Annotated in this window: 48 protein-coding genes and 1 tRNA gene; 23 read left to right on the forward strand and 26 right to left on the reverse strand. The window is 51.5% G+C overall.

Going from position 1 to position 50,023, the window contains the following annotated elements:
- The first annotated feature begins 193 nt into the window (after positions 1–193).
- On the forward strand, positions 194–601 hold the full coding sequence (locus V3O24_RS04720; protein ID WP_331306416.1) for an HIT domain-containing protein: 408 nt from the start codon (positions 194–196) through the stop codon (positions 599–601).
- Between the two features lie 41 nt (positions 602–642).
- Here the strand turns inward: V3O24_RS04720 and V3O24_RS04725 are convergent, their stop codons facing one another.
- Positions 643–1,098, reverse strand: coding sequence for a flagellar basal body-associated FliL family protein (locus V3O24_RS04725; RefSeq protein WP_331306417.1), 456 nt, complete (start codon positions 1,096–1,098; stop codon positions 643–645).
- Positions 1,099–1,172: 74 nt separating this feature from the next.
- On the opposite strand from V3O24_RS04725, the gene nagZ reads away from it, so the two are divergent.
- The 3 genes from nagZ to V3O24_RS04740 are packed head-to-tail and all read left to right on the forward strand — an operon-like array spanning position 1,173 to position 3,455.
- Complete coding sequence (gene nagZ, locus V3O24_RS04730) at positions 1,173–2,180, forward strand: beta-N-acetylhexosaminidase (protein ID WP_331306418.1); 1,008 nt, start codon at positions 1,173–1,175, stop codon at positions 2,178–2,180.
- Positions 2,181–2,182: 2 nt separating this feature from the next.
- The gene (locus tag V3O24_RS04735; RefSeq protein WP_331306419.1) at positions 2,183–2,722 is read left to right on the forward strand and encodes a hypoxanthine-guanine phosphoribosyltransferase; all 540 of its coding nucleotides are present in this window, start codon (positions 2,183–2,185) and stop codon (positions 2,720–2,722) included.
- A gap of 4 nt (positions 2,723–2,726) precedes the next feature.
- Positions 2,727–3,455, forward strand: coding sequence for an S-methyl-5'-thioinosine phosphorylase (locus V3O24_RS04740; RefSeq protein WP_331306420.1), 729 nt, complete (start codon positions 2,727–2,729; stop codon positions 3,453–3,455).
- A 38-nt stretch (positions 3,456–3,493) separates the two neighbouring features.
- On the opposite strand, the gene V3O24_RS04745 is transcribed toward V3O24_RS04740, so the two are convergent.
- A complete protein-coding gene (locus tag V3O24_RS04745; RefSeq protein ID WP_331306421.1) occupies positions 3,494–3,973 on the reverse strand; it encodes a peptidylprolyl isomerase in 480 nt (159 codons plus the stop codon).
- 105 nt (positions 3,974–4,078) lie between these two features.
- Between V3O24_RS04745 and greB the strand changes: the two genes are divergently transcribed.
- From greB to V3O24_RS04760, 3 genes are all read left to right on the forward strand, one after another.
- Positions 4,079–4,585, forward strand: coding sequence for a transcription elongation factor GreB (gene greB / locus V3O24_RS04750; RefSeq protein WP_331306422.1), 507 nt, complete (start codon positions 4,079–4,081; stop codon positions 4,583–4,585).
- Positions 4,586–4,682: 97 nt separating this feature from the next.
- Positions 4,683–4,772: transfer RNA gene (locus V3O24_RS04755), tRNA-Ser, on the forward strand.
- Positions 4,773–5,209: 437 nt separating this feature from the next.
- Positions 5,210–6,928, forward strand: a complete 1,719-nt coding sequence (locus V3O24_RS04760; RefSeq protein WP_331306423.1) for an LTA synthase family protein — start codon at positions 5,210–5,212, stop codon at positions 6,926–6,928.
- Between the two features lie 55 nt (positions 6,929–6,983).
- On the opposite strand, the gene V3O24_RS04765 is transcribed toward V3O24_RS04760, so the two are convergent.
- Together V3O24_RS04765 and V3O24_RS04770 are read right to left on the reverse strand one after the other, a co-directional pair.
- Positions 6,984–8,078 carry a transglycosylase SLT domain-containing protein gene (locus V3O24_RS04765; RefSeq protein ID WP_331306424.1) on the reverse strand — a complete coding sequence of 365 codons (1,095 nt, stop codon included), beginning with the start codon at positions 8,076–8,078 and terminating at the stop codon, positions 6,984–6,986.
- A gap of 134 nt (positions 8,079–8,212) precedes the next feature.
- The gene (locus tag V3O24_RS04770; protein ID WP_331306425.1) at positions 8,213–8,725 is read right to left on the reverse strand and encodes a lipocalin family protein; all 513 of its coding nucleotides are present in this window, start codon (positions 8,723–8,725) and stop codon (positions 8,213–8,215) included.
- Positions 8,726–9,057: 332 nt separating this feature from the next.
- Between V3O24_RS04770 and V3O24_RS04775 the strand changes: the two genes are divergently transcribed.
- A complete protein-coding gene (locus tag V3O24_RS04775) occupies positions 9,058–9,963 on the forward strand; it encodes an EF-hand domain-containing protein (RefSeq protein WP_331306426.1) in 906 nt (301 codons plus the stop codon).
- Positions 9,964–10,005: 42 nt separating this feature from the next.
- Here V3O24_RS04775 and V3O24_RS04780 read toward each other — a convergent pair whose 3' ends face one another.
- Together V3O24_RS04780 and V3O24_RS04785 are read right to left on the reverse strand one after the other, a co-directional pair.
- On the reverse strand, positions 10,006–11,415 hold the full coding sequence (locus V3O24_RS04780; RefSeq protein WP_331306427.1) for an ATP-binding protein: 1,410 nt from the start codon (positions 11,413–11,415) through the stop codon (positions 10,006–10,008).
- Between the two features lie 4 nt (positions 11,416–11,419).
- A complete protein-coding gene (locus V3O24_RS04785; RefSeq protein ID WP_331306428.1) occupies positions 11,420–12,103 on the reverse strand; it encodes a response regulator transcription factor in 684 nt (227 codons plus the stop codon).
- A gap of 188 nt (positions 12,104–12,291) precedes the next feature.
- Here V3O24_RS04785 and V3O24_RS04790 point away from each other — a divergent pair, with 188 nt between their 5' ends.
- From V3O24_RS04790 to V3O24_RS04825, 8 genes are all read left to right on the forward strand, one after another.
- Entirely contained in the window at positions 12,292–12,729 is a 438-nt protein-coding gene (locus tag V3O24_RS04790; RefSeq protein WP_104424901.1) for a Spy/CpxP family protein refolding chaperone, read from the forward strand.
- Positions 12,730–12,834: 105 nt separating this feature from the next.
- Positions 12,835–14,112, forward strand: coding sequence for a hypothetical protein (locus tag V3O24_RS04795; protein WP_331306429.1), 1,278 nt, complete (start codon positions 12,835–12,837; stop codon positions 14,110–14,112).
- Positions 14,113–14,119: 7 nt separating this feature from the next.
- Positions 14,120–15,547 (forward strand): efflux transporter outer membrane subunit, encoded by a 1,428-nt coding sequence (locus V3O24_RS04800; protein WP_331306430.1) that lies wholly within the window; start codon positions 14,120–14,122, stop codon positions 15,545–15,547.
- Complete coding sequence (locus tag V3O24_RS04805) at positions 15,540–16,823, forward strand: efflux RND transporter periplasmic adaptor subunit (protein ID WP_331306431.1); 1,284 nt, start codon at positions 15,540–15,542, stop codon at positions 16,821–16,823. Before V3O24_RS04800 ends, V3O24_RS04805 begins: the two co-directional genes overlap by 8 nt.
- Positions 16,820–17,551 (forward strand): ABC transporter ATP-binding protein, encoded by a 732-nt coding sequence (locus V3O24_RS04810; protein ID WP_331306432.1) that lies wholly within the window; start codon positions 16,820–16,822, stop codon positions 17,549–17,551. Before V3O24_RS04805 ends, V3O24_RS04810 begins: the two co-directional genes overlap by 4 nt.
- Complete coding sequence (locus V3O24_RS04815; protein WP_331306433.1) at positions 17,545–18,750, forward strand: ABC transporter permease; 1,206 nt, start codon at positions 17,545–17,547, stop codon at positions 18,748–18,750. The genes V3O24_RS04810 and V3O24_RS04815 overlap by 7 nt, the downstream gene beginning before the upstream one ends.
- A 210-nt stretch (positions 18,751–18,960) precedes the next feature.
- Positions 18,961–20,184, forward strand: coding sequence for an HD domain-containing phosphohydrolase (locus V3O24_RS04820; RefSeq protein WP_331306434.1), 1,224 nt, complete (start codon positions 18,961–18,963; stop codon positions 20,182–20,184).
- 85 nt (positions 20,185–20,269) lie between these two features.
- Positions 20,270–20,485, forward strand: coding sequence for an addiction module protein (locus tag V3O24_RS04825; protein ID WP_104424894.1), 216 nt, complete (start codon positions 20,270–20,272; stop codon positions 20,483–20,485).
- A 77-nt stretch (positions 20,486–20,562) separates the two neighbouring features.
- On the opposite strand, the gene V3O24_RS04830 is transcribed toward V3O24_RS04825, so the two are convergent.
- The 9 genes from V3O24_RS04830 to mmoX all read right to left on the reverse strand — a co-directional run bounded on the left by V3O24_RS04830 (position 20,563) and on the right by mmoX (position 29,221).
- A protein-coding gene (locus V3O24_RS04830) for an IS3 family transposase (RefSeq protein ID WP_331306435.1) occupies positions 20,563–21,722 on the reverse strand; the annotation gives its coding sequence in 2 pieces (ribosomal slippage) (positions 20,563–21,461 and positions 21,461–21,722; 1,161 coding nt in all).
- A gap of 90 nt (positions 21,723–21,812) precedes the next feature.
- On the reverse strand, positions 21,813–23,501 hold the full coding sequence (gene groEL / locus V3O24_RS04835; protein ID WP_331306436.1) for a chaperonin GroEL: 1,689 nt from the start codon (positions 23,499–23,501) through the stop codon (positions 21,813–21,815).
- A 12-nt stretch (positions 23,502–23,513) separates the two neighbouring features.
- Positions 23,514–23,819 (reverse strand): hypothetical protein, encoded by a 306-nt coding sequence (locus V3O24_RS04840; RefSeq protein WP_104425273.1) that lies wholly within the window; start codon positions 23,817–23,819, stop codon positions 23,514–23,516.
- Positions 23,820–23,841: 22 nt separating this feature from the next.
- A complete protein-coding gene (mmoC, locus tag V3O24_RS04845) occupies positions 23,842–24,876 on the reverse strand; it encodes an aromatic/alkene monooxygenase hydroxylase FAD-binding subunit MmoC (RefSeq protein WP_331306437.1) in 1,035 nt (344 codons plus the stop codon).
- Positions 24,877–24,879: 3 nt separating this feature from the next.
- Positions 24,880–25,149, reverse strand: a complete 270-nt coding sequence (mmoD, locus tag V3O24_RS04850; protein ID WP_104425271.1) for a soluble methane monooxygenase-binding protein MmoD — start codon at positions 25,147–25,149, stop codon at positions 24,880–24,882.
- Positions 25,150–25,390: 241 nt separating this feature from the next.
- The gene (mmoZ, locus tag V3O24_RS04855; RefSeq protein ID WP_104425270.1) at positions 25,391–25,897 is read right to left on the reverse strand and encodes an aromatic/alkene monooxygenase hydroxylase subunit gamma; all 507 of its coding nucleotides are present in this window, start codon (positions 25,895–25,897) and stop codon (positions 25,391–25,393) included.
- A gap of 9 nt (positions 25,898–25,906) precedes the next feature.
- Positions 25,907–26,329 (reverse strand): methane monooxygenase regulator MmoB, encoded by a 423-nt coding sequence (gene mmoB, locus V3O24_RS04860; protein ID WP_104425269.1) that lies wholly within the window; start codon positions 26,327–26,329, stop codon positions 25,907–25,909.
- Positions 26,330–26,341: 12 nt separating this feature from the next.
- The gene (mmoY, locus tag V3O24_RS04865) at positions 26,342–27,520 is read right to left on the reverse strand and encodes an aromatic/alkene monooxygenase hydroxylase subunit beta (protein WP_104425268.1); all 1,179 of its coding nucleotides are present in this window, start codon (positions 27,518–27,520) and stop codon (positions 26,342–26,344) included.
- 117 nt (positions 27,521–27,637) lie between these two features.
- The gene (gene mmoX / locus V3O24_RS04870; RefSeq protein WP_104425267.1) at positions 27,638–29,221 is read right to left on the reverse strand and encodes an aromatic/alkene monooxygenase hydroxylase subunit alpha; all 1,584 of its coding nucleotides are present in this window, start codon (positions 29,219–29,221) and stop codon (positions 27,638–27,640) included.
- A 597-nt stretch (positions 29,222–29,818) separates the two neighbouring features.
- On the opposite strand from mmoX, the gene V3O24_RS04875 reads away from it, so the two are divergent.
- Positions 29,819–30,502, forward strand: coding sequence for a hypothetical protein (locus tag V3O24_RS04875; protein WP_331306438.1), 684 nt, complete (start codon positions 29,819–29,821; stop codon positions 30,500–30,502).
- Positions 30,503–30,805: 303 nt separating this feature from the next.
- On the opposite strand, the gene V3O24_RS04880 is transcribed toward V3O24_RS04875, so the two are convergent.
- The 5 genes from V3O24_RS04880 to V3O24_RS04900 all read right to left on the reverse strand — a co-directional run bounded on the left by V3O24_RS04880 (position 30,806) and on the right by V3O24_RS04900 (position 36,957).
- Complete coding sequence (locus V3O24_RS04880; protein ID WP_104425266.1) at positions 30,806–31,114, reverse strand: hypothetical protein; 309 nt, start codon at positions 31,112–31,114, stop codon at positions 30,806–30,808.
- A 24-nt stretch (positions 31,115–31,138) separates the two neighbouring features.
- Positions 31,139–32,443, reverse strand: a complete 1,305-nt coding sequence (locus V3O24_RS04885; RefSeq protein ID WP_104425265.1) for a cytochrome c — start codon at positions 32,441–32,443, stop codon at positions 31,139–31,141.
- The gene (locus V3O24_RS04890) at positions 32,443–33,894 is read right to left on the reverse strand and encodes a cytochrome c (RefSeq protein ID WP_331306439.1); all 1,452 of its coding nucleotides are present in this window, start codon (positions 33,892–33,894) and stop codon (positions 32,443–32,445) included. Before V3O24_RS04890 ends, V3O24_RS04885 begins: the two co-directional genes overlap by 1 nt.
- A 312-nt stretch (positions 33,895–34,206) precedes the next feature.
- Positions 34,207–34,353 carry a DUF6156 family protein gene (locus V3O24_RS04895; protein WP_331306448.1) on the reverse strand — a complete coding sequence of 49 codons (147 nt, stop codon included), beginning with the start codon at positions 34,351–34,353 and terminating at the stop codon, positions 34,207–34,209.
- A gap of 819 nt (positions 34,354–35,172) precedes the next feature.
- Entirely contained in the window at positions 35,173–36,957 is a 1,785-nt protein-coding gene (locus V3O24_RS04900; RefSeq protein ID WP_331306440.1) for a sigma 54-interacting transcriptional regulator, read from the reverse strand.
- A gap of 563 nt (positions 36,958–37,520) precedes the next feature.
- Here V3O24_RS04900 and V3O24_RS04905 point away from each other — a divergent pair.
- Positions 37,521–38,423: a TIGR01777 family oxidoreductase gene (locus tag V3O24_RS04905; RefSeq protein WP_331306441.1), complete on the forward strand. Its 903-nt coding sequence runs from the start codon at positions 37,521–37,523 to the stop codon at positions 38,421–38,423.
- A 42-nt stretch (positions 38,424–38,465) separates the two neighbouring features.
- On the opposite strand, the gene V3O24_RS04910 is transcribed toward V3O24_RS04905, so the two are convergent.
- On the reverse strand, positions 38,466–39,827 hold the full coding sequence (locus V3O24_RS04910) for a deoxyribodipyrimidine photo-lyase (protein ID WP_331306442.1): 1,362 nt from the start codon (positions 39,825–39,827) through the stop codon (positions 38,466–38,468).
- A 147-nt stretch (positions 39,828–39,974) separates the two neighbouring features.
- Entirely contained in the window at positions 39,975–40,403 is a 429-nt protein-coding gene (locus V3O24_RS04915; RefSeq protein ID WP_104425260.1) for a DUF1499 domain-containing protein, read from the reverse strand.
- Positions 40,404–40,544: 141 nt separating this feature from the next.
- Here V3O24_RS04915 and V3O24_RS04920 point away from each other — a divergent pair, with 141 nt between their 5' ends.
- Together V3O24_RS04920 and V3O24_RS04925 are read left to right on the forward strand one after the other, a co-directional pair.
- Positions 40,545–41,480 (forward strand): DUF523 and DUF1722 domain-containing protein, encoded by a 936-nt coding sequence (locus tag V3O24_RS04920; protein ID WP_331306443.1) that lies wholly within the window; start codon positions 40,545–40,547, stop codon positions 41,478–41,480.
- Between the two features lie 2 nt (positions 41,481–41,482).
- The gene (locus tag V3O24_RS04925; protein ID WP_331306444.1) at positions 41,483–42,325 is read left to right on the forward strand and encodes an SDR family oxidoreductase; all 843 of its coding nucleotides are present in this window, start codon (positions 41,483–41,485) and stop codon (positions 42,323–42,325) included.
- A gap of 147 nt (positions 42,326–42,472) precedes the next feature.
- On the opposite strand, the gene V3O24_RS04930 is transcribed toward V3O24_RS04925, so the two are convergent.
- The 4 genes from V3O24_RS04930 to V3O24_RS04945 form a co-directional block, all read right to left on the reverse strand.
- Entirely contained in the window at positions 42,473–43,561 is a 1,089-nt protein-coding gene (locus tag V3O24_RS04930) for an alkene reductase (RefSeq protein ID WP_331306445.1), read from the reverse strand.
- A 118-nt stretch (positions 43,562–43,679) separates the two neighbouring features.
- Entirely contained in the window at positions 43,680–43,940 is a 261-nt protein-coding gene (locus V3O24_RS04935) for a hypothetical protein (protein WP_331306446.1), read from the reverse strand.
- Between the two features lie 117 nt (positions 43,941–44,057).
- A complete protein-coding gene (gene ftsH / locus V3O24_RS04940; protein WP_331306447.1) occupies positions 44,058–45,995 on the reverse strand; it encodes an ATP-dependent zinc metalloprotease FtsH in 1,938 nt (645 codons plus the stop codon).
- A 34-nt stretch (positions 45,996–46,029) separates the two neighbouring features.
- The gene (locus V3O24_RS04945; protein WP_104425255.1) at positions 46,030–47,364 is read right to left on the reverse strand and encodes an RNA polymerase sigma factor RpoD/SigA; all 1,335 of its coding nucleotides are present in this window, start codon (positions 47,362–47,364) and stop codon (positions 46,030–46,032) included.
- 308 nt (positions 47,365–47,672) lie between these two features.
- Here V3O24_RS04945 and V3O24_RS04950 point away from each other — a divergent pair, with 308 nt between their 5' ends.
- The 3 genes from V3O24_RS04950 (at position 47,673) to V3O24_RS04960 (ending at position 49,772) form a co-directional block, all read left to right on the forward strand.
- Positions 47,673–48,374, forward strand: a complete 702-nt coding sequence (locus V3O24_RS04950) for an arginyltransferase (RefSeq protein ID WP_104425253.1) — start codon at positions 47,673–47,675, stop codon at positions 48,372–48,374.
- Between the two features lie 96 nt (positions 48,375–48,470).
- Positions 48,471–48,731: a DUF5062 family protein gene (locus V3O24_RS04955; RefSeq protein WP_104425252.1), complete on the forward strand. Its 261-nt coding sequence runs from the start codon at positions 48,471–48,473 to the stop codon at positions 48,729–48,731.
- 27 nt (positions 48,732–48,758) lie between these two features.
- Entirely contained in the window at positions 48,759–49,772 is a 1,014-nt protein-coding gene (locus tag V3O24_RS04960) for a Gfo/Idh/MocA family oxidoreductase (protein ID WP_104425251.1), read from the forward strand.
- Positions 49,773–50,023 lie beyond the last annotated feature (251 nt).

The raw sequence follows: 50,023 nt of genomic DNA on the forward strand, positions 1-50,023 counted from the left end.
GCAAGTTTTATTTTTCATTTTTAACCATGAAGGACATGAAGCGGCATGAAAGGTTTAAGTCTTCATGTCCTTCATGCTCTTCATGGTAATTGCCTAAATTAATTTATGCACGATCCTTACCGACGAATCCGCCACTCGGTTCCACTATTAATCCGCTATTTTTGGACATTGCTTTTCTAGGATAACAAGACTCATGACATTTCAGTTACACCCGCGCTTGGAGCAGGATTGCATAGCCATTGGCCGTTTTGAATTATGTCGATTATTGATGATGAACGACAGCCGGTATCCCTGGTTTATACTGGTGCCGGAACGGGCGGATCTACAGGAAATTTACCAACTGAGCAAAGTCGAACGTGAATTGCTGACCGAAGAATCCAGCTACCTTGCCGAAAACCTGGCAGTGCTTTATAAAGCCGACAAAATGAATATTGCGGCGATAGGTAATATGGTTCCGCAACTGCATATCCACCATATAGTCCGCTACCGGACCGACAAAGCCTGGCCCGCACCGGTTTGGGGGAAATTCGATGCCGTACCTTACACGGAATCGCAGATTGCGGACAATGTAACCCTTATTAGAGATCAGTTAAGATTCTAAATCAGGCGAAAAAGCACAAACATACTTCTGCGCCTTTCAGATCAATCAATCAAAAACTCAGTAAAATAGGCATCTTTAAAGCCTTCGGGATGACCTGCGCCCTCCTCGGAACGCCCTTCCTCAGCTGATGCAGAATGCCCTTTGCCGTCCTCACTCTTTTCCAGCGTTTGACGAATAACAGCGGCCGTTTCTTTCCGCAACGCCTCACGCTGCTCCATGGTTTGCAATTCTTCAGACGGCCTGCCGCTGTACAGCATGATCAATGCGTGCCTCAATGCCGGCATATGTTTTTTTACCGCCGCAATAGTCCCCGCACCTTCGACCAATAATTGCACATTGATCAGCAAAAACTTTTTTGGTTCCGCCAAATTAACGGTAAACTTAGGAGTCATTTCGATATATTTTACACCCGCTTCTGCTTCTGACTCTTTTGCCCCTTCATTCGCAGCCGCAACCGATATGAACAGCAGACTTAACAGCATAACCAATAAACGCATAACAGACTCCGTGTAACAGAAAATAGCGGCTTAGTATAAGGCCAACCTCTTCAATATTAAAACGAATCCAAGTAATGACAAGTAATCTCCCTATCGGCCCGATAATGCTGGATGTTGCGGGCTTAACCCTGGCTCAAGACGAAAAAGAAAAGCTAAACCACCCCAACACCGGAGCGGTCATCCTTTTTTCGCGCAATTATCAGGATCCCGAACAAGTTACCGAGCTGATTAACACCATCCGTGCGGCGCGCAACGGCGACATACTGATTGCCGTCGACCAGGAGGGCGGCAGGGTGCAACGCTTTCAACAAGGCTTTACCCGCTTGCCGCCCGCATCAAGCTATGCCCGAATGCCGGAGCTGGCTGAACCTGCCGGCTGGTTGATGGCCGCCGAGTTACTGGCGGTCGGCGTCGATTTCAGCTTTGCGCCGGTGCTGGATATTGATTGCGGCGTCAGCGAAATCATCGGCAACCGTTCATTTTCAACCGACCCGACTCTAGCTGTGCGTCTTTCCAGCTCGTTCAGGAAAGGCATGAATGAAGCGGGCATGGCTGCAACCGGCAAGCATTTCCCCGGTCATGGCGCAGTGGCTTTAGATTCACATCTGACCTTGCCGGTGGACGAAAGAGACCTGGACGCGATCAGGGCAAAAGACCTGCTGCCTTTTAAACAACTGATCGCAGAAGGCCTGGAAGGCATTATGCCTGCGCATGTGGTGTATCCTAGAATCGATCCGAATCCGGCCGGTTTCTCGCCGTTCTGGATACAACAGATTTTACGCAAGGAATTAAACTTTAACGGCACGGTGTTCAGCGACGATTTAAGCATGGAAGGCGCAGCATCGGTCGGCGACTTCCCGGAACGCGCCCGCCTTGCGCAGCTTGCCGGATGCGACATGATCCTGGTTTGCAACAACCCGGCCGCCGCCGAACAGGTGCTTGATGCGTTGCCGATAACCCACGATCCGATCAGAGAGCAACGGCTGCGCGCCATGCAAGGCAAACCGCAGATGAACCGCGAACAACTGATGCAGTCCGAAAAATGGCAGCGATTATCCACCCTCATCAACCACAACCTATAAACATGCTTGAAGAAATCAACCGCGTCCGGGCAACTGCCGACCTGCTGCACAGCGAACAGGAAGTCGAAGCCGCCATCGATAAAATAGCCCAGGAAATCAACATCGCGTTTGCCGACCGCAACCCGCTAGTGCTCTGCGTTATAAACGGCGGCATCGTCGCCGCCGGCAAATTGCTGCCCCGGCTAACCATCCCGTTAACCCTGGACTCCATCCATGCCAGCCGTTACCAAAACCAGACATCGGGCGGCAACGTCAAATGGCTGGTTCAACCGGAAACGCCGCTTAAAGACCGCACCGTACTGATCGTCGATGACATCCTTGACGAGGGCATTACGCTGGAGGCCATCTATCAATATTGCCGGGAACAAGGCGCGACAGCCGTCTACAGCGCCGTGTTGGTCGATAAAATCCTCGATCATCAAAAAACGGTAACAGCCGACTTTATCGGCTTGAGAGTAGTAAACCGTTATTTGTTCGGCTACGGCATGGACTATAAAGGCTATTTACGCAATGCACCGGGCATTTACGCCTGCAAGGAATAAACACATGACCACACTCGCGATCATTGGCGGCACCGGCCTGACCCAACTCAGCGGCTTAAACATCCTCAGTCGCGAGCAGCTGGACACGCCTTACGGCTCGCCCTCGGCCGAGTTTGTTACCGGTGAGCTGAACGGCAGCCGGATTATATTCCTGGCCAGACACGGCAATCCGCACACAATAGCCCCGCACCAAATCAATTACCGCGCCAATATCTGGGGACTTAAACAGCTCGGCGTTGAGCAGATCGTCGCCGTCGCCGCAGTTGGCGGCATTACCGGCGAAATGGCTCCGGCGCATATCGCCATCCCGGATCAGATTATTGATTACAGCTACGGCCGCAAGCATACTTTTTTTGAAGACGAGGCCGTCAGCCACATAGACTTTACCTACCCGTACAACCAAAAACTGCGCTCCCGCTTAATCAGCGCCGCCAGCGCCGCCAACATAAAAATCAGCCCGCTGGGCACTTACGGCTGCACCCAAGGGCCGCGCCTGGAAACCGCCGCGGAAATCCGGCGCATGGAAAGAGACGGCTGCGACCTAGTCGGCATGACCGGCATGCCGGAAGCCGCCTTGGCCAAGGAACTCGATATGGCTTATGCCGCGATCAGCGTCGTCGCCAATTGGGCGGCGGGAAAATCGGAGGGGGAAATAACCATGGAGGAAATCGAGCGGCACCTCCATAAAGGCATGGCGAATACCGCTCTATTACTAAAGGCTTTTGTAAGCTAGATTGCGACTACAAGGATGTAGAAAAATACCGGCAACGCTTAATGATGGCAACCGGCGCCATGGATATGCCCATGCTCGGCTTCCTCTTTAGTTGCAGGTCTGATGTCCACAACTTCCACATCAAACGTTAAGGCCATCCCTGCCAGCGGGTGATTGCCGTCGATGGTAATATCGTCGCCGTCAATATTAACAATGGTGACCTCGCCGGAACCGGAACTGACATCGGCATGGAACATCATGCCGACTTCAATCTCGTCTATGCCTTCAAACATGGCCCGTGGAATGACTTGAATCATCCCATCATTTTTCTCGCCATAAGCATCTTTGGCCGCAACGCGCACATTAAACTTGTCGCCGACAGCCTTGCCGTGCAACGCATCTTCCAAACCGGGAATGATGTTCCCTGTGCCGTGCAAATAAACCAAAGCCTCATCACCGATTGAACTATCCAGCACTTCGCCGGCATCGTTAGTCAGAGTATAGTGAATTGAGACCGCCATATTGTCAGCTACTTGCATGATAAAACCTTTTTCATAATTTAAAAGCCGACTATGATAAAGATTTGCGGCTGTTTTGTCTGAAAAAATATTTCAATCCCTCATAACATCTACAGGAAATCAATCATGTCGCGCTGGAGACCGCCTCGCCCAAAGTCATCCCCTTACATCACTCAAGAAGGCTATCAGGCGCTGGAAATTGAATTAAAAGAGCTGTGGACCAGGCGCAAAGACGTTACCCTGGCTTTAACCGCCGCCGCAGCGGAAGGCGACCGCTCTGAAAATGCAGAATACATCTACCGCAAAAAAGAATTACGCGGTATAGACCGGCGCATCCATTATCTGCAAAAACGGCTGCCCGCCCTTAATATCGTATCCCAGCCGCCTGACGATCAGGACAGGATATTTTTTAGCGCCTGGGTGACCCTGGAGAATGAAGCGGACGAGGAAGTGACCTACCGCATAGTCGGAGCCGATGAACTCGATCCTAAAAAGCGCTACATCAGCCTCGATTCGCCGCTGGCAAGAGCGCTGCTAAAAAAAACGTTTGATGACGAAGTCGCGATCCAAAATGAGCTGAAAGAAACCCGGTACACCGTCGTTGATATTAATTACGGCAAACCCAGCGAGTGATCATTGCTAAATGCATTGTCCTGAATCCGGCATATCCGCTTCAAATAGCGAATTAAGATTGCAATAAATCTAACTCCCTATATAATACGCAGGGTATGGAGAGGTGGCTGAGCGGCCGAAAGCGGCGGTCTTGAAAACCGTTGAGGGTTGATCCCCTCCCAGGGTTCGAATCCCTGCCTCTCCGCCATGAATACAAAAAACCGATTGTTTTTAAAAACAATCGGTTTTTTTATGTCTTCTTGAAACCTCATCGAACACCTCCGAATCAATAAAACATTCGCGGCTTTTGCCGAAATCTTTCGTTATCTTATTTTGTTATCGAAAATTTCTGACTGAAATAAAAATCACTAGATTTAACTAAAATGGGGCTCTTTCTCCTTAGGGAAGCACTGATTAAGTCCTTCGACAGGCTCAGGACGAACGGTAAATTGTTGATTCCGTTCGTGGTAAGCTTGTCGAACCATGAGCGGAATCGATTTGTTCAGCGCTTCCTTAGCAAAGTGTCCGTAAAATCGATAAAGCTCGATTGCCATATTCATGCACAGCAGCGATCTTCCAGAATTTACTTGAAGAACACTAACGCTTTAGCTCACCGGTCCTCAGCAATAACCCTGTCCGACATAGATGCTTAAATTTGCTTTTTTACTCGCCATCCCGCTGTTCTTAAAATGCCTGTATGTCGATAGTTTCATTTTCCACTACACCTCAACCCGGTTATTGGGCTTTGGCCAGGTTTTAGCCAACGACGCCGGGTTTTATTGCGCCCTTCTGCTGCTGTTTTATATTTCACTGTTGCCACAGACCAACCGATTGCTCACTGCACTGCTCAGATTCTCAGGTTTTGTTTTATTTGGCATTTATATTATTGATTATATCGTTATCATTAATTTCAATACCCATCTCACGCTAGGTGACGTCATAAAATATGCCGATTATTCCTACAAATATATTCAGCAGATCTATATTTTAAATAACGTCAATATATCCCTGATTGTCGCTCTCATCCTTGCTGCGCCGGTTGCTCTTTCTCTTAGCAAATACAAAATAAATAACCTGCGTTATCAAAAACTCCCCGTATTTATCATTGCCGCCCTGCCATTAGCATCAAGTTTTTCCGATACGCACAAGTACGCGCACTCCTGGATTTACAAAAATGTCATTGACTACAATTTAACTATCCTGTCGGAGTCCTCTTCTTACAGCGATAATTTTTTAAAATCGTTTAGTTTCAATGAAGAATCGCATTGCCTGACCAAGGATGCGAAAAACAAAAACATTATCATTTTAATGGTGGAGTCGCTTTCCGCCTATCAAAGCCACTATTTTTCAGGCATCAATGACTGGACGCCCAACCTCGATCTAATCGCCGGACAGAATCAAGCGTTCACAAATTTCTACGCCAACGGCTTCATTACCGAGGACGGAGAAATAGCGCTATTGACCGGTTTGCATCCCATCTACCCGCCATCTACCTACACGGATGATGGCGGCACCTCATTCCACAGTTTTTATGACATTAAAGAATCATTACCTAATATTCTGAAAAAATACGGTTATCAAACCGAATTTCTGACGACAGCGGATCTTGAATTCGGCAATACCGGCAATTGGACCCAAAGTATTGGCTTCGACTATATTGAGGGGCATGAGCGGCCTGAATATAACCAATGGGAGAGGTTTCATTTTCAAGCGGCGCCGGATGAAGCCCTTTATATCAGAGCACTGGATCGAATAAAACAAAATAGCGCGCACAACTTTTTTATTTTTATCAAAACCGTCAGCAGCCATCATCCTTATATTAACCCGGAAAACAAACATAAATCCGAGTCCGAAACCATTATGTATACGGATAAACAGATAGGTCGCTTTTATCGGCAACTTCAAGCCGGCGGTTTTTTCAATAACGGCATATTGGTTATTGTCGGCGACCATCACTCGATGACCCCTTTGAAAAAAGCCGAATTTGATTTATTTGGTCAATTCAAGGCTGCTGCAAAAATACCTATGGTTATTGCCGATGGCGGTAAGAAGGCGGTTGAAAATCATCAATTCCAGCAAATCGACATATTCAATAGCTTGCATGGTTTGGTTTCCGGCAAGCAATGTTTTTCGGAGTGGAACGGAGTTTTGCTGGGCGAACAGAATATCCCGCCCAAATATATCGCCCATCGCCGTGGCGATAACCGCGACATCATCAGTGTCTTTACTGAAAACAAAGATTATCTGATTAAACTGGATGGTGATAATACGCAGCTGATCGGAAACGGGCCTGAGGATCAATCTGCACAAAACACACTGGTTAACAAGATCAATGCATTACGCATTAGGCGTCAGGCGCAATAGCCGCAAAAACAACGGATTAAGAAGGAAGGCTTAGGAAAATCTGTCCGGCTCTTTCCTAAAGCTCGGCTTGCAGTCCGGGTATGCCAATACTCTGGATGCGCATCGCATTATCGCCTTCTTCGTAAACCGGCAGTTTTCCTTCCGTTTGCCAGAGCCGGAAGGCAAGCGCATGCGATAAAACGCGAATCGGATAATCGCGGGGCAACTGTTGCAAATAAGGCTGTATGGTGACGAAATCGGTCGCGCCATACTGCTGCATGATAAAGCGAAGGCCGCCGTTGGCCGGGCCGATGTTATAGGCCAGCAAACCCAAAAACAGGTCGCCGCGCATCTGGGCCAAATAATATTTCAAGGTCGCGGCCGCAATAAACGCATTGTGCCGCGGGTTGAGCGGCGAAGGCTTGCTCACTTCCAGCTGTTTGCCGACTTGCTCCATGACGGCTTTAGGCGCCAGCGTAATTTGAAACAGGCCTCGCCCGCCGTCGCGGCTGTCCCTGGGCAAGAAAGAGGATTCTGTCGCGGCGATGCCTTGCAAAAGATTGGTATCGACATCGAATGCCTTGGCCGCCTCGGCAATAACCGGGTTATAGGTCTCTGCACGGTTAATTATTTTCAATAATTCCGCCGGATCGTAACGCCTATAGGCCGCGTAAACCTGATGAGCCACGGTAACCCGCCCCGCTTCCTGCTTGCCGCCGACCAGCGTGCGAAAGTGCCCGAATGCCTGGGTAAAGCGGTTTTGCAGCACAAACCAGCCGATAACCAACGCAAAGCTGACCGCCAAAACCGGGACCAATACCGCCGCCCTGCCCTGCAACCATTTGCGCAGTTTCCACCAGCCAATCAGCAACACCGCCGCCGCAACAATCAAGCCCAATACGCCGATTGCGAACGGCAATAGACTGGTCAAAAAACGGGTGCCGGAAAACCAGTTGGCCGAATAGCCCAACAAAATCATGATCGCGGAAACCGCAGTTACCGCCAAGCCCAATGCTTCGAGGCCGACCATCAGCATTCTTCGCCTGAAACTGGTAATCGGCGGTTTGGGCTGCACTTTTTTCGGCGATTTTTGAGTCTTGCGCGGTTTGGGTTTTGGGCTGGCCGCCGGTTTGACGCCGGTTCGTTTGCCGGGGATTGCCGGTTTATTCATACGACTGTCATGGATAGAGGAAGTGTCGCGACCAAACAGCTTCTCAGGTTTCGGCACAAGGTGTTGTGGGGCATAGTTAACAAGAATGTCAGATTATAGCGTGAAAAAAAGGCAAAGGCCCCACCGCTCACAAACTAATCAGGCTTCGCAAAAATAAGCTGATCGGTAGCAAAACCCAGCGTTTTCGCGCGTTCGGTCAATGCTTTTAAAGTCGCTTCAGGCAATTGTTGGGTGCGGGATAATATCCAGAGATAAGAACGATCCGGTCCGGCGACCATCGAATAAGCATAATCCTTTTTATCCAGCTCGATAATATTGTAAGCGCCATAAAACGGCCCGAAAAAAGACACTTTCAGCCTGCCTTTATCCGCTTGTTCGACAAAATAGGCTTTGCCTTCTGCCTCGCGCCATTCCCCGGTTTTTATATCCCAGCCTTTATTCAGCACGTCAACGCCGCCGTCTTCACGCAAGGTATAGGTCGCCGAGATATTCTCCAAGCCTCTTTCAAACCGGTGATCGAGCCTCGCGACTTCGTACCAGGTACCCAGATAGCGGTTAATTTCAAAACCCTCAACCGCCGTAATCCCCTCGGGAATGCCGGTGCAGCTGGTCAATAAGACAGCGATCAGTATAAATAATACTTTCATGCGTGACTCCTTTTAAAAAGCTCTTTATACCTCAGCAGGCTGACTTTAGCGACCAATACCGCGGCAAAAATTTGCCGGTCAACGCCAGACTTTACGGTTTTCACCGGCCGTTCCTTTCGTTAAACATCATCATCTTAACATTGGCCGAAAATCCTTAACATTCCTTAACTTAACTTTACCTTTCCGCCCCTGTTTTTAAGCCTTTCCTGGCCGATATATTGCTCAAGAACTATATAGTTCCGTTAAGTCAGTCAGGGGCTGTCTTAACAGAACGGCGATATCGGACGGCCAACCGGCCATCCGGCAATTAAACCCAATATGAGGATAAAACCATGAGTATTAGCAGTGTAAACAGCGGCGGTTCTACAATGATGAGAGCCATGCAGCGCCCCGATCCATCGAAAATGGCCGAGGATCTATTTTCAAAGCTGGATACTAAAGGACAGGGCTATATTGAAAAAAGCGATTTGGAGGCCGCGCTGGGCAACGTGTCGCAATCGGGCGGCTCAAGCAGTTCCAGCGTAGCCGATGAAATGTTCTCCAAGCTGGATGGCGATGGCGACGGTAAAGTTACCAAGGAAGAAATGTCGGCAACCATACAAAAAATAGCCTCCGAGCTGGATGGGCCTGCTCCACGGGCGCGCATGCAAGGCGGCCAAGGCGGTATGCCCCCTCCACCTCCGTCTGGCGGCGCTCAAGGCGCGGGTTCGACAGACAGCGCGTCATCCTCCTCGGAAAGCAGCGATCCGGCCGATGCCAACGGCGACGGCACGGTGACTATTGAAGAGTCGCTGGCTTATGAGGCATCGCAAGCCTCGTCCGGCACCGATACAGCATCGACATCAGACGCCGATGGGCAGTTAATGCAAATGCTGGCCGGAGGCATGCCGCCACCGCCGAAAGATGGCGGCCCGAATGATCAAGGCTTTACCAAAGATCAACTGACATCAATGGTGCAAGAACTGGGTTCGAAAGACAGCGAAAGAGCCAAGCTCATGAGCGATATAGCCGGTAATTTCGATGCAGCCGATACCGACGGCGACGGCAAGGTGAACGGTAGCGAGGCGAGAGCCTTTGAAGAATCGAAAAACGCGTCCGGCGCCGGCAGCGGCGCCGAGGCGTCATCTTCCGTATCCAGCGCCGATGCGCGATTCATGAAACAGATGATGCAATTGCTGCATGCCTACAGCGATCCTAACCAGACCGCTGAAAGCAACAGCTTTTCGACATCCGTTTAATTTAAGCCGCATCCCTCTGCCCGCATCGCCGCGCAGAGGGATCTACCCGGCAAAAGGAATTTCTATTTCGATGCGCAAACCGCCTTGAGGGCGGTTGCCGGCCTGAATACGCCCGCCGTGCGCCTCTATCGCACGATAGGCGATGGCTAAACCCAGTCCTATACTGTCCGCCTTGCTGCGGTCGCCGCTACGGAAAAACGGCTCGAAAATCGCCGCCAACTCGCTTTCGGCAACGCCCGGCCCCTGGTCATCGACCGTCACCTGCAAACGCCGCTTGCCGGTATCGAAACGGGCGGCGACCGACACTTCGCCGTGTTTCCTGCAATGTTGCAGCGCATTGCGCAGCACGTTTTCAATAGCCCGATGCAGCAATTCGCTCCGGCCTTTGACCACTATTTCCGCTATGCCGTGATAGCGAATCGAAACCCCAAGCTGCTCAGCCTCAAAACGGGCGTCTTCGACAATATCGTCCAGCAACGCGCCGATGTCGAAATCATGGCTTTCGCTGCCCGGAACACCGGCTTCCAGACGGGAAAGCATCAATAATCCGCCGACCAGATCGCTGATCCGCTGCGACTCCCGCTCGATACGCCCGAGCATCGTCTGCGTCTTTTCCGGTTGCTGCTGAGCCACGCCGATAGCGGCCTGTATCCGCGCCAGCGGCGAACGCAATTCATGGGAAACATCGTGCAGCAAGCGTTGCTGGGCATGCACCAGGCTATGAATCTGCCCGGCCATATGATCGAAATCCCGCCCCAAGTCGGATAATTCGTCGCGGCGTTTTCCCATCGACGCGCCGACCCGTGTATCCAGATCGCCCTGGGCCAGCGCGGCAAAAGCGTTACGCAAACTGCGGATCGGCTTGGAGAAATACCAGGCCAGCGCGGCGCTGAACATCAGGCTGGCCAACGTACCGGCCAAAATCGGCATCCGCGGCGTTGGCGGCTCGCGCGGCGGCCGGGAACGATGCAACGAACGATCGCCCGGAGGAGGAGCAAAGCCGCCGTCCGGCATCGGCGGCGGACGGTCGGCAAAGCCATGCTCCGGCAACGGCACAAACAGTAAATAACGCTGCCCGTCGTCCGCCGTTACCACACGAATCGCCTCGGGATAAGCGGCCTGCTGGAATAAGGTGCGGGCCTGTTGCAAAACCTCGAGCGCCAAGCTGCGTTGCAGAATGTCCCGGTCTTGATCGTCCACCGCATAAACCGGCGGGAACGGGGTTTCGCGCATCGAATCGAGAAAACTGCGCAAACCGGCAACGCCGCTATGCCGGATAATATTCTCCGAGACAGCGACAAACGATGCGGCATGCCCGACATCGACCAACTGCCCGGCCTCTTGCCCCTGCCAGGCGTTATGCCTTAACCAGACCGCCGTGCCGACGCCGATACCGGCCACCAGCAAAGCCAGCCAAAAGGTAAGGAAAAACTTCCAGAACAACCGTCCCACGCCGCTACTCCTTTACCAATTGATAGCCTTGGCCACGCACGGTCTGGATATACGAGCGCCCGTCGCTCTGGCAACCCAGTTTCTGGCGGATGCTGCTCATATGTACATCGATGCTTCTGTCGAAACGCGCCAAAGGCCGCCCCAGCGCTTTTTCGGACAGTTCGTTCTTGCTGACGATGCGGCCGAAATGCAGCGCCAGCGTTTCCAGCAAATTAAACTCGGTGCTGGTGAGTTCCAAATCATGGTCGAACCATGACGCCTTGCGTTTTTCGCTCCAGACTTTCAACGCGCCGGCGATAATCGGCCCGTTATCGCCGCCTTTTACAGGCTGGGTCCGGCGCAAAATGGCACGGATGCGCGCCGCCAGCTCCCTCGGCGTGCACGGCTTGGGCACATAATCGTCAGCCCCCGATTCCAGGCCGATAATCCGGTCCACATCGTCGCCCTTGGCGGTAAACATCAGCACCGGGATACGGCTTTCCATGCGAATGCGGTTTAAAACCTCGGTGCCTTTTATATCCGGCAACATGATGTCGAGTATCACCAGCTGGTAATCTCCCGACAACGCCAGCCGCAGCCCCGACTCGCCCTGATGGCTCACTTCAACGGCAAAGCCGTCCTGCTCCAGATACTCCTTGAACAACCCGGCCAATTCGACGTCATCGTCAATAATCAAAATCTTCGTCACACTCACCACCTTAATTACATTGTTGGCGTCATCATAGCGTTACGCCATCGCAACCGCCACAATTCGACCGCTGTATTTACCTGAATTTACATTTCAATAACAGTGCTTTACCTGCATTAGAGCGATACTGAACACGACGGAAACAACCTTGTTCCGTACTCTTTTCCTTAAACCACTGGAGATTTTTTATGCGTAAACTATTGTTGATTTTAGTCTTATTCCCGGCGATAGCCCTGGCTAAGCCGCCCATGCACGGCGAATATCCTTGCGGGGACATGCCGTTCTCCGAACATCATAGACCCGGTCCCGACGACGAGGAGCGCATGCCGCGATTTTTACATCGAATCGACCTGACCGACAAACAACGAACTGAAATCAAAGCACTGCTCAAAACCCATCGCACCGAGACCGACGCCCAAATGGAAGCTGCGAAAAGCATCGGCAAGGAAATTCACCATCTGGTCTTTTCCTACGACTACAACGACGACAAAATCCGGGCGCTGTTTAACAAGGCTGACGTGATCCACCGGGAAATGGCGTTGCAAAAATCCAGATTGGACAACGCCGTGTTTAAACTGTTAACCGCCGAGCAGCAGAAAAAACTGCAAAGTAAATTCGAGGATTAATTCCCATAACTGCATGCCGCGCCCGGACTATGACCGGGCGCGGTTTTACATTTTACTGACAGGGATTTACCTGCATTTCAAGCAACCATTCGATCCAATCTTGCCATGAACAAAACTCACCCTGCTACGGCTTATTTTTTGGCGGCTGTCGCCTGCACGGCTTTCCTGACCGGTTGTTTTTTTCGTCCGTCCCCGCCGACACCGGAAGAGCAAAACGAAAAAATCGGACAGTTTATCAGCAAAGGCGGCTACGCTTCCGCGCACAACTATGCGATCGATTCAGTCCGCGAAACCTGGCGGCACGATGGCCAAACCATCGAGGTTTCAATGCTTGCGCCGACGGAAAAAGGCCGTTATCCGCTGATTGTTTACCTGCCGGGCTTGGGCGAGCCCGCCGATGGCGGACGGCTCTGGCGCGAAACCTGGGCCAAGGCCGGTTACGCGGTTTTCAGCATACAGCCGGTAGAGATTGGCGAAGCGCTTAAAGAATTGGCTCCGATGCATGGAAAACCCGGAGATGATGAGCCTGAAATGCCTGACGAAGACAGATCAAGGCCGTCCAAGGCCGCCAGAAACAGCGAGCTGCATTATCTGGGCCATGAGTATTTCTCGCAAGCATCCCTGAAAAAACGCATCGACCACTTGCTTTGGGCCTACGCACAACTCAAGCTGAGAGCAAAGGCCGACCAAGGCTTGTTTGCCGCTGCGGATTTGTCCCGGTTGATCGTTGCCGGTTACGACATCGGCGCGCAAACAACGGCAGCGATGATCGGTGAGAAATTCGACGGCGTTCCGCCCCAGACGCAAGATTTCAAGCCGCTTGCCGCGATTCTATTCAGCCCGTCCGTGGATATGGCGCTCGGCAGCGTGGCAACCCGCTACCAGAACATTTCGATCCCCTTGTTGGTGGTGACCGGCAGCGAAGACGACGATCCTTACGGGATCAGTTCTCCCTACGTGCGCACCGCAATCTGGGAATATGCGCCGCGCGGCAATAAGTATTTACTGCAATTGAATAAAGGCAGCCATCAATTATTGGCGGGATCTCATTTATCGCATCGGCAAGAACCAGACCCGGCTCAGGAGCCTGGCGAAAAAGCAGGGACCGACCGCGGCGGCATGCCGCGCTTTGGCGGCCATTTTCAAGGCGAAGACAGAATGGGCGGCAGGGCCGGCGGGCCTCCGGGCGGCATGGGTAGAGGCAGGCCGCCACATGGCGGAATGCAGGATAGCGAACGGGATGCCAGACATATCGCCGCCGTATTCAGCATATCCGGCGCATTTTTAGACAGCGTCAGCAAATCCGACGCCTTGGCCCAGTCATGGCTCTCGGGAAAAGCCAATCAATGGCTGAAGAAGCCGTCAAACCTGAAAATCAAATAAACTGTTGATGAGAGCGACAAAAAGAGATGCGCTGTGGCTGGCGGTGCCGCTACTATCGGGATGTTTTATGGCAGGCCCTGATTACCGGCAGCCGCAAACCCAATTACCGGCAAACTGGAGCATTGCCGAAACCGGCGGCCCGTCTGCAAAAATGGCCGACATCAACCGTTGGTGGACCGTTTTCAACGATCCTGTTCTGACGGAACTGATCGGGAAAGCTCAAGCGGGTAATCGGGATTTATATCAGGCCGAGGCCAGATTACGTGAGGCGCGCGCTCGTCGTCAGTTGGCCAAGGCCAATTTGTTGCCGACATCGTCGTTAACCGCATCGGCCAGCCAAAGCGGCGGCAGCGAGGCTGCCGGTGGCGGCGCCACCAGCGAGCTGTACAGTACTAGCCTGGATGCCAGTTGGGAAATCGATATTTTCGGCAAAAAGCGGCGCGCCATCGAAGCGGCCGAGGCGACCATGCAGGCGGCGCAGGAAGATTTACGCGACGTTTTAGTCAGTTTGTGCGCGGAAGTGGCGCTTAACTATGTCGATGTACGCAGCTACCAAACCCGCCTTAAAATTACCGAAGACAACCTGGCCGCACAGAATGAAACCTACGACATTACCCGCTGGCGGTATCAAGCCGGACTGACCACGCAGCTGGATGTCGATCAGGCCAAATTGACAATGGAAAATACCCGCTCCGGCATCCCCAGTTTGCGAAGTACGCTGGAACAGGCCAAGCACCGGCTGGCGCTGTTGCTGGGACAACAACCCGACGCCCTGAAGCGGTTGCTGGCCGCATCCGCCCGGATTCCCGCCGCCTCTGCCGAGATCGGCGTTGGCATCCCGGCCGATCTGTTGCGCCGACGTCCTGATGTGCGGCGTGCCGAGCGTAAACTGGCCTCGCAAACCGCTCAAATCGGCGTTGCCGAGGCGGCGCGCTATCCCGATTTCACGCTATCGGGCTCTATCGGCCTGGAATCTCTGGCTTACGCCAATCTCTACAGCGCCGGGGCCAAGGCCTTTCAAGTCGCCGCAAATGCCGCCTGGACCTTACTCGACGCAGGACGCATCCGCAGTAACATCAATATTCAAAACGCCCTTCAGGAACAGGCGCTGGGTTTGTATCAGTCGACTCTACTGACTGCGCTCCGCGATGTCGAAAATGCGCTGACGGCTTATTCCGAAGAACGTAAGCGCCGCGATGCGCTGAACGCGGCTGTGGAGGCAGGCATCAGTGCATTGGCTCTGGCCGACGCGCAGTACATTTCCGGCTTACTCGATTTTCAGCGGGTTCTGGATTCGCAGCGCTCGCTACTGAGCGCGCAAACCCAATTAGCCGCCAGCGAGTCTGAAGTCGCCGCCGATATTGTTCGGCTTTACAAGGCGCTCGGCGGTGGCTGGCACGCCAACAACAATTCTGAGCAAGCCAGTCATGAATGATCCAAACAGCCAAGCAACACAACCTATCGCCGAAGTGCTCGGGCTCAATCCGGCAAACAGCCGCCAGCCGCTCAAAAAATGGCTGTGGCTTGCCGTCGCGCTCGGCGTCACGATCCTGGTCGTCGTCTTTGCATTCAATAGCGGCAATAACCAACAAGCCGGTTATGTCACGCAAGCTGTAACGCGCGGTAATTTGGAGGTTACCGTCAGCGCCACCGGCACTTTGGCGCCGCTCAAGGAAGTCGAAGTCGGCATAGAGGTATCCGGGACCATCAAGTCGGTGGAAGCGGATTATAACGATAGCGTCACGGTCGGCCAGGTGCTGGCGCGTCTGGACACTACCCGGCTTGAGGCGCAGGCCTTGCAATCGCAAGCCGGGCTGGAGTCGTCCCGCGCCAAAGTCCGGCAGACTCATGCCAGCTTGCTGGAGGCGGAAGTGAAAATGGCGCGACAACTGCATGTCCGGCAATTGAGCGGCGGCAAAGTGCCGTCGCTATACGACCTCGACACCGCCAGGGCGACGCTGGCGCGGGCGCGCGCCGATGAAGCCGCCGCCAAGGCGGCGGTCGATCAGGCGCAAGCAACGCTGAATGTCAATCGCACCGACATTACCAAAGCGGTGGTGCGTTCGCCGATCAACGGCGTGGTGTTGAAGCGCTCGGTGGAACCGGGACAGACTGTCGCCTCGCAGTTTCAAGCGCCGGTGCTGTTTACGCTGGCCGAAGATTTAACGCAAATGGAATTACAGGTCGATGTCGATGAGGCGGATGTCGGTTTGGTGCAACCGGGTCAAAAAGCGTTGTTTACCGTCGATGCCTACGCCGACCGCAGCTTTCCGGCCGAGATTACCCAAGTGCGTTTCGGTTCGGAAACGGTAGACGGGGTGGTAACCTATAAAACCGTGCTGCGGGTCGATAATTCCGCGCTGTCTTTGCGGCCGGGTATGACCGCCACGGCCGTAATTACCGTCAATAAAAAAACCGACGTTTTGTTAGTCGCCAACAGCGTATTGCGCTTTACGCCGCCGGAAACGCCGGGCAAACAAAAGGCTAAAGGCAGTTTCCTGGATTCGCTGCTGCCGCATCCGCCGGGTCAAGAGTCGCGTCAAGCGGAGGCCGCAAACGGCAAAACCCAACAGGTTTGGACGCTACGCAACGGCGAACTCGCGTCTATCAGCATGACCAAAGGTGCGACTAACGGCATTGTCACCGAAGTTGTCGACGGCGCTGTTACAGCCGGTACCGAACTGGTTACCGGACAGGCCAGTAAACCATGATCGCTACGTCTGCCAATGAGAATCCGCAGCCGCTGTTGGAGCTGCAACAAGTCACTAAAGTCTATGGCAGCGGCGAAGCGGCTATGCCGGCCATGCGTGGCGTAAGTTTTCGGATTGAGCCGGGCGAATTTGTGGCCGTGATGGGACCGAGCGGCTCGGGCAAAAGTACCTGCATGAATATTTTAGGCTGTATGGATCAACCGACTGCCGGGCGATATTGTTTTCAAAATGTCGATGTCGGCCTGCTGTCGCGCAATCAGCGCACTTTGTTACGCCGTCATTATCTGGGTTTCATCTTTCAGGGCTTCAACCTGCTTAACCGCACCTCGGCGTTGGAGAACGTGGAATTGCCGTTGATTTATCGCGGTATCGACAGCGATGTCCGCCGCGCCGCCGCCTATCAGGCGCTCGACACAGTCGGCCTGAAAGGTTGGGAGCACCACACGCCCGGCGAATTATCCGGCGGGCAACAGCAGCGGGTCGCCATTGCCCGCGCTATCGTCACTCAACCTTTGTTGCTGTTGGCTGATGAACCGACCGGTAATCTCGACTCGAAACGCAGTGAGGAAATCATGGAATTGTTGACGACATTTAATCGCGATAGGGGGATTACCATCGTCATGGTTACTCATGAAGCCGACATGGCGGCTTACGCCAAGCGTACCGTGCATTTTCGCGACGGCCTGATCGAAAGCGATCAAACCCAACCCGGAGACAGCTTATGCTAGGCGTTGCCTTACGATTGGCATTGCGGGAAATGCGGCGCAACATCATGCGTTCGGTGCTGACCATGCTGGGCATCATTATCGGCGTTGCCGCCGTGATTGTGCTGGTTACCCTCGGCAGCGGGGCCACCCGGCAGGTGACGCAGCAAATCGCCAATCTGGGCAGTAATCTGTTGATGGTTAGCGTCGGCAAGCGCATGGGACCGGGGCAAAGTTCTACGGCCCCTGCCTTCAAATTGACCGATGCCGAAGCGTTGGCCCGCGAGGCTCCTGCACTGGCTGCCGTGGCGCCGCAAGCATCGTCAGCCTCCACGGCTATTTTCGCCAATGAAAACTGGGGCACGACCGTGACTGGCAGCACCGAACAGTATTTCACGGTCAATAACCGTCAGTTAGCGGAAGGCCGTATTTTTACCGGCAGCGAGGCGCGTTCCGGCGCTGCCGTCTGTGTTATCGGCGAAACCGTGCGCGTCAAGTTGTTCGCCGGACAAAGCCCGCTCGGCGCAAAAATGCGCCTACGAAAACTGTCGTGCGAAATCGTCGGATTACTCAAGCCCAAAGGCCAGTCCACTATGGGCAGCGACCAGGACGACATCGTCATTGTGCCGTTGCGCACTTTTCAGCGCCGGATTGCCGGTAATGACGATGTCAGCCTGATCCAGGTATCGGCCAAGGACGACATATCGACGGATGCGGTTAAACAGGAGCTGCAGCGACTGCTACGAATCCGCCGACATTTGTCGGCGGACGAAGACGATAATTTTAATGTGATGGATATGAAAGAGATCGCCTCCATGCTGTCAGGAACCACGCAAATGATGACGGGATTACTTGGCGCCGTAGCGGCGGTGAGTCTGCTGGTCGGCGGTATCGGCATCATGAACATCATGCTGGTGTCGGTTACCGAACGCACCCGCGAAATCGGCATCCGCCTTGCCATCGGCGCGCTGGAAAACGAAATATTGCTACAGTTTCTGGTGGAAGCGGTGGTGCTGTCGTCGTCCGGCGGGTTAATCGGCATTGTACTGGCGCTGGCTTCTTCCAGTATATTGGCCGCTGTTTTGCAGGTGCCGTTGGTGTTTAATCTACCGGTTATCGCCGTTGCGTTTGTGTTTTCGGCGACGGTCGGTATCGTATTCGGCTATGTCCCGGCTCGCAAGGCGGCACGCATGGACCCGATCGAAGCGTTGCGTCACGAGTAGCCCGCAAAGCCGAGGCTGCGGTCATTGCCAGGCAGTTCGATCCACGTTCGAATTGTCCATAATCGCAGCCAACCACTTGATCTTTATCGGTGCCGCAAGCCGAACACCCTTCTCTCTACCCAAATTTTTAAAGACAATTCTCGGCTCGCCTGTCAAAATCGGGATCATTTCCATTGAACAGATTCGTCATCAAACGGAGCACCGTGTGCCATGAAACTCCAACATATCGATATACATAACGCCATTACCGCATTAACTTGCTCGCTGGATTTAGTGGGCGTTGACGAAATCAGGCATGGCAAACGGGTGGCCGTCATGGCGAGGGCTATTGCCGAGCATTTGAACTGGCCGGAGAGCGAATGCCTGTCCATACTGTACTCGGGCATGCTGCATGATTGCGGGGTGTCCAGAATTCATGAACACCGCCGAATCACCGAAACGCTGGAATGGGAAGGTGCGGAGGATCATTGCATCCGCGGCGCCGATTATTTATCGGCCTGTCAGCCGTTGGCGCATTTGTCCACCGAAATCCGCTACCACCACACCCGCTGGGAAAAACTGCTGGAGACGCCTATCGATGACCGCCTCCGCTTACGCGCCAACCTGTTGTTTCTCGCGGACCGTGTCGATGTACTGCAAGCGCCTTTCCTGGACAGCGGCCTGATCATGATCCAGTATCCGGGGATTATCGCCCGAATCAAAATGCTGTCCGGCATATTGTTTGCGCCGGAGTTGGTCGACGCCTTCGTTGAAATCGCCGATGTCGAAGCGTTTTGGCTGGCAATGGAACACGAATATCTGGATGAAGACTTACGGCGCATCGGCAGCCATACCCCAAAGACTTTGCTCAGTATTCCCGCACTCAAAGAATTGGCGCGGCTGTTTTCCCGCGTGGTGGACGCCAAATCCCCGTATACCGACGAGCACTCGCAGCGGGTAGCGCATATCGCCCGGCAATTGGCTATGGATTTCGGCATTGAAGGTTACGAACTGGAGCAGGTCGAAATCGCCGGGCTGTTGCACGACATCGGCAAGCTGCGGGTATCCGAAGACATCATCGACAAACCCGGCAGCCTGACGCCGGAGGAACGGGCCACCATGCACCGTCATAGCTACGATACCTTCCGCATCCTGCAACGCGTATTTGAAGACTCGAAAATTCCGGTATGGGCCGGATTCCACCATGAGACCTTGATCGGCGACGGCTATCCTTTTAAAAACGGCAACAAAGAACTGGATCTGGAATGCCGCATTATTACCGTTGCCGATATTTTCCAGGCCTTAGCGCAAGAACGGCCTTATCGCCGCACCATGACGCTTGAGTATATTCTGAACGATTTACAGTCGCGCGTTGAAGACGGCCATCTCGATGCCAAAGTGGTTGCCAAATTGGCCGAGAATGCCGAACTCTATTACCGGCTGGCTGTGGCTTAAGTCAGGTTAGCTCGAACGATAACGTATTTTTTGCTGAAGTTCTGTATGATATAGCCCAACACAACAACATAGTGAGGTGCCGACTATGAATCAAAAACAGTTATTTGATCAGGCGTTAAGCCTCCCATTAGCCGATAGAGCGGCTTTGGCCGAACAACTGCTTGCCAGTCTCGATCAGCCTGATCCACAAATGGATGAATTAATAGCCATTGAAGCCGAACGTCGGATTGATGCTTACGATAACGGCAAAATGCGTTCAATACCGGCCCATCAAGTTTTCAGCCGATTAGAATCGAATTGAAAATCAGTTTTCTCGAAGCAGCTGAATGTGAGCTGCAATGCGCAATGTGATCTTGCCCGAATTTCACGGACACTTAACTAAGCGACTTTTTTAGCTTCAAACGTTTCTGGGCTGACATAGCCCAATTTGGAGTGAAGCCGTTTGCGATTGTAATACACTTCAATATATTCGAACACTTGATACTTGGCTTCCGAACGCGTCAAAAACCGTTCGCCATGCACCGCTTCGACCTTAAAGCTATGGTTCCAGCTTTCCATTGCCGCATTATCGTAGCAATCGCCTTTCTTGCTCATACTACAAACCAATTGATGCTGGGTAAAAAGTTTCTGATAAGCGGCAGAACAATACTGGCTACCCCGGTCTGAATGCACAATGACACCCTTTGGCATGTGACGACGCCACAAGGCCATAACCAAAGCATCGCAAACCAAAGCAGCTGTCATGCGTTCTCCGATCGCCCAACCAATCACCCGGCGGGAATAAAGCTCAAGCACCACCGCCAAATACAACCAGCCTTCTTCCGTCCAAATATACCTGATGTCCGACACCCACTTTGGGTCAGGTACATCCGCAGTAAAATTTTGTTCCAACAGGTTGGGCGCGACAGGCAAGGAGTGGTTGCTGTTGGTGGTGGCTTTATATTTCTTGGCCGCTTTCGCACGCAAGCCATTATCCTTCATCAGCTTAGCCACACGGTGCCGACTGGCCGGTTTGCCTTCTTCTTGAAGCCGCCGGGAGATTCTGGGTGAGCCAGGTCGGCCTTTTTCGTCCTCAAAGACACGTTTGATTTCAGTCAACAGCTTTTGGTTAGCTTGATCCCTGTCAGAGAGGGGCCGATTTTTCCAACTGTAGTAACCACTGCGTGAAACCGATAGCAGGCGGCACATCATACCCACGGGATAATGATCTTCGTTGCCTTTAATCATGGCGTACTTCACTTGGGCATTTTTGCAAAGTACGCTGCCGCCTTTTTTAAAAAGGCCACCTCTTCCTCAAGGCGAGCGTTTTCTCGTTTAAGGCGCGACAATTCAGCTTGTTGGAGCTTTTGCTCTTCAAAAGGCTGGCCTGTCTGACGGCGTTTTGACCGCCATGAATAGAGCATTGATTCGGCAATCCCCAAATCCTGAGCTACCTTGGGGATACCATCACGATCGGCACGTTCCAATGCCTGCTCTTTAAACTGGGCTGTATATTTGTTTCGAACAGCGGGGGAAATTGATTCTTTTTTTGTTTTCATTATTGACCTCGGTTTTAGAGATTACTCTCTTAGCCGAGTGTCCGCTAGATCGTGGCAAGATCACTTTGCCCAATATCCACCTGTACCGCTTCAAGCTCGGGGGTCTTCGCGTGTCGCCGCCGCCCATTCCGGCGAATAATCCGCCATAATGGACAGGTCTGGAACATCCATCACCACGGTTTCACTGGCGATAAGCGTACCGATGACGCTGACTGCATTGCGTAATGCCAAGCGCATGACTTTTACCGGGTCAATGACGCCGATCTCCAGGAAGTTGCCGTAACAATGGTACTGGGTATCCAGTGTGTAATGATCGTCATGCTGGGCGTTGAGGCAGGCAATGACGGCCTCGCTGTTTAAACCGGCGTTTTGGGTGATTTTCAATAAGGGAGCGGCCAGGGCTTGCTGCATGATGTACAAGCCTTGCTGTTGCTGGGCATTTTCGGCAATGGTTTTTTCAAGCACCTCAATGCAGCGAAACAACGCGAGGCCGCCGCCGGGCAGGACACCTTCTTCCAATGCCGCTTTGGCGGACAAATAGGCATTTTCAATGCGCACCATGCGTTCTTTAATTTCAAAATCGGTGTTGCCGCCGACGCTAAAAGTGCCGGTTTTTCCTGACAACAGCGCGAGACGTTCCTGTAATTCGCCAAAGTCGTGTTGATTGCCGGTCGCCGAACCCTCGCCGGGTTTTCTGGCCAAAATAAGCTCGGCTTCCCGGCGTAGCGTTTCGGATAATTGAGCGACGGCGGCTTGATCGCCCTCCGCACCGATAATAGTCGTGCCGTTTGCGGTAATGACCGCTTTTCTCGCCTGCCCCAGTTGCTCTAGCGTGACCTGTTCAAGTTTGCAGCTCAAGCCGGGCGCGTCAATAATCGCCTGGCCGCCGGTCAGCAAGGCCAAGTCGTTAAGCCGGTTAATGCGCCGGTCGCCAAAGCCGGGCGGTTTAACCGCTACGACGTTGAAAATGCCGCGCACATGGTTCAGCAACAAACCGGTCAGGCCGCTGCCGACTACATCATCGGCAATCACCAATAGCGAACGCCCTTGCTCCTTGACTTGTTCCAGGATGGGGACTAACTCCATCAAGTCGCTGATTTCCCGGTCGTACAACAAAATATAGGGATGCTCCAGCACGGCTTCGGCGCGGGTCTTGTCGGTTATGAAATACGGCGACAAATAGCCTTGCTCGTACTGTATGCCGTCAACGATGTCCAGTTCGTCTTCCAGGCCATTGCCCAACTGAAAAGTCAGCGTTCTTTGCAAGCCCAGTTCTTCCAGGGCCTGGGCCAGTAATTTTCCGGCTTTAACTTCGTTTTTACTGGCTACCGCAGCGATTTTTTCCACCCAGTCTGAGCTAACGCCGGTCACCGCCTTGTCCAGCAGGTTTTTTTCCACCAAGGTCAGCGCCAAATCCAGACCTTTTTGTAACTGCATGGGATGGAAGCCGGCCGCAACGCTTTTGAGGCAGCCTTGGGCAAGCGCCTGGGCAAGCACAATAGCGGTAGTCGTGCCGTCGCCGACCTGCCTGGACATCGCACCGGCAACGTCGCGCAACATCCGGGCGCCCAAATCGGCAATACGGTCCTGTAGCGTCATGGCGTTCGCTACGGTTACGCCGTCACGGGTAAACACCGGCGCAATGCCGTCGGTGCGATGCTGTATCATCACCGCAGGACCGGCGCTGCCATAGGTTACCGCGACAGCGCGGGCAACCCGGTTGATGCCCTCCATGACGCGTACCCGTATCTCGGGGTTGTAAATAATCTGTTTACTCATAAGTGTTTCCGTTTATGGCTGGCGGCCCGGCCGGGCATTCATTTTCATCAATGTCTGCCCGACTTCGGCGCGGGTGTGATGGGCGCGTTTTAACCGCGCCCAGGTACGGATCAATTGTTTATCCCAATGGTCGAAACTGGCTTTTAGCAGCAGTTCCTCTTCAACAGAGAGTTCTTTTTTCCAGAACTCCACCAGTTCTGCAACACGGTCATTGCCGATACGGTAAACCAGCGCCTTTTCTTCCGCCGTCACCTGTCTGATGGTGTCATCCAACTGTATGACCATTTCGTGCAAAAATTCTTGATCCTGTTGGTTCATTATTATCCCCAAGCTCATTGCCCTAGCCGCTGGGCAGAAACTTTTCCAGATAAATGCGCTCCTTGGGAATGCCCAGCTCGGCGCAGACCGCAAACGTTGCATCCACCATGCCCGGCGGGCCGCATAAGTAAAGATCCGGTTTGGCGGCGGTTTCCTGTAAATCGCGGCGTAAAATATCCACCACGCTGCCTCTTTCGCAATGCCATTCATCCGAACATTTCCAAACGCAGTTTCTCAGCTCCAGCGTTTTCATTTCCTCCGCCAACCGGTCAAGTTCGTCCAGGTAAAAAATCTCTTCCTCGGTATTGACGCCAAAATAAATCACGCATTTTTGCGGTTCGTCCCATTCATGCATCCGCCGAACCATTGATAATACCGGCGCGAGCCCTGTGCCGCCGGCGACAAAATAGCGCGGCGTAAAGCCGTTTTCTTTTAAGCCGAAGATACCTGAAGGCCCTTTGACGTTTATCTTTTGGCCGATTTTGGCGTCATTTTTCAAATACGTTGAAAATTGTCCACCCTCTACTATGCGGATCAAAAACTCCAAATCGCCCTGTTGATTGGCGGTGTTGGCAGGCGAATAGGAACGCGTGATGTCCGTGCCTGGGATTTCCAGATCGAAAAACTGCCCGGAAGCAAAGTTAACCTGTTTGTCGTCACCGGTGCGTTTGAGCTGGAATTTAACCACGTTACTGGAGATCTGCGACAGCTCGACCACTTCCGTTTCAAACGCCAAACCTTCGGGCGAAAATGAAATGCGGTCGTAGGTATAAGGCACTTCGACTTCTATATCCGTTGTCGGGTAACAACGGCATAACAACACTTCGCCGGCTTCCTCTTCTTCGTAAGGCAGCGCTTGGGAACTGAATTTACCCAAAACGTAATCGCCTTCCGAGCAATAGCCTTTGCAAGTGGCGCAGCCCCCTTCGCGGCAAGAGGCCATTAAATAAATATCCTGGCGCAATCCAGCGCTGATGACATCCTCATCGGAACGGCATTCAAATGTTACCGACTCGTCATCCTGAGTAATAATTTTTACCTGATGTGTACTCACCATTAACTACAACTCCTGTTCTGCTTTTTTGTCCCGGCCATTCATGCTGAAAAATGCCAACACATGTTGAACGGCGCGTCTCGACGCTTCTAATGTCAATGAACAGCCTTCCTGGACCAGCTTGTTATCTTGGTAAATAGTCCAGCGCCACATGAACTCCAGGTCTTCCGTGTAGGCGGTGTAGGGTTGTGAATCATAGAGCTTGGTAAGATCGGAGTTCTGATTCAGCATTCCGCTGTCTTGTTGATACGACACTGCATTTGATGGTTCTAGCATGGTTCACCGTGTTATTTATGGATTTCCTTTTAAGGCGGGACACACGCAAGGCTTAACCGTTCGCCCTGAGCTTGTCGAAGGGCTCACCACGAACGGCTTAACCTTAAATTGTCCCTGCTTAAACAGAAAACCTTATTTATGGATTCCGGGAAGCGCCCGCACAGCACACCTTTCATACTATGCGGATGCCCCGATGACTTATCAGGTCATGCACTCGACCTGATTTCCGACGTCGCTCAAATCACGACTGCAAAGCGATGACTTTTACGCCGCGCTCTTTACGCAATTGTTCCAGCGACAACGCGTAATAATCGGTGTTTCTAAGCTCCATGAGTTTGGTGCCGAGAATCCGGTCGGTATCCATAAACACATTCACAGGCATGATCGGCGGTTTGTTTTTTATCCTGAAATCGATATGAAGTTTTTCGGCTTCGTATTTATCCGTGCAGGCGGCCATTTTAGCCACTACCGCATCAGCCACTTTTTGCGCATTCGTGCCGCAGGTGTTGTTGTTAAGAAACTGCTGGTCGTTGAACTCGTGATGCTTAAGCATAGCCACTTTTTCTTCGATTTTGACTTCAACCCAACCCCAATCGAGCTCAAGCGAATAGTCAGCGCGCAATGGCGTGGTGTATTTTTTGCGAAAATCGACCAAAAAAGCAGCGCCTTGAGCCAGTGTTCTCAGTCCGTCGATTTTCTGCATCCACTCGTCGCGTACCGGGTTGTCATGAATTTTGTAATTAGCCATAGTGAACTCCTAAGATTGCAAGTCTTTCAGTTTGGTATCGAGACCCATCAATTCTGATGTGATGGTAAAAGTATCGCCCAATGTGTAAGCGCGGCCGATGGTCGAGCTGACATCCACCAGGAAGTCATATACCGAGAAGTTCTTACCCAGTATCTCGGCGACTTCGGCGCAATCCACCTCGATTTTGCCGGTTGCTTTCAGCCACCAATACCCTGCGCGGTCTTCAACGACCAAGGTTGGATTTTCATCGGCATGATCGCCCAACAAATATTCATCAACGATGACGTTAATTTCGTCGGATTTTTTTAATACCAGCACCACTTCATTGCTTTCGTGGAACACCTGGTTTTCTTCGGCAAAATACTCGTCGGAAAAAGCTTTTCCGTTTTTTGCCATGATCCCAGCGCCATATGCATTTGAACTTTTAGACATTGTTTATTCCTTTTATTTAAGGCCGGTTAGGACTGTTTTAACGAGCGCCGCGGTATCGACTTTGTAGCTGATTGGATCGGCGCAGTCGCGTTTCCAGTCGTCAAAAACACGTTCGAGCGCCGCTTCGACCGCATCCCTGCTTGTTACGCCCTTGATTTCAGGGATTTTGGAGAAAATGCCCATGAAGTCTTTCAATGCATTGACCGTTCTGGGTAACCATTTATTAGTCCAGGCTCGCAGCAGGCGTTTGTTGTAATCGCCAAACTCCGCGTCATCGGCCAGGCAGTGAAAGAACATGTCGCCGGTGATGCCTTTGGTTTGTGAATGGTACAACTGCATTTGGTTGATAAAAAACGGCGTCAGGTTGTCGCCGAAATAGGACGACAGTCTCAAGAAGAATTCACGGCGCACAAACTGGCCGAATAATGCGTCATAGACCATGTGGCCCGACCATAGGATTTCATTCCAATCATAAGTGGCTTGCCAGATGTCTTCGACCGTTTCCCTGGCGCTTTTGTAAATAGCGCCTTGCGTCCATTCTTTTTTGGGTTCATCCGTGGATTCGGGGAAGCCTGGAACCAGTTTTGCCAGGAATGTTCTTTCCAGCTGAATCATTTGGGCGTTATCGACCTTGTCCAAACCGATCATCGCGATACTCATGCGCAGGGTGTCGCCCAGGCAATCGCGCGAAGCGGATGAGTGCGAGTTGAACAATCCGTATTCGCTAAAGCAGAATGCGCCCAGATAATCGTTCAACACTTCATCGCGCCATTTAGGATCGATGGAACGCACTTGGCCGTCTGCCGAATAAGCTTTCAGGAAACGATCGGTATAACGCCATTCTTCGGCTTTATCTTTTACATACAGCGCATGCCAGCGCAGGGCCGGGTCGCGGTGCCGGTGCCAGTCGGTGGTGTGCAGCTCGGTGGTTTCATTCCCCCAGGACGGCCGGCCGCCGTGGAATTTTTGCGTCCAGTCGCCCCAATCCAAACCGCCGGGAATCCAGTCCGGCGTAGGTTGCGCGTAGCAGCACAAAATTTCGTATTCGGTTAAACGGCGTCCGCGCGGTTTAACAAAATAATTCATCTTGTTTTGTGTATCTAAAGGCTGAGCAGGTACGGCATCGGCAATTACTTTTGCCATCGCCGGATCTGTCAAGCCTCGTTTTCCAGTTTCTACTTGAATCGACATAGGTGTCTCCCGTGTTGTTTGTTTTTAGCAATCGCCGGTTTTATGCGCCGTTGCGGGTGTGGATGCCAACTCCCCACAAGGCTCAAGCAAACCGGTCATTGCTGATGTGTTTAAACGTTAAAGTGATTTCAGCGGATCGGCAAAAACACAGTTGAGCTTTTTGATGTCGTCCAATGTCCACAGCTTGCCGTCTTTATCGGTATGCGGCTGTGCAATCAGAGTCTTGCCGTCACTACGCACACCGTGCAGTTCGGCGATGACTTCGGACAATTCGCGTCCTTCGTATTGTTCAAAGATGTTTTGGCATTCGTAACGTTCAGGCTCGGACAGCCACATGCGCTCGCCCCAGTCGTCGCTGAATGAATGTTTTTTGCCGTTCAATTCATGCACGCGCAGGGTGCTTGCGCCTTTGCACAGGCTGGGGCAAAACGGCACTTGGGAGACGCGATCGATGTAGATGGGGTGATTGTTTTCGATGAACCACATCAACGGAATAAAGCCGCTGTTTGGATCTTCGCAACCGCGCGCACGCCATTCTTCATAGATTTTGCCGTAGTGCTCGTGCCAGCCTGGGTAGTTGGCTTCAAACCATTCGGCTTCTTCGGCAGTCGGCAGCGTCAACCGGAAGAAACCGGTCGGCCATAAGGCATAAGCGATCAGGAATAAGTCGTGATGCGCCCAGTAGGCGTCTTTTTTGGCGTCGCGCAAGCTGGCAGGCGACTGAACGCCGTATTTACCCAAACGGCCGATCCAGATACCGCCCCAATCTTCGTATACCCAACGGTTCCAGGTTTTAACCCAAGGCTCGACCTTGAAGTGGCTGCCGTACTCGAATGCCATGCCCAGTACCGGGGTAAAGTATTTTTGCTGAGTCCAGAACGCATTGTTAAGGTCTGTATTCAGGTATTTTGAAGCCGCTTCGTCGTTAGCAATGGACACCACGGTTTGATAACCGTTAGCCATATGCCGCAACTCGTCGGTTTCGATAGACAGGAATACCGTCGGGGTAATTTCATCGCCGTTTGCAGCCGCCCATTCGGTCACCGCAACAATCAACGGATTGGTAAAGCAGGCTTCACCGACCAACTGCAAGTTAATCGAGCATTCAACCGCATCGCCGGAAATAAAGCCGTCCGAAAATACCCGTTTCATGCCTTTCCACAGCGGCCCGATCGTCCGGGTGCGGCGGGCGTCGTTGTGGCCGGCCGGATCCTGGCCGTTTTTGGAGAAGTAATAGTTCACATAGCCGCATTGGTTGGTGTGACGGATCTCATCCAGGGTTTGCGCCAGATAACCGTTTTTTTGCTCAGGCGCGGTTGCCGAATCCCATAACATACCTGTCGCGGCAATCGCGTTGTATTCGCCCACTTCCAGAAAGTTGGACACCAATTTCATGGTTTCGTTCCATTTTGGATGTACGCGTTTAGCCGCATCCACACGCGCCAAAACGTCTTGCAAGCTGCCGAATTGACGTTCGTCTTTAACCGATTCCATACGCGCATATTCTTTAGCGATCAGCTTGAATTGCTCTTTGGTATCGTTAGCCATTTTGTACTTGGTCGGATATTTGGTCCGGTTTTTCTCAAAATCCCAAGTAAAACTTTGTAACCATCTGTGCACTTCCTGTGCATTGACACTCACGGGTGCGCGATTGGCCGCCAGAGCGTCAGTCGCTGCTTTTGTTGCTGTACTTATAGCCATATAGACTACTCCTCATGTTTTTGTTTTAGATAAAATCAAATAGGCCATCGTTACTATGCAAACAAAGAAACACAACACGTCTTAATGCGAAGTTCCAGGCTGAACGACGACCTGTAACGCTAAAGGCAAGCACCGTGCCAAACTTTGACCAGACAAAAATAACCAATAAAAACAAAAAGATAGAAGAGCTCGACGGCAATAGAGAGAAATCTAAACATTGTCCAGTTAGTAGACACTGTCCAGTTATAAAACGTACAGTTTGCATAAATTCGAACGGCACCCGGTTAGACGACGACAACCTGCCTGCGACAACCTGCCGCGCGGCAAAATGTCATATTTACTAGAGGGATAGAGCTGACTAGAATGAACCCACTCTTAATGATTACAGCCTCCTAAAGGGTTTTAAGAGCTTTTTGTGCGGTCAATATCTATTGACCGCATTTTTTTTGCGTGCTGATTCGCCTTTCGCTTTTCTTGAGGCGTTGTTTTGAGACAAGTTGTCGCGCGGCAACGTGTCGCATGTTTAATCTCCCCCGGTCAAGCTAGAATCAAGCGTTATTGTTTAGCGTTTTGTTGTACAGACTCATTGAGGAAAGTATGCCCATTTTTAATCAACCGGATTTTTTTACTATTCGCCAGCTTGATCTGGAAAACAAGCTGATTTTGCCGACAACACAACTGTATGGCCAAGTCAGTTTTCAGCTTAATTCCTTGTATCAGGATATGCGTAGCGCATTAATCGATGCTCACGGCGTTGTGGCTGCCGCAGCCAAACGGGTTTACGAGCATCCTGTTGAAACATTGACTGCTTGGTATGACCAGGCCGCTTATACCGGCACTGCCTTTTATGCCCAGGTTCAGACCGCTGTGTTGCCCGTTTATCAGGACTGGCAAGTCACGGTGAGCACAGGCAAGGAAAAAACAGGTCAGTATTTACAGGCTTTTTGGGATAACCCTGAACAGGTAACCTTAGCGGCCTTTGAGCCGGTGACTCGTTATGTGACAACGGCCAGTGAACAGTCTGAGCGGTATTGGCAAATGTTTATGGATAACCCTGAACAATTTATGCTGAACGCACTCGCCCCGATAACTGATTATATGACCTCGCATAGCGCAGATGCCGAAGCGATTTTGATTAGCAGTTACTATGCTCTGGCGGATTTTTTCAGTTTGTTGATGGCGCAGCCTTCAGCGACCTTACAGGCTTTGTCTCACAATGCCTTGTCGGCTTTACTTGATGTTTATTTTGATGTTATTTCATCGTTACTGGTTATAGCGTAAGAACATGACAACTTAACCTGGCAGGTAGATCCATTGGTCCATGCGCCGCCTAAAGCGCCTGCTTTGGGTGCTCTCGGCAACGCATGGAACAAAATATCTACCTATATAATAGTGTGTCACAAAACGTAATTTTTAGAATCGCAAAATCAGCTTTGCTACGCCAAACATCACGAGATGCCTAGGCGGAGTAGCAAAGCCCGCCTTGTAATTTGAATAGGGTCATCGTCAAAGAAATTGCCGATCAGCACAAAGCCCTGTTAACGAACAGGGCGGTCCCGAAGCTAATGTTTGTTAGCCTATCTATCAGTGCCTGGATTTGTTGCTGTTTTGTTGCGCGGCCGGATAAGAATGGCTTGAGAGCGTGGCTTGTCGGTCGATTAACAGCGCCGTGAGTTGATCCAGTTTTACGTCCAAACCGGCTACATTGTGCCTGAGTTGCTTCAGTTCATCTTGCACGTCACGGATATTTTCATGCATCTGTTGAAAATGAATCTGAAAGTATTGGCTGTGTGGGAAATCGGTTGATTGATCGTTCCGCTGTGAATCTTTAAATCCAGCGGGTTTTATAACCGCGCGGCCTTGTTGTTCTTGTAAAAGCTTTAGTGTGCTCATTATTCCCCTCGCCTTGATGATTATTTAATGGCTGAGTATGTATTGGCTTATTGCCGTCAACTCATCATCACTTAACTGCACAAATCCAGGCATTTGCATACTGTCTGGACGTTTTTTACCCGGAGCCTTGGTCCAGGCCACAATGCCGGCCGAATCGCCCGCATAAATTTCTTTAATTTCCTGCAACGCCGGCCCAACGGTGGGCAACGTGGCATGGTGACAAGCGGCGCAGTTTTGGTTAAATGCGCTTTCGCCGGGAGCTGAGATTTTGCTTTCCTGATCTTTTGCATCCAGCTGCGCGTGTTCTCCGGCTTCTTTAACGGCGGCCATATAATTGGCGGTTTTCTCGGCGATGGCCGTCTTGTGGTCAGCCAAGGCGTTTTCCCGATAATCATGCCTGGCGATGCCCATAATGATGGCTGCACAGGCAAAACAGGCAATAATCCGCTTTAAGTTGTCATCAATCAGATGACCTGGACTCGTCAGGTTTTGCCACATCCACCAAATAGCCGGCAATGCCGACGAGCCACCCAGCATCAGCAGCAAAGTAAAACGCCAGCTCATGCCTTGCGCCGGCAAGGTCACAAACACCACCAACCCGGTCAGGATTTGAACAATGGTGGCGCCAAAGGCGAAGGCGTAAAAGAATCGGCGCACATCAATAACCCGCAATTTGCTGAACTGGACCTCCTGCAGAAATGTTTTACGCCCGCTCCACCAGACAAAAAATAACGAGCTAAACAACACGGCGGCTGAGATAAAATGCAGATAACGCTGCAACACGTTGGGTAGCAGCATCGCGGAAAAGAAGCCTTTGACTTGCGGCCAATATTCAGGAAACAGCATCAGGTTGACATTGGTCATGAATATCAAAGGGATAAACAGAAATAGCGCAGTTTCCAGGGCGGCAATGCCAATGTGCAGTTCTGGAATGTTGATGAAGTGATTCCACCAGAACTTGTGTACATAAGCCAATAGAAAAGCCAGCGTCACCATGGGAATGACCGCCATCCACATATCGCCTATTAACGCACTGGACGCATAAAACTGCGGCGCATAGAGTGTGTTGATAATCAACAGGGGGGCGACCCCCATAACCACGGCCAAACTTTTATTAACAGTGACCGTCTGCATAATTCTGTAGGCAAGCTTTTCATAATCAGGCGTTTTCAGGCCTTTGATTTGACAAACCAGACTGAACATGGAACCGCCGAGCATTAAATGCACAAACACGATATGCACCAGGAACGACACAATCAGCAAGATTTCCAGCAATCCTTCCGGGGCTGGTAAAGGTAATGGAATATCGCGAGGAATAGGGGCATTCATTATTCATGTTCTCCATTGGTAATACTCAGATTGGGTAAAGTTCCGTAAACGGTAGCGGCTGAAATTTTGTCGGGCTTCGGGATACCGTTGATTTGCGCGCCATTAAAGGCGGCAGCCCGCTTTTGCAGCGAGGCAAGATAGATGGCAAGCGCATCAAGTTCGGCTTTATTCCCCGGAAACGGCGGCATGAAATAACGTGCGCGGTGCATGTTTTCAATGTAAGCAGCAATTACCTCGGACTTCCATGGCTTTCCGCCATACATTTTTTTAAGTTGACCGCGTATGCTGTTAACGCCGTTGACGGTATGGCAACGGGTGCAGGTTTGTTCAAAAACCTCGCGCCCGGCGCTGATTTGATTGTCGGCTGTCACCTCTCGAATACCGGCGTAGGTGGCATGTTGCAGGATGCCGTCGCGCTGCAATAACGGGTAATCCGCTACACGGATGCCGTTGGCATACATGTAGTTACCGATAATAAAGGGCTTACGAATAAATTCGCGCACCCGCTCAAATTGCCCCAGCATGGCAAACAGCAGCAGTACCGAGACCAGGTATTTTGCGCCATGAACTTGGCCTGGACGTTTGACTGATAACCATAATACCCGGCCTACATAAAACAAACCGACAATCAATAGCAACTTCAATCTGCCGTTCCAGCTGACATATTCCTGCGTGGTGACGGCCACAGGTATGTTTGCCAGCATGTGATTGGGTATCACTTGATAGTACCAGATCGAGGCAACGATCAGCCCCAGCATCCAGGCGCCCGACCAGTTCGATATAACGCGCAAAACCATAGTGCGAAAGGCAAGATCATGCCGGGTGAACAAATAAATCAAACAGATCATGGTCATGCCGCCCATCACCATAGCCAATGTGGTTCTGAACGCCAACTGAGGAAGATACATGGGATTGAACAGACCGGACATCAACGTGCGTTCAGTCACCCAGTTGCCAGGGTCCATCATAAAGCCAAGAATGGCGACGATAATAGCCATGGTAATCCAGGAAAAAACGGCCAGAAAAATCCCCAGACGAAGGTGCTTTAACTTGGCTTCCGGCGAGCGTCCGGCAGTTTGCCAGCTCAGGAAATACGCCATAATCAGGCTGACTTCAGAGACAAACACGATCCATTCGACAAACCAACCCCAAAAAAACACCCTGATCAAGCTGCCGATCGCCGCCGGATTAACCAGCGATGCTGAAAACCAGATACCTACACCGGTTAACGCACCCAGCGTAGTCGTGATAATGAAGATTATTTTTAACAAACGGTACGCCAGTTTGTCCCAGCGTGCGTCTTCGCGGCGAATGCCGGAAAGTTCAAGCAGGGCAACCACCGGTAAAGCACCGACGGCGAAAGCGTGATTGATGATGACATGTAAAATTGCATCGACTGCAATCAACATGCGATTACCGATAAAATCGATATGAAAAATGGGAAAATCCATAAGTTCCTCTTGGTTAGGTAAACCGCTAGTCCATCGCCACATGCTTAACAGCCCGTTATATACCGAGCGATATGGACAACACCGAGTAACTAAGCAACAGTTGTGCCCTTGTATGGAAAACGAATAATATTTTCCAGGCTAGCGAATTTGGCGAGCTGCGGGCTGAGCGAGGCTGGGGGGCTGCAAGTGAACCGGATAATCGGTACTTAATAGACGTCCAATAAAACGACACTAGCCACAATATGAACAATTTGACAGGTTTTTTTCCTGGATTATTTGGTCGCAACCCGGTAGCGAAAGGCCCCCCACTCTCTACGATGGATGCACGGAACACCTGATTTGCGCATGCTTTAGAACACCATCATCGTAATATTGATACCGGTGTTCGGGTTCAACCGCTCCATAAACAACTTTCTGACAATCTGTCCTGAAAAAAGCGCCGCCACCATGCTTACAGATACCGAGACCCCGATCTCAGCCGGTAACAAGCTGTTAAGCGGAAGCCATGTCAACGAATAGCGTTTTTGGGGCACCTATCAGCCGAAGCAGGGATGGTTTAATCGTTTTAACGATCAACAAATAGCCCCATCCAAAGGCTGAAATTCCAGGCCGCGGCTGCCATCAATAAATTGATGCAGTCCCTGACGGTACCCTTGAGGAAGTTTCTGACTAAACGAAAGCCGGACTTTAAATGGCCAACGATCGGCTCTATGGCTGCCCGGCGCTGACAGCGCTTGCGCTTTTTGTCCCGTTGATAACGATTGTCGCGTTTTAGCGGCGGAGACTTAAGCGCAGGTTGTTGACTTCCTTGCCATAAGTGCGGCGCTGTTGAATGCCGTAAGCCTTAGCCGGCTTGTTCAGGCGGTTGATGAGTTTGATCGCCAGTTTACCGTCGGTGGGGGTAGGTGATGTTCTTTTCCTGCACTTTAGTATCGATGTTAACCGTGTCTTCCAGCGCAGCTTTACCGTGTAATATCACGCTGAGTTGAAACAAAACACCTGATCGACACCTTTCGCTTAGCCCCTTAAAATGACAAATTGGACTGTAGACCGGGAGGCGCAGTGGTGGGCAAACAAAAGAGCCGCTGCAATATTTGCCCCTGGGAATAAAGCACATCCGATCTACAAGGCTAGGCAGTGCCGATCTATGATTAGCGCTTTCCAGCGCATCGATAATTTCATAGATGGAATTAAAAGGATTGTTTTCTTCATGTCCTTCGTGCTCTGAAGTAAATAATTTTTTAGCCGATTTGGTAATACTTTCACTGTCTCGAGCCGCTAATTTGACATGGCTGCGTATAGCAAGCCGTCATCCCCCGTTTTATTTAAACCGAAACGCTCAATTTTTTTATAAAGCGTAGTACGGGTAATACCCAATTTTTTAGCGGCCAGGGAAATATTGCCATCGCAATCTTTTAATGCGGTTTTGATGCCGTGCAACTCCCAGTCCGACAGGCTCATAACGGATAAATTATCCTGTGCATCAGGATGTCTTGAGCGAGTAATATCAAGCAGCTTTTGCTGTTTTAATTCAGCGATAAAATCAATCGGTAAATCCTGTATGGTGATGAACCGGCTGCTGGCGGTATATAGCGTTGCCCGAATAACATTAATCAATTGGCGAATATTGCCGGGCCAGGGATGCTGCTCAAACAAGCTGATGACTTCCCGGCAAATTTCAATCGAAGCCTCTTCGGTTGACATGGCATTTAATTCCCGTTGCAGAATATGATGAATAATGGCTTTTTTATCGGCGCGATCACGCAGCGGTTGCAAATGGATTTGCGCACCATTCAGGCGATAGTAGAGGTCGCGCCGGAAACGGCCCGCTTCAACGGCTTCCAATAATTGCACATTGGTTGCCGCAACCACCTGCACATCCACATGTATCGGTTTATTACCGCCAACCGGCGTAAATTCCGAGGTTTCCAGCACCCTGAGCAATGTTGACTGCAAATCAAAACTCATATCGCCGATTTCATCGAGAAACAAGATGCCCGTATCAGCCAGCATAAACTTACCGGGTTTGCCTGTGCTTTTCGCGCCGGTAAAACTCCCTGATGCGTAACCGAATAATTCGCTTTCTATCAAATCGTGGGGAATGGATGCGCAATTGATCGCAATCAGCGGCGTGTTTTTTCTGGGACCTACCTTTTTAATGAGGTTCACAAAATGGTCTTTACCTACCCCTGACTCGCCGGTAATTAGAATAGGGATTTTGTATTGCTGCAACTTGACTGCCTTTTTCACCAGCTCTTCCAGTGCCGGTGAAACCGCTGCATCACCGAATGCGCCAGATGTTTTTGGGACAGCCCTGAAGGAAATTTTTTCCAGCACCCGCTGCTGCGCCAATAAATTTTTGGCTACTGGAAAATCCGTATTCACTAATACGCAGATAAGATGCAAAAAGGCAAACAATGAATTCATGCTTTCCTGATGATGGCTGCTGACTAAGCCGATGACCGCCAGCAAATGACCGGATTCATCAAGCAGGGGATAACCCGCTGTAGTAAAAGGATGCAGTACGCTTAAAAAATGCTCCATACCCTGAAAGGCGACCGGTTTTTTCAGCTCGATCGCCGTGCCGATGCCGTTATTGCCTAACACCGATTCCAGCCAGTTGGTTCCCCGTTCACTCGCTCGTGACATGAATGAACCCGGCTGCTGCTCTCCAAGTGCATATAACAATCTGCCGTCAGCGGCGACCAGCATCATCATGACCCCGGCTTCTTTGAGAAAAACATGGAAGTTAAGGTTGAGCTGTTTAATTAATGTTTCTATTTTTTGAGACGGATTATCCAGCTGAATAGGCTGGCTGATGATTTGATAACGGTCCCAATTGGCATAATTACCCAGCGGCAGTCGGTACTCGTCAAGACAGCGTTGCCATGATTCGGTGACTTCAGGGCGAACCCAATCGTATTGATCCGGCGCTGAACGAGTTTGCGTCATCCATTGCCAAGCCTGCATAGGGCGATAAATCTGATAGTCAATGGTTTGTCTCAGCAAGAAAAATTCCTGAGCCAAATTTGACTGCTGTGGGATGTTCAAATCGATAAACATTCAGTTCTCTTGATTATGGGCAAAACATCCAGTCCAAGATAACAAAATCAAAAAATGAGGCAATGCGGCATAGTGTCGCATTGCCTTTATCCTATAAAAGAATAGAAGCGCTCCTTTGGGGGTAGGTGGTAAATTGATTAACCAACCACCTAAACCCAAATCATTAACTGATGTTGCGCACAGATAGTTTTTGTCCTGTTTGTCGCGCTGCCTGGATGTAGTGCGAGTGCGGGCTCAACTCGCGGCGCAGCGCGTGGGAACGAGAAAAAACGAAGAAAACAGGCCTCTGATAGGAACCCAATCCCGCATGCCGCGTCGAGTACCGGAGCTTTCAGCGGGAACAGCCCGCAGGCGAAGCAAAAGAAAGTAACTCGCCTTCGCTAGCGACACCTTAACGTTAAATCAGTATAAATTCGACTAACTGCGTAACATCAGTCATTAATTGTAAATCCTCGCAGTTTTAATTGGTCTACCCCCTATTTTACTGTCACTATTGGGTTAATGCCTTGTGGGCATAGCTAAAAATTTTCCAAATCAATCCTAATGTTTATGAGGACACGATTATGAACATACTGATTACCGGCGGTACCGGTTTTATTGGCAGCGCATTGGCTAAAAACCTGATCAATCAAGGCCATGCGGTTACGGTGTTAAGCCGTAGCCCGGACAAGGTAGCCCAAACATGCGGCTCGGGCGTTAATGCATTGGGTAGTCTGACCCAACTTAAAGCGGAACACAGCTATCAGGTCATCATCAATCTGGCCGGAGCGCCGATTGTCGACGTCCGCTGGAGCGAGGCGCGCAAGCAGCTGATCAGGGATAGCCGCATCGGCCTGACTGAACACCTGATAACCTGTATCGATCGCATGACGGTTAAGCCCGAGTTGTTAATCAGCGGCTCCGCCATCGGCTATTACGGCGACCAGGGCGACACGGTGCTAACCGAACAATCAACGCCCTATGAGGATTTCCCGCAGCAGCTTTGCGCCGATTGGGAAGCCGCCGCGAAACAGGCCGAACAATTCGGCGTCAGGGTCTGCCTGATCAGGACCGGCTTGGTCATTGCCGACGGCGGCGGTTTTCTGCAACGGATGTTGCCGCCGTTCCGCCTGGGACTGGGCGGGCGCTTGGGCGGCGGGCGACAATGGATGTCCTGGATTCACCGGCAGGACTGGATCAATATCGCGCTGACGATGATCGCCGATTCCACTCTGCGAGGCGCTTACAACGCGACCGCGCCGAACCCGGTCACCAACGCCGAATTCACCCGGATTCTGGCGCAATGCCTGAAGCGCCCCGCGCTGCTGCCGGTTCCGGCCTGGCTGTTAAAAATGCTGCTCGGCGAAATGTCGCAGCTGGTGTTGGGCAGCCAGCGGGTTGTGCCGGAACGGCTGCTGGCTCAGGGATTCAAGTTTCAATATACCGACCTTACTGCTGCGTTGGCTGAGGCGTTGTCGCATAAATAGCCAAGCCGACTTTGACCGGCCAAAGAGCTTTGGATTCCAACGCTACTTATTGATCGTTTCCTTAAACCGGGCCTTGGCTAGTTGGCTCTCGCGGCCATGATCGATAATCGGCGCCGGGTAACCGCATACGCTGTGTTTTTTGTCCCATTGATGGATGGTTTTCGGCGGAAAGGCTTGCAGCTCCGGCAGCCAGCGATAAATGTACCGGCAGTCCGGGTCAAATTTCAGCTGCTGTAGCCAGGGATTGAAAATCCTGAAATAAGGCTGCGCATCGCAGCCGGTCGAGGCGGCCCATTGCCAGTTGCCGTTATTGACGCAGGGATCGTAATCGACCAGATGCCGGGCAAAGTAGCGCTCGCCCCAACGCCAGTCGATATGCAGGTCTTTGACCAGAAATGAGGCGACAATCATCCGCACCCGGTTATGCATAAAACCGGTGGCGTTCAACTCGCGCATCCCGGCATCCACGATCGGAAAGCCGGTTTTGCCATCGCACCAGGCCTGGAAATGATCGGGGTTGTTATCCCAATGCAGATCGGCAAACCTTTCCACAAAAGCCCGTCCGAACACCTGCGGAAAGTGGTAGGCGATATGGGTGAAAAAATCGCGCCAGTACAATTGCCTGATCAGCGGATGTTCGCTGCCTAATCGTTCAATAACCGCATAATAAACCTCCCGCACCGAACAGGTGCCGAACTTTAAATGCGCGGAAAGTTTGCTGGTCGCATCCAGCGCCGGAAAATCTCGGGTGTTTTGGTAATCGGCACAGTCGCCAAGCCGTTCCAGTATCGCCAGCGCCTGCTTGCGGCCGCCTTTGATTGACGATTCTGCTGTCGATAAGCCTAGCTGCTCGATGGTCAATTCAGACGCCGCCGTTAAAAAACTTTGTTCCTGCAAAGCCTGCGGCAGCGTAACCGGAAACTGTCTGGCATTGTTATAAAACGCCGTGAACACTTTATAGGCGGTTTTATCGCTTTTCAGGGCTTGCTCCGGCTCATTAAGCAGAAGGTCGGGGAGTATATGCAGCGCAATGCCCAGCCGGTTGCAAACAGCGTCCAACTCGTCGTCGCGCCGCCGGCTGAACGGCGTGTAATCGCGATTGATAAACACGGCTTCTATGTGATGCTGTTCGGCCAGCTGCTTTATGGCCTGCTCAGGCGGCGCATGATAAAGCGCGAGTTTGCCGCCTGCCATTTGCAATTGCTGCTGGAGATCGTCAATAGACTGCAACATAAATTGCAAGCCCGGCTGGCTCTGGTACGGATGGGGCTCAATCTGTCTCGGGTCGAAAATAAAGCAGGGAATCACCTGCTGCGAAAGCCTCAAGGCTTCATGCAACGCAGTATTGTCATGCAGACGCAGGTCGCGGCGGAAAATGAATAATGAAGTCGAGTAGCCGGTCATCGAAACCTTTTTTAATAACCGCGCAAAAGATATTGAACGGACATTTTTAGTCCTATTTTTGAACCCAAACCGTTCGTGCTAAGCCCTTCGACATGCTCAGGGCGAACGGGATTTTGAAATCTCAACGCTGCTTTCTGGGTTGAACCTTTACTCAACAACATGCGCCTGTTGCAGCTGCGCGCGGAGCATTTCCACCCGCTTGCGGTTAACCCCGAAATCGCCGTAACCGACGCGCGATGCGGAACGGATATGGATTAACCCGGCCTCCGCATCCAGTATCGCGTCTATGTCATCGACAAAACGAAACACCAAGCTGGTCGCCTCGGCATGAAGCGTGCCGCCGGTTTCGCTGGTAATCACGGTGCGGCTTTGGCCGGTCAGCGCTTTTTTCAACTCCGCCCAGGCCTCCTCAACATTGCCGGTAATTTTAAACGGCGCAATGAAATGGCCTTCGTCTGCCGCTTGGCTGGAAACGCAGTTGGGACTGCTTGGACAGGGTGCTAATTTTTTTTCCGATGCCTGAGATATTGTGCTTAATGTCATAACGATAATATAAAGAAGGGTTGTAAGTTTCATCAGTGTGCTTCCTGAAAAAGATCGCCGCAATAAAAGCATCTCACCAATCCGGCGCAAATGCCAGCAATACAAAAACCATCCACACCGTAAAGTTTTAGTGTTAAAGTAAAAAATCTTACACCTACCAAGCATCAAAACTCTATGAAAAAAATCCCTATCGGTATCAGTGGCTGTTTATTGGGTCAGAATGTCCGCTTTGATGGAGGGCACAAACGGGATTCTTATATCACCGGCACTCTGAGCGAATATTTTGATTTTCAAGCTTTTTGCCCGGAAGTGGAAATTGGCCTGGGCACGCCGCGCCCAACCATTCATCTGGTAAAAATTGATAACACGGTGCGCTGTGTGGGCATTAAAGACCCTGAAATGGATGTCACTGACCGCTTGCGCAGTCATGCCGAATACCAAAAAGATTTACACGCCGACTTGTGCGGTTATATTTTAAAAAAGGATTCTCCCAGCTGCGGCATGGAACGGGTGAAGGTTTATGTAGGCGCTCAACCGCATAAAGACGGCGTAGGCATTTACGCCCATGAAATGATGCGTCTGAATCCGCTGTTGCCGGCCGAGGAAGAAGGCAGGCTAGGCGATCCGGGCCTGCGCGAGAACTTCATCCAGCGCGTTTACGTGCTCTACCGCTGGAAAACGATGCTGGCGGATGGGCTTACGCCGAGCGGCCTGACGAAGTTTCATGCACGCCATAAACTGATCATCATGAGTCATGAAGACTACCGGGATCTGGGGCAACTGTTGGCGGGCGTCACTAAAGCCAACCTTGCGCAAGTTGCAGAGCAGTATATTTTGCAGCTGATGACTGCGCTTAAAAAAGTGGCCAGCCGCAAAAATCACGTCAATGTCTTGCAGCACATTCAGGGCTATTTAAAAAAGGACTTAAGCGCCGATGACAAAGCCGAGCTTTGCGAAGTGATTGAGCGTTATCGCAATGGCTATGTCCCGCTGATAGTACCGTTAACGCTGCTTAAACATCATTTCCGCAAAAGCCCCGATCCGTATATAGAAGAGTCCTACTACATGTCGCCTTATCCGCAGGAACTGCAACTGATCAATCAACTGTAACCATGTCGAAAATATTAATTGTCGGCTGCGGTGCGATAGGTTCGGAGCTTGCCGCTGTCTTATCGGCTAAAGGCCACGATGTCACCGGACTAAAACGTAAGCCGCCGCTATCGGCTTCCGGTTCTGTCCACTATGTCGCTGCCGATATAAGTTCCGCCGCCAATCTGGCTGGTTTGGACGCCGACTTTGCCCAGGCGTTTTTTATAGTTTCGCCTGACGGGCGTAATGAACAAAGCTATCGCGCTGTGTATCAAACCGGCCTGGACAATCTGCTCGACCGGCTCCCGGAAACGCACTGGACAATGGTTTCATCGACCAGCGTCTACGGGCAGAATCAAGGCGAATGGGTGGACGAAGATTCACCGGCAGAGCCGGGCAATATCACCAGCCGTTTGATCCGGCAGGCGGAACAAAGATTGATCGCGTCAAACCCGGCTAATGTCGTGGTGCGTTTTTCAGGCATTTACGGGCCGGGACGGGAATACCTGTTACGGCAAGCGATGCAAACACCGGCCATACAGCAAACCCCGCCTTATTTTACCAACCGGATACATCAACGGGACTGCGTCGGCGTTTTGGCTTTTTTGCTGGAACAACGTTTGACTGGGAAGGCGTTAGCACAATGTTATCTAGCCAGTGATGACGATCCGGCGCCGACGTGGGAAGTGGTAAGCTGGCTGGCGGAACGATTGCATTGCCCCCCGCCGGTTATTAAGGCAGTCGATGCTGATGCAGGGATGAATAAGCGCTGCAACAACACCAAGTTAAAGGCATTGGGGTATCAGTTTGAATATCCGAGCTATAAAGACGGCTATCTGGAGTTAATCGCCGCACGGGGCAGTTAATTTTCACCACGAAGACACGAAGTTTTTAGTTGTTTTTCCTTCGTGCTCTTCGTGCCTTCGTGGTGTTCTTTTTCTCGTTCCCACGCGCTGCGTGGGAATGCAGTACAGGCGCGCTACGCCGAGTAAAATCGTGGGAACGAGAAAAAGCTAAATATACTTCGAATAATCGGTATAACCCTTCTCATCCCCGCCATAAAAAGTCGCCTGATCCGGCGTATTCAGCGGCAAATTTTTAGCAAACCGCACCGGCAAATCCGGGTTAGCGATAAACAGCTTACCAAACGCCACCATGTCGGCATGGCCCTGTTCAATCGCGCTATTGCCGCGCTCCAGGTCATAGCCGTTATTAGCCATGTAAAAACCGTTAAAACAGTTTCTTAACGCCAGATAGTCCACATGCCGCTCACCGGTCAGCATGTCGCCTTCCAACACATGAAGATAAGCCAACGGATACTCCGATAATTTCCTGGCGACGGCGTTAAACGTCTGCTGCGGCTGGCTGTCTTTAATATCGTTAAAGCTGTTTTCCGGCGACAGCCGTACCCCAACCCGATGGTCTCCCCAGACGACGGCGACGGCTTCAACCACGTCAACCAGCAAACGCATCCGCTTGGCAATATCGCCGCCGTAGCTATCTTCCCGCCGGTTGGTTCCGTCTCTTAAAAACTGGTCCAGCAGATAACCGTTGGCGGCATGAATCTCCACGCCATCGAAACCGGCCGCTTTGGCATTTTGCGCGGCGCTTGCATAATCGGCGACGATGCCGGGCAGCTCATCGAGAGTCAGCGCATGAGGCGTTTCAAAATCCTGCATGCCTTCATAGGTCACGGCCTGACCGGCGGCTTTCAGCGCGGACGGCGCAACCGGCAGCCGATGATCGGGCTGCAACGATGAATGGGAGATTCTGCCGGTATGCCAGAGCTGGATAAAAATCCGCCCGCCTTCGTTATGAACCGCATCGGTCGCGCGCTTCCAGCCTTTAACCTGCGCTTCGGAATGGATGCCGGGAGTTCGCGGATAGCCGACGCCGCCGGGCGATATTTGACTGCCTTCGCTGATAATCAAACCGGCACCGGCGCGCTGCCGGTAATACTCTACATTCATGTCCTGAGGCACATTGCCATCGCCCGCCCGGTTGCGCGTCAACGGCGCCATGATTATCCGGTTGGCTAAGGCCAAATCACCGAATAATATCGGAGAAAACAGGTTGTTTTTATCGCGGGTTACCACTGTCATGATGCACTCCTATTAGGATAAATGTGGATTTCCAAAATTCAACGGCTATGCACAATACCGAATTTTGCTGGGGTCAAACGTCAGCCCATCCAACCGGGCTATTTAAAAAATCCGTAACTCATTGCTCGTCATCGGCCGGCGGCTTTGCCCCATCTGTAGTTTCCTCCCCAATGGAGTTAACCACACGTTTCGTACCATGCCCGATTTCTCTGACAACATCCCTGGTGCCATGCCCAATTTCCCTAGTGACATTGCGGGTCGTATGGCCTATTGTTCTTCCCGCCTCTTTAAACTCGGCGCAAGACGACAACCCTATAGAAAATATAACGAGCAAGACAGATAATTTTGCTAATGAATCAATCATTTTCTTCTTAATCATTGGGTTTGAATGCTAAGTTTTACAATATAGCCGAACAGCAAATATAACAATAACGCCGCTAAAAAGCGGCGTTATTGTTATTGCAATTCCATGTTTCGTTATACTTTAACTCTGACTTCAAACCTGTCCGGCAGGTTTATTGGTTGTTGCGTTAACTACTTTTTTTTCAGTCTTATCCTGAGCTTCATTTCCCGGCGCGTCATTGCCAGGCCCCGAAGGCTTGCTCATTTGCTCATCATTATCTTCCGCCGGCGGACGTGGATCCTTACCGGTCATTAAATCCTCGATTTGCAAGCGGTCTATGGTTTCCCATTTCATCAGCGCATCGGCCATTTTGTGCAGGATGTCGATATTTTCCTGCAAAATGGTTTCGGCGCGTTGATAGTTCCGGTCGATCACGGCTCGGATTTCTTCGTCGATAAGGTGGGCGACGTTGTCGGATACGGAACTGCCCGGTGCGCCCGGATGCCCCATAAACGGGCGGCCGCCCTCCTCGCCGTAAACCAGCGGACCGAGCTTGTCGGACAAGCCCCAGCGCGTAACCATGTTGCGGGCCAATTCGGTGGCGCGCTCAATGTCATTCGATGCGCCCGTGGTCACCCGGTCGCCGCCGTAAATCATCAGCTCCGCAATCCTGCCGCCGAACAGGCTGGCTATCTGGCTTTCCAGCTTGCGCTTGCTGGCGCTGTACTGGTCCCTGTCGGGCAGGAACATGGTGATACCCAAAGCCCTGCCTCTGGGCATGATGCTGACTTTATAAACGGCGTCATGATCGGGTGATTTTTGCCCGACAATGCAATGCCCCGCTTCATGGTACGCGGTTAGCAATTTGTCCTCTTCGGTCATGACCATCGTATGCCGCTCTGCGCCCATCAGGATTTTATCCTTGGCTTTTTCCAGATCGGCCATGCTGACTTCCTGTTTGTTCGAGCGCGCGGCAAACAGCGCGGCTTCATTGACCACATTGGCAAGATCGGCGCCAGAAAAGCCCGGCGTTCCCCTGGCAAGGTATTTCAACTCGACATCGGCAGCCGCAGGCACTTTTTTGATATGCACATTCAGGATTTGCTCGCGTCCGCGCACATCGGGCAGACCGACGTTGACTTGACGGTCGAAACGGCCCGGTCTGAGCAGGGCTTTATCCAGCACGTCAGCGCGGTTGGTTGCGGCGATCACGATAACGCCTTCGTTACCGTTGAACCCATCCATTTCCACCAGCAATTGATTCAGGGTTTGTTCCCGTTCGTCATTGCCGCCGCCCATGCCGGGACCGCCGCGCTGGCGGCCGACCGCGTCGATTTCGTCGATAAAGATGATGCAAGGCGCGTGTTCTTTAGCCTGAGCAAACATATCCCTGACCCTGGACGCACCGACGCCGACAAACATTTCGACAAAATCCGAACCTGAAATGGTAAAAAACTTGACCCCCGCTTCGCCGGCAATGGCTTTGGCAATCAGGGTCTTACCGGTTCCCGGAGGACCGACCATCAAAATGCCGCGCGGAATTTGCCCGCCCAGTTTCTGGAATTTTTGCGGATCGCGCAGGAAATCAACCAGCTCGGCCACTTCTTCTTTGGCTTCTTCGCAACCGGCCACGTCGCTAAAGTGGACGGTCATTTTGTCTTCTTCTAGCATTTTGGCCTTGCTCTTGCCAAAACCGCCGCCCCCCATGCCGCCTTGCGTTCTGCGCATGTAAATAATAAAGACCACTATCATCAACAGCATCGGAAACCAGGAGATGAAGATCTTCATGAACAATGTCTCCTGCTCGGGAGGCACCGTTCTTATCTGAACGCCGTTGCTCAGAAGATCGTCGATTAAATGCCCGTCGCCGGGATTAAACGTCTGATAGTTTTGACCGTCTGAAGTCCGAACGCCGATCATTTGCCCGGACACTTCCACACGCTCAACCTGACCGTGCTTTACCTTGCTGATAAAATCCGAATAGGCCAGGGAATCCTGTAGCGGAGGCGTGGTTTGTAAGCGGTCATAAATCAAATACCCGCCTACGGCCACGACGATAAAAAATATAATATTGAACAAATACTTATTCATTTGTATCTCCTGGTCTCGCTTTAACAAGCGTTAATCATAAAAAACCCATTAATTGCTTACCGTAGCTGAGTTTCATTTTATTGAGCGCCATCACTTGAATCTGCCTGACCCGTTCACGGGTTAAGTTAAGTTCCGCGCCAATTTCCTGCAAAGTCATTTCATTACCGGTATTGATGCCAAAGTGGCAACAAATCACCTTTAGTTCCCGTGGATCAAGGGTTTTAACCGCTTTGGCTATCCAGGCTTTAAGGTCCGATTGCTCTATTTTTTTAAACGGATTAGCAAAAACCTGCTGCTCTAAAACATCAATCGGGGCTAATGTTTCTTCATCGCCATCCAAATTTTCCAGCGGCACCGCCGTTTGCGAAATGGATAAAATAACATTTATTTGCTCATCGGGTATTTTTGAATAGTCGGCCAACTCCTTAATCGAAGGCTTCCTGCCCGTTTTTGCAAGCAGTTCACTTTTGGCGCGCAGTACTTTATGGATATTCGCCACTTGCTCGCAAGGCACTCGCACGACTCTTTCGCAACGGGACAGCGCGCGGGAAATAGCCTGTTTGATCCAATAGGCCGCATAAGTTGAGAACTGAAAACCCAAATGGTAATCGAATTTATCGATAGCCCTTAACAAACCTGTTTGCCCTTCCTGCACCAAGTCGTCAAAGTCCAAAAAACTGCTCCTGTACTGGTTGGCGATGAACATGACCAAACCGGAGTTCGCCTCGGCCAATTCCTGCCTTGAACTTAGCCAGAGACGTTCCGCAGCAACCATATCAGCCACATAGCGCCGCATATCGTCGCCGGACAAAAACAGAAAATGCTCGTCGAATTGACTGCCGCGCACGGCGTCGATTATATCAGACAGATTTAACTTACCGCAGCGACTTGATACTTCCCTGCGCTTAATAAGCAAGCCGGAATGCTTTTCGGACAATCGGCCGCAGGCATCTCGAACCTTCGAAGCATAGACAACGAGCTCAGTCAGCACCAGCAGATCGTCAATCGAAAAAGGAAATGCCCGTAGCGCCTCGGTTAAAGACTGTTTTTCATCGAAACCGGCCTCGCGGTTGAAGCCTCTAGCTGAAAACGACAGGCTGGCCAGTAAGTAAGCGTGCTTGATTCCGGCTAAAGCCGCCGTCAGTTCCGCATCGGCTGCCGAATCTGGATTGCAAGCGCCAGCCTCGTACCGATAAAGCAAACATAACGCGGTGGCGGGGAATTGCGACAGGATATTAACCAGCTGGGCTTTACCGGCTTCCAACTTGCCCGCTAGTTGAAAATTATAATGTTCAGCGCTTTGCTTCCCTCCATCCGCGCCTTTAACAACCATCGTTCGCGTCATCGACACCTGTTTATTTGAATACATCACAGCCCCCAGTTAATCCGCCGGAACTCCCTGTAGAAAATAATGCGGTGAACAGAATTTATGAATTTCATATCATCATAATCCCCATTTCCTTGAATAAAAATCCTTATAAAAATAGGGTATATCCGGTGCAGGCCCTTTGGTTCGTGCCGGTGAGTGAATCGAACGATGAGTTTCGCTCTTTGGGCGGTATCTATACGACAGCCACAATTTTCTTTATGCCGTTTCAACCAAGATTCTGCTTCTGCCTTAGTGTGAAACCGATAGAATACATCTTGAGTTTCCACCTGCCTCGGACAGCAACCTATATGGCCTCTATACCTTTATTGATTACCGCCCCGCATCCTTGCAGCTACCTGGAGGGTCAGCAGGCGCAATCCGCATTTGTTAAGCCCTCATTCGGGCTTAATACCGCCGTTTATTCGCACCTGATCGCGCACGGTTTCAGGCGTAGCGGCGACGATGTTTACTGCCCCTATTGTCCGCAATGCTCGCAATGCGTTCCGGTGCGCTTACCCGTTGCGCAATTTAAACCCAATCGCCGCCAACAGCGTTGCTTGCAAAAAAACCGGCAAACCACAGCCGTCATCAAACCGGCCGTCTTCGAACAAGCCCATTACGATCTTTATCTGCGCTACCAAAACCAGCGTCATGCCGATGGCAACATGGCAAACTCCAACCCTGCCGAATACATAAAGTTTTTAGGCAGTTCCTGGTGCGACACCCAATTTGTAGAATTTTTTTGTGCCGGTGAGCTGGCTGCCGTTGCGATTGTAGACCGCCTGAATAATGCTTTGTCCGCCGTTTACACTTTCTTCGATCCCAAATTTTCCAGCTATAGCCCCGGCGTTTACGCGGTGCTGTGGCAAATTCAACACGCGCAACGACAAGGGTTGGAATGGCTGTATCTAGGCTTTTGGATCGCCGACTGTCAAAAAATGAGCTACAAAAACCAATACCAACCCCTGCAAGGTTTTATCAATCAACAGTGGGATTTCTTAGAAACCTGAGCGGCATGGACAAATATCGCAGACAGACACTCTTTGCAATCACTTCGCTGAATTGGTTATGATGAAAGCTCACATATTGATAAAGGACGGACATCAATGACTAAGTTAAAAAACGAACCCCAGCTGCTGAAAAAGGCAATCGAGGTGGCCGAGAATTACGCTAAAAATCGCGGCTACAGCGGATTTACCTCGACGGATTCGGCAAAAGACAAGGTCGAATGTCTTTATCGTCTGCTGGTCAATGATCAGCTTATTCAGCCATTGGCGATAGATCAGGAAAACGGGGTGAATATGAAACACAAATTAGCGTTATGGATAGCGCGGCAATTGCCCAAAGATCATGCCCTCTTGAAATAAACAAACCCGACACCCAAGGTAAATCCGATGAACAACACAACAAAACTGCGCTGGGGTATTTTAGGTGCGGCGCGTATCAACGAACGGCTGATGCCGGCCATCGTCGAAGCGTCCAACGCGGAACTGGTCGCCGTAGCCAGCCGCCGTCCCGGCGCGGCCGCGCAAACGCTGGCTCAATACGCGCCGCAACAGCAACAGGTGCGGACTTATGACGACCTTGAAGCCTTGCTCGGCGATAAAGAAGTCGATGCCGTGTACCTGCCGCTTTCCAATCGCGAACATGCCGAGTGGACGCTGCGCGCTATCGAACACGGCAAGCATGTCCTGTGCGAAAAGCCTATGGCGCTGACCGCAGCCGATATAGACGCCATTAAAGCCGCCGCGCAACGGCATAAGGTTACCGTGATGGAAGGCTTTATGTACCGCTTCCACCCGCAACATGCGAGAGTGCGGGAATTAATCGATTCGGGGCTGATCGGCGAAATAAGGTCGGTACGCTCCAGCTATTCGTTCATGATGCGGCCTGCGCGAATCTATCGTCTGGCGGAAAATATCGAAAACGGCGGCGGCGCGATGTGGGACATCGGCTGTTACGCGATCCATTCCGCGCGGATGTTTTTCGACGAGCCTGCGGTCTCGGTCACCGCGATAGCGAAGTATGTCGAGAGCGGCGCCGATATTGCAACCAGCGGCATCATCAATTTCGGTGACGGAAAATACGCGCATTTCGATTTCAGCTTCGAACGCGCAAGACGCTGCGAATATGAAATCATCGGCACCAAGGGCGGCATTAAATGCCACAACGTCTGGTGTATGCCCGGCGATGCGCCGGTGATTTCCTGGTGGACTGAAGACGGAGAACCGAATGAAGAATGGCTGCCCGCGGCTAATCATTTCAAGCTGGAAATCGAGCATTTCAGCGATTGCGTATTGAACGGCAATGCCCCGAAGCTGTCGCTGGACGATGCGAAAGCCAATTGCCAAATTATCGTCGCCGCGTTGGAATCTGCGGCGACCGGGCAATTAGTCAAGCTGGCTTAGGATATGGTCAGTAATAACTTCTCGATATTGAACGGATGAAATTTTTCCGTTCGCCCTGAGCTTGTCGAAGGGTGGGCGGAAAAATTTCGTCCCGCCGCGTCAAGCCGATCATGCTTCGACAAGGCCTTTAGTCCTGAGCGTAGCCGAAGGGTCAGCACGAACGGCTTGACAAGCGAAAATAATGATTTCGGGAAGTTATTTTTAACCAAATCCTTAGTCGGCACGATCATGCGGTGCATAGGCTAAGGTCG

The sequence above is a fragment of the Methylobacter sp. Wu8 genome, from assembly GCF_036440755.1.
GTDB classification, from domain to species: domain Bacteria; phylum Pseudomonadota; class Gammaproteobacteria; order Methylococcales; family Methylomonadaceae; genus Methylobacter_A; species Methylobacter_A tundripaludum_A.

Excerpts from the sequence above, each read along its gene's own strand:
- V3O24_RS04720 (WP_331306416.1), top strand. The coding sequence starts at position 194 with ATGACATTTCAGTTACACCCGCGCTTGGAGCAGGATTGCATAGCCATT.
- V3O24_RS04725 (WP_331306417.1), bottom strand. The coding sequence starts at position 1,098 with ATGCGTTTATTGGTTATGCTGTTAAGTCTGCTGTTCATATCGGTTGCG.
- nagZ (WP_331306418.1), top strand. The coding sequence starts at position 1,173 with ATGACAAGTAATCTCCCTATCGGCCCGATAATGCTGGATGTTGCGGGC.
- V3O24_RS04735 (WP_331306419.1), top strand. The coding sequence starts at position 2,183 with ATGCTTGAAGAAATCAACCGCGTCCGGGCAACTGCCGACCTGCTGCAC.
- V3O24_RS04740 (WP_331306420.1), top strand. The coding sequence starts at position 2,727 with ATGACCACACTCGCGATCATTGGCGGCACCGGCCTGACCCAACTCAGC.
- V3O24_RS04745 (WP_331306421.1), bottom strand. The coding sequence starts at position 3,973 with ATGCAAGTAGCTGACAATATGGCGGTCTCAATTCACTATACTCTGACT.
- greB (WP_331306422.1), top strand. The coding sequence starts at position 4,079 with ATGTCGCGCTGGAGACCGCCTCGCCCAAAGTCATCCCCTTACATCACT.
- V3O24_RS04760 (WP_331306423.1), top strand. The coding sequence starts at position 5,210 with ATGCTTAAATTTGCTTTTTTACTCGCCATCCCGCTGTTCTTAAAATGC.
- V3O24_RS04765 (WP_331306424.1), bottom strand. The coding sequence starts at position 8,078 with ATGAATAAACCGGCAATCCCCGGCAAACGAACCGGCGTCAAACCGGCG.
- V3O24_RS04770 (WP_331306425.1), bottom strand. The coding sequence starts at position 8,725 with ATGAAAGTATTATTTATACTGATCGCTGTCTTATTGACCAGCTGCACC.
- V3O24_RS04775 (WP_331306426.1), top strand. The coding sequence starts at position 9,058 with ATGAGTATTAGCAGTGTAAACAGCGGCGGTTCTACAATGATGAGAGCC.
- V3O24_RS04790 (WP_104424901.1), top strand. The coding sequence starts at position 12,292 with ATGCGTAAACTATTGTTGATTTTAGTCTTATTCCCGGCGATAGCCCTG.
- V3O24_RS04795 (WP_331306429.1), top strand. The coding sequence starts at position 12,835 with ATGAACAAAACTCACCCTGCTACGGCTTATTTTTTGGCGGCTGTCGCC.
- V3O24_RS04800 (WP_331306430.1), top strand. The coding sequence starts at position 14,120 with ATGAGAGCGACAAAAAGAGATGCGCTGTGGCTGGCGGTGCCGCTACTA.
- V3O24_RS04805 (WP_331306431.1), top strand. The coding sequence starts at position 15,540 with ATGAATGATCCAAACAGCCAAGCAACACAACCTATCGCCGAAGTGCTC.
- V3O24_RS04810 (WP_331306432.1), top strand. The coding sequence starts at position 16,820 with ATGATCGCTACGTCTGCCAATGAGAATCCGCAGCCGCTGTTGGAGCTG.
- V3O24_RS04815 (WP_331306433.1), top strand. The coding sequence starts at position 17,545 with ATGCTAGGCGTTGCCTTACGATTGGCATTGCGGGAAATGCGGCGCAAC.
- V3O24_RS04820 (WP_331306434.1), top strand. The coding sequence starts at position 18,961 with ATGAAACTCCAACATATCGATATACATAACGCCATTACCGCATTAACT.
- V3O24_RS04825 (WP_104424894.1), top strand. The coding sequence starts at position 20,270 with ATGAATCAAAAACAGTTATTTGATCAGGCGTTAAGCCTCCCATTAGCC.
- groEL (WP_331306436.1), bottom strand. The coding sequence starts at position 23,501 with ATGAGTAAACAGATTATTTACAACCCCGAGATACGGGTACGCGTCATG.
- V3O24_RS04840 (WP_104425273.1), bottom strand. The coding sequence starts at position 23,819 with ATGAACCAACAGGATCAAGAATTTTTGCACGAAATGGTCATACAGTTG.
- mmoC (WP_331306437.1), bottom strand. The coding sequence starts at position 24,876 with ATGGTGAGTACACATCAGGTAAAAATTATTACTCAGGATGACGAGTCG.
- mmoD (WP_104425271.1), bottom strand. The coding sequence starts at position 25,149 with ATGCTAGAACCATCAAATGCAGTGTCGTATCAACAAGACAGCGGAATG.
- mmoZ (WP_104425270.1), bottom strand. The coding sequence starts at position 25,897 with ATGGCTAATTACAAAATTCATGACAACCCGGTACGCGACGAGTGGATG.
- mmoB (WP_104425269.1), bottom strand. The coding sequence starts at position 26,329 with ATGTCTAAAAGTTCAAATGCATATGGCGCTGGGATCATGGCAAAAAAC.
- mmoY (WP_104425268.1), bottom strand. The coding sequence starts at position 27,520 with ATGTCGATTCAAGTAGAAACTGGAAAACGAGGCTTGACAGATCCGGCG.
- mmoX (WP_104425267.1), bottom strand. The coding sequence starts at position 29,221 with ATGGCTATAAGTACAGCAACAAAAGCAGCGACTGACGCTCTGGCGGCC.
- V3O24_RS04875 (WP_331306438.1), top strand. The coding sequence starts at position 29,819 with ATGCCCATTTTTAATCAACCGGATTTTTTTACTATTCGCCAGCTTGAT.
- V3O24_RS04880 (WP_104425266.1), bottom strand. The coding sequence starts at position 31,114 with ATGAGCACACTAAAGCTTTTACAAGAACAACAAGGCCGCGCGGTTATA.
- V3O24_RS04885 (WP_104425265.1), bottom strand. The coding sequence starts at position 32,443 with ATGAATGCCCCTATTCCTCGCGATATTCCATTACCTTTACCAGCCCCG.
- V3O24_RS04890 (WP_331306439.1), bottom strand. The coding sequence starts at position 33,894 with ATGGATTTTCCCATTTTTCATATCGATTTTATCGGTAATCGCATGTTG.
- V3O24_RS04900 (WP_331306440.1), bottom strand. The coding sequence starts at position 36,957 with ATGTTTATCGATTTGAACATCCCACAGCAGTCAAATTTGGCTCAGGAA.
- V3O24_RS04905 (WP_331306441.1), top strand. The coding sequence starts at position 37,521 with ATGAACATACTGATTACCGGCGGTACCGGTTTTATTGGCAGCGCATTG.
- V3O24_RS04910 (WP_331306442.1), bottom strand. The coding sequence starts at position 39,827 with ATGACCGGCTACTCGACTTCATTATTCATTTTCCGCCGCGACCTGCGT.
- V3O24_RS04915 (WP_104425260.1), bottom strand. The coding sequence starts at position 40,403 with ATGAAACTTACAACCCTTCTTTATATTATCGTTATGACATTAAGCACA.
- V3O24_RS04920 (WP_331306443.1), top strand. The coding sequence starts at position 40,545 with ATGAAAAAAATCCCTATCGGTATCAGTGGCTGTTTATTGGGTCAGAAT.
- V3O24_RS04925 (WP_331306444.1), top strand. The coding sequence starts at position 41,483 with ATGTCGAAAATATTAATTGTCGGCTGCGGTGCGATAGGTTCGGAGCTT.
- V3O24_RS04930 (WP_331306445.1), bottom strand. The coding sequence starts at position 43,561 with ATGACAGTGGTAACCCGCGATAAAAACAACCTGTTTTCTCCGATATTA.
- V3O24_RS04935 (WP_331306446.1), bottom strand. The coding sequence starts at position 43,940 with ATGATTAAGAAGAAAATGATTGATTCATTAGCAAAATTATCTGTCTTG.
- ftsH (WP_331306447.1), bottom strand. The coding sequence starts at position 45,995 with ATGAATAAGTATTTGTTCAATATTATATTTTTTATCGTCGTGGCCGTA.
- V3O24_RS04945 (WP_104425255.1), bottom strand. The coding sequence starts at position 47,364 with ATGTATTCAAATAAACAGGTGTCGATGACGCGAACGATGGTTGTTAAA.
- V3O24_RS04950 (WP_104425253.1), top strand. The coding sequence starts at position 47,673 with ATGGCCTCTATACCTTTATTGATTACCGCCCCGCATCCTTGCAGCTAC.
- V3O24_RS04955 (WP_104425252.1), top strand. The coding sequence starts at position 48,471 with ATGACTAAGTTAAAAAACGAACCCCAGCTGCTGAAAAAGGCAATCGAG.
- V3O24_RS04960 (WP_104425251.1), top strand. The coding sequence starts at position 48,759 with ATGAACAACACAACAAAACTGCGCTGGGGTATTTTAGGTGCGGCGCGT.